The organism is Acinetobacter sp. HY1485 (genome assembly GCF_027568475.1).
Lineage (GTDB): Bacteria > Pseudomonadota > Gammaproteobacteria > Pseudomonadales > Moraxellaceae > Acinetobacter.
In genome coordinates this window covers 1-57,671 of the sequence record NZ_JANKZG010000004.1, presented here as the reverse complement: position 1 = coordinate 57,671, position 57,671 = coordinate 1, and the positions used below count along the sequence as shown (strand labels likewise).

Here is a 57,671-nt window from a genome sequence, read left to right as displayed (position 1 = left end):
CAGTTTATTGTGCTGTGTCATGATTAAATAAATATCGAAGGCAGATAATTGCGTGTTGTAGATACGACACTTATTTTCATGTTGATAATTCAATTTTTCTTGTGGCGAGATGGGCATTTGTTGCTCCTTTTTTTCTTCAACTAACATACCCTATCTTGAATATTTTTTCTTCACCCTTATATATAAACAGTCTCTCCCCCTCTATATAAAAATTAGGACATCATACTTTATGAGCCAAAGCCATATCCGTATCCGAGGTGCCAGAACACATAACCTAAAAAATGTGTCACTCGATATTCCACGCGACAAGTTTGTGGTGATTACGGGACTATCAGGTTCAGGTAAATCTTCATTGGCATTTGATACATTGTATGCAGAAGGGCAACGCCGTTACGTTGAATCTTTATCTGCTTATGCACGCCAATTTTTATCGCAAATGGAAAAACCTGAGGTAGATGCCATTGAAGGTTTAAGCCCTGCCATTGCCATCGAACAAAAATCAACAAGCCATAACCCACGCTCAACAGTGGGAACCATTACCGAAATTTATGATTATCTACGTTTGCTATATGCCCGCGTAGGGACACCGTATTGCCCAGAGCACGACTTACCCATGGTGGCACAAACTGTCTCTGAAATGGTCGATGCAGTAAAAGCATTAGAAGAAGGCACGGCGTTGATGTTGCTTGCGCCTGTGGTACGCGAACGTAAAGGCGAATACACCCAACTCTTTGAGCAATTACAAGGACAAGGTTTTGTACGCGCGCGTGTGGATGGCGAAATTATTGATATTGACACACCGCCTACTTTAGACAAAAAGAAAAAACATACCATTGAAGTCGTGGTTGACCGTTTTAAAGTACGTGATGACTTAGGCAACCGTATTGCAGAATCCTTTGAAACAGCATTACGTTTAGGGGGCGATTTAGCCATTTTATCTTGGATGAAAGGTGAAAACCCTGACCGTGTATTTTCTGCTAAACACTCATGCCCAAAATGTGACCGTGCTGTTGCAGAACTAGAGCCACGTTTGTTTTCATTTAACAATCCGTTTGGGGCTTGCCCTGTATGCGATGGTCTAGGTACACGCAGTCACTTTAGTGCCGAAAAACTGATTCCAAATCCAACATTGTCTATTAGCCAAGGCGCAGTACGTGGTTGGGATCGTCAACGTCCGTACTATTACTCAATGCTTGAAAAAGTGGCAAGCCATTTTGAGCTACCGCTTGATACGCCTTGGAACGAACTCAGCAAAGATATTCAAAAGAAATTTTTAAATGGTACAGGCAAAGAAAAAATTGACCTGAGCTATGTAGATGAACGTGGACGCAGACATAACCGCGTACAAGTGTTTGAAGGCATATTGCCACACCTAGAACGCCGTTACCGCGAAACAGAAAGCAACTATGTACGTGATGATTTGGCACAATACCTTTCAAATGCTGCGTGTGATGCATGTGATGGCTCACGCTTAAACGAAATTGCACGTCATGTGCGTGTCAAAGACCAAACCATTGCCAACATTACCCAAATGTCAATTGGTGATGCAGAGAACTACTATCAAGACCTTAATTTAGAAGGTGCAAAAGGCGAAATTGCCGATAAAATTTTTAAAGAAATTCGCGAACGTTTACATTTTTTGGTAAGCGTTGGGCTTAACTATCTGAGTCTTTCTCGCTCGGCAGAAACGCTTTCAGGTGGCGAGGCACAACGTATTCGTTTAGCTTCACAAATTGGTGCGGGCTTAATGGGTGTCATGTATGTCCTTGATGAACCCTCTATCGGGCTGCATCAACGTGACAACGACCGTTTACTACAAACACTGATTCGCCTGCGAGATTTAGGTAATACGGTACTTGTGGTCGAACATGACGAAGATGCAATCCGTGCAGCCGACCATATTATTGATATTGGTCCAGGTGCAGGCGTACATGGTGGGCATATTATTGCTGAAGGTACAGCCAAGCAGTTAATGAAAAATAAAAATTCGCTTACAGGTCAGTACCTATCGGGCAAACAAGGAATTACTATTCCTAAGGAACGCCATACTCCTGCTGATCCAACCAAGCAAATTAAATTGATGGGTGCAAGCGGACATAATCTTAAAAATGTCGATTTAACCCTACCCATTGGCATTATGACGTGTGTGACAGGTGTATCGGGTTCAGGTAAATCAACATTGATCAACCGTACACTCTTGCCACTTGCCCTTACACAGCTCAATGGTGCCACCACGCTTACGGCAGAAAAATTTGACTCTATAGATGGCTTACAGCATTTAGATAAAGTAGTTGATATTGACCAAAGCCCGATTGGACGTACGCCACGCTCTAACCCTGCCACTTATACAGGTTTATTTACGCCCATTCGTGAACTATTTGCACAAACACCCGAAGCCAAAGCACGTGGTTATGCGGCAGGTCGTTTCTCGTTTAACGTCAAAGGTGGACGCTGTGAAGCATGCGAAGGCGATGGCATGATTAAAGTTGCCATGCACTTTTTACCTGATATGTATGTACCTTGCGATGCGTGTCATGGCAAACGCTATAATCGTGAAACCTTAGAAGTCGGCTATAAAGGCAAGAATATTTCTGATGTTTTAGAAATGACGGTTGAGGATGCTGCAGAATTCTTTAATGCCATTCCTGTCATTCATCGCCGTTTAGAAACTTTAATGCAAGTAGGATTAGGCTATATGCGTTTAGGACAGGCTGCAACCACACTTTCAGGTGGTGAAGCACAACGTGTAAAACTGGCAAAAGAACTAGCAAAACGAGATACAGGCAAAACGCTTTATGTACTCGATGAACCTACAACAGGCTTACACTTCCATGATATTGCCAAGTTACTCGATATCCTGCATCAACTGCGTGATAAAGGTAATACCATTGTGGTGATTGAACACAATCTTGATGTAGTCAAAACTGCCGATTGGGTCATTGATCTAGGTCCTGAAGGTGGTTCAGGCGGTGGACAAATTATTGCAGAAGGTACACCAGAGCAGATTATTGAAGTTGGAAGCTCACATACGGGGCGTTTTTTAAAACCAATGCTATCCTCTGAAGTGGTATAATTACTGCTTCATTTAAATTTTTAGCGATTAATTTTATGAAATAAATCGCTAAAAACGATAACAAAAATATTATATTTTATTGAGTAATTTTTGATTTAGGCATTTATATCGCTGTTATCTATTAATTTTTTTAGATTGACAGTAAATCTGTTTTTTGCTTATATCTGCATCATTTTTAAGTCAATCTTGTCAGTAAATAATGTCTGATGTGACAGGTCATTGACTTAATATTTTGTAACAATAGAATAGCAGACAAACTCTTAAGTCGTCACTTTGGAAATTAACATGAAAAAAATCGGTTTAGCGACAGCAGTATTATTAGCCATGACTGGTGCACATGCTTACCAAGTAGAAGTACAAGGTCAATCAGAATACGTAACTGTACATGGTTTAGATGACACTTACACAGGTGACATTCAAGGTACATATTACTTTAAAGATGTAGATTCATCTAAAGGTCCTTTAGCTGAGGCAGCATTTTTAAACAAAGCATCTAATGTTTCTTTAGGTTATCACTTTAACAAAGAAGATAAATACAAAGCTAATTCTACTGGTAATAAAGCAAACGTAAGCACGTTTGGCGGTAAAGCTGAAGGTTATTATGCAACTCCATATATGCCTGTATATGGTAGCTTATCTTACTACCACACTTTAACTGACAATAAAAACGGTAAAAATAATGACCGTGGTGATCGTTATGGTTTAGAAGTAGGTGCAATGCCAGCTGATAACTTCTTATTAGCAGTTGGTTATACAAGTGTTGTAGATCAATTTGCTTTAGATGCATCTAAAGCACTTAACTACGGCGTATTAAAAGCATACGGCGAAACAAAATCTATTGGTAACCACGAAGACGCTGTAACTGCTCGTGCTAAATATGTTGGCAACATCGATAATACAAATATGGCAATGGGTTTTGAAGTTAACTCTGTATTTGTAAATGGCCATGGTGCTTATGGATTAAACACAGATCTTTACTTAACACCTAAATTTAGTGTTGGCGCTTCTTTTGCAGACGTATCAAACTTTGATGCAGGCTATGGTGCAGTATGGGGCGGTAACGTTAATTACTTCATCACTCCAGCATTCTCTGTAGGTGCTAACTATGTAAAAGCTGATGCTAAAAATGGTAACACAGCTGATGGTCAATCAATTGGGTTAACAGCGAAAACGCGTTTCTAATTTAATTGTTAGAGATAGATTTATAAAAGGGCTCATTTTGAGCCCTTTTTTATTCCTTATGTTTTGGTAAATGACTAATGTAATGAAGTGCGACTAGCCTCGATACAATAATCGTTAAGTACATTACCCCAACAAACATTTGTAAAATAGACAGGGCTTTAACGGCTGGAAGCACAGGCGTTAAATTAGATAGACCTGTTGCAGATTGCAAACTAAAGCTAAAAAACAAAATATCTAACCAAGACTGTATGCTTTGTGCATGCACTGTATTAATAAAACTATTTGGAAAAATAAGCTGACAAATATTGTATGCATAAGCAAATGTCCAAGCCAACAAAGTAAATACTGCACCTGCAGCAAATAACTCATCTTTAGTTAAATAACGATCTGCGAACATATAACGTAATAACCCATAAATTGCACAAATATAAGCACCTATTTCACAAATGTGCGAGCATATTTGAATATAAGGTTGATCAAATCCAATAATCATTAGGAATGAAAAAAATAATGCACCTACGATAAAAAGATGCCCAAAAACTTTGAAAATGACTGTTTCTTTAATTACCTTTCCTACAATTAAAAGAGTAATCATGCCCAATCCCCACACACTAAAACGATAAATAGAAGCATTGGTAGAAGAAAGAAATGTCATTAGTAAAATTAAAAGTTGCACCATAAGCAACCATGCTGAAGGCAAAAGCCGAAACATTATTATTCCCTATTTTTATTTTAAAAATTAACTATAAACATTCGTCACAAAAATACGATATTTCTTTTTGTAAAATCTCTCATAATAAATAATTTAGGAGTTTACTCATGTTAAAACGTACGCTTCTGACAGCGTTGATAAGCTTGCCTTTAATAGCATGTGCTAAAACAGCGCCTGTTTTAAAATCTCACGAAAATTTTATTGGAACTTGGACAAATCCAAATAGCCAATTTATTGTTAGTGAGAACGGCTATATGAGTTATCAAACCAATATCCAAACAGAAAAGAAAACTGATCAATTTCAAGAAAAAACAACAACAGCTTCTAACGTACAAGCCCCCATCACACGGATGAGTTACACCGAAATAGAGGTAGGAAATGGCGTATTTAATAGCAATTTTAAAGTAAATAAACCACCATACCAAGTGAAAGGAAAATGGCATATGACACTCAATGATCAAGACTATATAAAAAAATAACTGACTTTGCCTATGCAGGCTGTTAGCATAAATCGAATTTTTACTGCTAATGACCTGCATGGAACTCCTAGATTTTATTCTCCATATTGATGTGCACTTACTTGAATTTATTCGAGCATATGGAAATTGGATATATGGCATTTTATTTTTAATCATCTTTGTAGAAACAGGCTTAGTTGTAATGCCGTTTTTACCAGGCGATAGTCTACTGTTTGCCGCAGGTGCTTTAGCAGCGTCTACAGGCGCAATGGATCCAACACTTATTATTATTTGTCTATCAATTGCTGCTATTTTAGGAGATAGTCTTAACTATCAAATTGGGCGCTATATTGGGCCACGTGTCTTTGAGATTGATAACCGCTTTATTAAACAAGAACATCTTCTAAAAACACATGCTTTTTTTGAAAAACATGGTGGAAAAACCATTATTTTTGCGCGTTTTCTACCATTTTTTAGAACCTTTGTACCGTTTATTGCGGGTGCAAGTAAAATGGACTACAAATTCTTTTTCTTATTTAATGTCGTTGGCGGTATTCTTTGGATTGCATCCTTAACGCTTTTAGGATTTGCCTTTGGTAATATTCCTGTTATTAAAGATAACTTTACGCATTTAGTATTTGGCATCATTATTTTAAGTATTTTGCCTGCAGTTTTTGAATTTATTCGTAGTAAACGCAAAAAAGAGGGTTAAAACCCTCTTTTTTTAACGTGAAACTGTCTGAATAGTACAACCCTTAAAACGCCCTGCTTGAACGATAGCATCTTGCTGTCCAAGCAGTTTTGCTTTTTCTGTACGCTTTGTATTGGATGATTGTCCTAAATTAACAGAGACCGTTGGACCAAAACCCCAACCCCCTCGTCCCCATCCCCCACCTAACCCTAAACCAACACCCATTCCTGTGCGTTTTGGTGTTTCAACACCTGCGCTAATATATTGTCCAATACGGTTATATTCTGTTTGTAACTGCATACAATTCCACGATTGGTACTGTGCAGGTGAGACATAACTTGGCTTAACTGTAGTACACGCACTGATTAATACCGTTAACCCAACAAGTACTAATTTTTTCATTATTTTATCTCATCATCTTTTTATTTATATTTTACAGATGAGATAAAACTTAGTGTATTTATTAAGTAATTTAACCATTAAATAAAATAGGCTGTGTCCAAGATAAAGTGCAAATAATAATAAAAGCAATCCAAGCTAAAACTATGCCTGCACGGCGCTGTACAGGTAAAATTGCCACTCTAAATGCTTTAATTAGCGATGAGACTAATACAACCGACAATAAAACTTTGACATAAAACCAATGTTGAACAAGGAAATTTTTTGCGTAGAGCATACAAAAGCCTGATACCACAAAAATTAAAAATGTACTGTGTTGGCAAATTAACAATAAGCGTCTACGTGTAAATTGTGCTAAATCTTTATATTTGAACACCACATAGGTTTGCAGAATAAGCGTTAAGCCAAGTAATCCTACGGCTATTAAATGAATAACGTTCATTAGTTTTCCTATTTTGGTGCGTGAGCGCAATCTGGACTTTGCGGCACATTGCCTGTCCATTCATTTGGGGCATAAGCATGAATAGCAAGTGCATGAATAGCACCCCCACCTGCTGCTAATAAATGGTTAACTTGTGCATAAACTTTTTGATGACGTTGAACTAAACGCAAACCTGTGAAAACATCAGATACAATTACCACTTTAAAATGAGATTCTTTACCTGGGTAATATCCCCCATGCCCTGCTGACTCATTCAAAATTTCCAAATAAACAGGCTGTAAATTTTGTAGATGCTCTGATAGTTGTTGCTGTAATTGCATAATTTTTCCCAACAAAATAATGACCTATCTTACTCGTATTCTGCTTATTTAGCTAAAATTGCTTTTATTTTATCCAATCAAAAACATTTTTTTATTTTGGATATTGCCAATAAAAAAAAATCAGGTATCATACCAACCACAAACGCGGAAATAGCTCAGTTGGTAGAGCATAACCTTGCCAAGGTTGGGGTCGGGAGTTCGAGTCTCCTTTTCCGCTCCAAATTTTAAGTGAAAGTTTTTATTAAAACTGCTCGATATGCGGAAATAGCTCAGTTGGTAGAGCATAACCTTGCCAAGGTTGGGGTCGGGAGTTCGAGTCTCCTTTTCCGCTCCAAATTCAAAAAAGCCCTCATTAAATATGAGGGCTTTTTTATTACTTACCTAAATCTTTTTCGTAAAACTTCTCTTTATAACAATGATAAAGAATTGCTGTTTTCTCAGGTAACTTTATTTTTCTTTGTACTTCAAATGCAATTTCATCTGCAACATAACCATATGATTTAACATTTTCATCAGGTTCACCTACAATTTTTTTTGCAGGGGAATACTCAAATATAAAATAAATCATCATACGCATGACAGCACGAAAATGTCCTTGTCCTACAGTATCTGTTTCGCCTAGCAGTATGTGCCACCCCAAATCATTTACATCTGCATCATAATACAAACCCAAACGATCACGGGCAGCTTCATAAATTTCTAAATAACCAACATCGCGTCCATTTATTTGCACTATATATAAACGCTGATGATCATCTACACACATACGTTCAAAATAAACCCGTAATTCAATTTCTGGCTTATCCATTTGCCATTGTTGAATCACGTGTGGTTCATGCATCCACTTATATAACAGATGAAAATCTTGTGTTAGATTAACCTCACGCAAAGAATACTGAATATTATTTGTTTTATAAGTAAATGTGGCAGGTAATACTTGCGATGCTGTTTTCATATCTATGCCCAATACCCTATTTAATCAACCACGTGGTAACTCAATGGCAAAAATCCATTAAATTCAATTGAGCTATAGCTAGTTGTATAGGCACCTGTAGATAACCAATATAAACGATCTCCTGTATCTAGATCTTCTGGCAAATGATACGGTTGATGCTGATACATAATATCCATACTATCGCACGTTGGCCCTGCCAATATAGCAGGTGCCGTTTTACTAGATTTTTCAAATAAAATAGGATACTGTGTGCATTCTCCAATTGTTTCAATGAGTCCATTAAAAACACCCACATCTGTATATACCCAACGTTGATCCTCACGCGAAGAAACCAAAATAGTTTCAGACACTAATACACCAGAATTGGCAACAAGAGAGCGTCCTGGTTCAATAATAATTTGATCTAATGTGTAATCACTAAATAACATGAGTGCTTTATTAATTTGCATGGCATAGGTAGCAAACTTTTCGGTTTCTTGTACATATTTTGCAGGCAAGCCACCGCCTAAATTTAGCATTTTAAAAATAATTTGATGTTCATTTTTTAAGGTATCAAAAATAGTTTTAGTTTCAATTAATGCGTGTTCCCAAGTTGCAATATTGCGTTGTTGTGAACCCACATGAAAAGAAACACCATAAGGCGTTAAACCCAATTCTTTAGCCAATATGGCAAGCTCTATAACAGAAGCTGTACTACAGCCAAATTTTTTAGTTAAGGGCCAATCTGCTGTTTCTGAACCATCTACTGCCAATCTAAAAAAGACTTTAGAATGAGGTGCATATTGTGCAATGTTACGTAAATCGGCTTCTGAATCCGTCACAAACAAACGTACGCCTTGTTCATAAAAGTATTGAATATCAGCTCTTTTTTTAATGGTATTACCAAAAGATAAACGTGATGGTTCTACATTAAATTTTAAGACTTTTTTTAATTCATTTGCAGAAGCTAAATCAAAACTAGACCCTAATTGGACTAGCCGTTCAATAATCTCATCGGCAGGATTGGCTTTCACTGCATAATAGACATCCGCAGGTTTAAACCCATTTTTTAATTCTTGATATTGATGCTCAACGACACTTAAATCAAGCACCAAAAAAGGAGTACTTTTTTCATGAATTAGTGTTTTTAATACATCTTTTGTTTTAGATTGAAAATAAGACGGTAATTGCATAATTTTTCCTAAGACTTTGTTTTAGTCAATGATTTCTTCGAGTTTTGGTTGGAATTCTTGGTACGTAATTTTTTCTTCAACTTGATAAATATCTTTTCCTAATATGGTATTGATAATAATTGCGTTTCTATAGCACCCCATATTCAAATCGGGTACGGTAAATCCATGTGAATATAAGCCTACATTTTGTACAAAAATATTTTTATTATCATTAATACTATAATCACGATTAATTTTCATACGTTTTTTGTTATCCCAATTCACTAAATGATGAATAGGCTGTAAAAACTCTGGAATTTTGTAGTCATACCCCAGTGCCAAAATTAAAGTTTCAGATTTAAATTTAAATTTTTGTTCTGTATCTGAGTTATAAAATACCAAATCTAAATCATTATCACCTTCATTTACTTCATTAAGTACACAATTAGGCATTAGACGTGTTGATAACGGAGCTAAACGAGATTTTTGATAAAGTAAGTCATAAATACGATTGACCAAGCCAATTTCAATTCCTTTATATAAGGCACCTTGCGATTGAATTACTTGATCTCGTTTGGTTTGCTCTAAAGAGTAAAAGTGCTCAATATAATCAGGTGATGTATATTCAAGAGTCAATTTGCCCAAATCCATTGAGAAAAAGTGTGGCGATTTTGTGACCCAGTTTAACTGATATTGGTGTACATCAATTTCTGAAAGTAAATCGTAATAAATTTCTGCACCACTTTGCCCACCGCCTACAATCGTAATTGATTTTTTATTTGCATACGTTGGTTTATGATGCATGTATTCGGCACTTGAATGCACATTCGGCTGATTTTTTTGGCAAAACTTTGGCTTTATGGGGGTCGTTCCTGTACCTAATACCAAATGTTTTGCATGGTATTTTTTAATGCCTTGTCCTGCTTGTTCAATAAGCAAAGTGTAAAACTGCTGTTGTTCATTAAATGTAATTTCTTTAACGCAGCTCTTAAAATGAATATTATTAAGCCCATTTACAGCCCATTGACAATATTGATTATATTCTGCCCTTAACATATAAAAACTTTCACGAATAAAGAATTGATACAAATTATTCGTTTCTTTTAAATAATTTAAAAAAGAGAAGCGATTTTTAGGGTCAGCAAAACTTACTAAATCTGCAATAAATGGAATTTGTAAGGTACTCCATTCGGGCATAATGCCACTATGCCAATCAAAATTCTCTTTTTGATCAAAATAAATCGTATTTAGATGATCAATATTCTCTGTTAAACAAGCAAGGCTTAAATTAAATGGACCAACACCAATACCCACGATGTCATAGATCATTTCAGGTTTCATAGTTACTACTCCTTGCAATTACAGCTTTTGTCGGTTTACTTTACCGACATGGGTATATTTAAAGTCTTGGACGATTTCAATTTCGTCTGGAATTTTGAATTGAGCGATATTTTTGCTCATCAGAAATTTACGAATCTCTTTTAAATGAATAGTGTCTGAAGGCTCTTTAAGAATAAGAATGGCTTTAACTCGTTCACCTAAGTATTGGTCACTCACGCCAATCACACAGGCGTTTTGGATCAATGGATGTTGTAATAAAAACTCTTCAATTTCACTTGGTGTAATTTTTTCACCCGAACGGTTAATTTGTTCTTTTTCTCGACCAGTAATCACAATATTATTTTGGTCATCAATGTACCCTATATCACCTGTTCGGTAAAAACCATCGGCTGTGAATGCACGTAAATTTACCTCTGGTAAGTTATAGTATCCATTAATGGTATATGGGCCGCGTGTCTGAATATGTCCAATATTTCCTTGATTAAGCATTTGATTTTGCTCATCAACAATGCGGATTTCATCATAACGAGAGAGCTTTTTACCTTGTGTATTTAAAATGGTTTGCAAAGGATCATCTAAATGAGTGAAATTAACTAGACCCTCTGCCATGCCATAGACTTGTTGTAATTTGACACCTAGTTTATCCACAATTTGCTGTGCAAGAGTCGGCAATAGCTTCGCCCCACCCACTTGAATGACCTCTAAACTTGATAAATCATAGTCTGTGAGGCTAGTAGAATTAACCCATAAATTAGCAATAGCAGGCACAACAGAAACTTGCTGAATACTATGTTTTTGGATCAAATCAAAACACCATCTTGGGTGAGATTGTTGTGTGAGAACAACCGTACCACCCACATAAAAAACACCTAAAAACCCAGGTGAACTCATGGTGAAATTATGCATAACAGGTAAAACAACAAGCTGTTTAGTCTGTTGTTTTAAATGAGCCGCAATAACACTTTCTTTAACCGAATAAATATAGTCTGCATGTGTTCTTGCAATTAATTTAGGTAGTCCAGTTGTTCCACCCGATAATTGTAAAAATGCAATATCTTGAGCAGTTGCTTGAATTTTTATTTGTTTATCAGGTGTAATCTCTTTTAGCATTGAAAATGAGTGTGCCAAGTCTTTTTGACTCACAATCGTTTGCCTAAACCATAGCTTAAAATTAGGAAAACTAAACTCATTTGTAATCGTTGAGGCAGTTGGTTGTTTTTCATCTTCAACCACTCGGATATAACCAACTGCTCGACTTTGCTTTGCAATGTTCTCAATTTCATAAGCACCATGACCATGCAAACAAAATATAGGACGTGCCCCGATATAATATAAAGCAAAGATGACAACAAATACTTCAATCACATTTGCCGCTTGCACCAAAACAAAATCGGCTTCTTGGATGCCCTTTTGTTTTAAGTAAGTTCCATAATGTATGGCATGGTCATACAACTGCTGATAAGTTAGTTTTTTATGATCTTGTATCACCGCAATACTTTGGGCAAATTGCTGACTTGCATCTTTTAATAAATCAAAATGTGTACGGTTTTCCCAACACCCAATTTTTTGATAAAACTGAGCACGCTCTGGTGGAAAAGGAACATATCCATTTTCAATATCTTTATTCATCAACATGGTTTAGCCCTTGTGCTAAATATTTTCTCAACTGCATCACATCACAATTAGGTTGGTCAGCATGTGCTAAAAACCCGTTTAGTACGTGCGAAACTGTATTTTTAATCAGCTCAATTTTTTGTGTGTTATAACGATTTAAACGATAATTAATCACAATACGTAGACGATTTTGGTCAGATAAAGGTTCTTCATATACCTCAAAATGTAGCCCAAATTTGGCACTATTTCTTTCAGGTTCAATTAGCTCAAATCCAACTTGATGCCCCGCTTGAACGTCAAAAGAACCTGTTAATGCATTTTTTGCGTGAAGTTGGATATACACCTCATAAGGGCTTTCTGTTGATGTTTCACCTTCTGCTCGTATATGTTCTTCTACTATGGCAAATGGAATATCTGCATACGTTAAGGTATTGAAAATATTATTTTGTACTTGCTGTACCAAATCATGAATTTGCATCTCTTCATCAAATTGAGTGTAATGCATCACAACATTGGTAAAGTACCCAACGGTATCTTGATAATTTGGATTTTCTCTACAAGCAACTGATGTACCTGTTAGAACTTTCTGACCTGCACCTAAAAAATGTACAGCTAAACCAATAGCCGCATAAACCACATAAAAAATAGAAGATTGATACTGTTTAGCAAGTTGATAAAGCTGATCTGTTTGAGTTGCATTTAAACTAAATTCAACTGAAGAACCTGTTGCATCATCAGTGTGTTCATCAGCATCATGATTTAACAATGGTGGTTGTTTTTTAACTTTACCTATTGCTTCAATCCAATAATCTAAATGTGCTTGCAATAGCTCATCGTCTTGTTCAACTGCATATTCATGGAATTGTTTAGGCGTTTTCTCCCACTGAGGTACTACCCCAGATACACGTGCTTGATAAGCTTGAAACAACTCCTGCACTAAAATTCCAGATGACCACTCATCCATTGCAATGTGATAAATCAACAAAGAAAGAATATGTTGGTTGTTTTCATCAATTAAAAAACGCACACGTATTGGAAACTCTTGAGTTAGGTCAAAACTGTAATTTGCTTCGTGTTTTAAAACCTCAGATGCTGATCGCTCTTTTTGAGCTTTAGAAAAATCAAACCATGAATACGATGCCAATTGATCCATCGGGATTACAGTTTGAGAAATATCCTCATCTGTATGAAAAACAAAAATACTGCGCAATGCATGGTGCCGTTCCAAAATATCTTTAAATGCCAGATAAAAAGCATCTTCATTTACATGCTCTGTAAAACGAAACGCAAATGGAATATTAAAAATCGGATCACGTCCTTGCTCAGAAAAGCCCATAAACGCTTTTTGTAATAAGGTAATGGGTGCATGTATCTCTTGATCAGGATCAAAACGATTTAAAGTATTAACATGTTGTATTTCTTCTGTTTGCACATAATGCACTAAGTCAATTGCAGTGGGTGCATTAAAAAAGTCAGCAATTTTTATTTTTAATTGATGTTGGCTCTGTAGTTTTCCAATCACACGTGTGGCTAAAATTGAATGCCCACCTTCATCAAAGAAATTATCTTGTAAAGTTAAATGTGGATTGGCTAATACAGCTTTAAACTCATCTAAAATAATATGTGCAATTTTACTTTGATGGCTTGAGAGTTCTTGCTGATTTGTTCTTTTTGAGAATGTCTCTGGTTCAGACATATTTAATTGCTGTAAAAAAACAATAAATTGTTCTAGCAACCAACTTGCAATGTTTCCTGAGAGCTGATGACCTGTTGTGAGCTCTAGTTGGACTTGTTGCTGTTCTTTCGCTTGAAATGCAAAGGTTAAATCATAATCTGAATGTGTAGGTGCAATAGGTAAATTACTGACTTCAAGATGATTTAAATGTAAGTAAGTTGCAGCATCTACAAACTGAGTCACTAAAATGTTTGGAATAGCATTTCGTTTTGTTTTAGTGGTTGCCAAAATTTGTTCAATTGCCAGATTATGCGAAATCCCTTGTAAAATCTGATTACGGATTTGGGTTATTTGCGTTGTAATATTTTCTAATGGTGCTGTAATGCGTACGGGAATAATATTTGAGCTTGAACCAATCTGATTAAGTGCTAAAACATCGTATTTTTCGACCACAGGTACAAATAAATCAACCCTATCTTGCTTTAAAATAGATTGAATATAAAGCCCAAATAAACTCACCATCGTATGCGTTAAAGAGCATTGAGCTTGCTCACTTAGTACATATAGCTCAGCCCCATCTATGACAGTAAATACACGTGTCACAGGGCTTTTTATAGATGGATTTTGTCTGCCATACTCTTGAATGTTAATAGAAGATAAAGACGGTTTAAATAAATTTGGCCACTCAACCCGCGTCAGTCCATTTTCAAATTGAGTTTGCCAGTACTGTGCTAAAGTTCGTTCATCTTTTATGGGTTTATGCCCAAACGCTACAGATTGTGTTGTTTGAATTTCTTGTTGATTATAATAAGCACTTAAATGACTAAAAATAGGTTGCCAAGCACTATCATCTAACAAAATATGGTGTCCTAAAATGCCTAAAATAGTTTCATCGTTATTTTTTAATAGCACTTTAAATTGAATAGCAGGCGTTGTACTCAAATTGATGGGAATACTTAAAAAATCTGACAAAATCTGTTCAGCTTCAGTATCATTTTTTACAGCCCTAACGGCAATTTCAATATTTTTTAAATCCTGATGTTGCTTTATTAATGCTCCATCTTGGCTTGTGTGATACATCAAGTTTAAATTTGAGTCAGCCTGATAAAGCAATTTAATCGCTTGTATAAGCCGATCGACCTGAATATCCCCCTTTAATTTTAAAGCGACTAAAAATGGCCCCGAGGCAGCAAGCGGGTCTTGCTGATGCAACATCCATGCACGTTCCTCAGCCATAGATAAAGCGGTATCTGTTTGGCTTGCAACAGTATCTTCGACTAGACCAATATCTTGTAATGCTTCTTCAAAACGTGCGAACAAGTCATCACTCATTAATGTATTCATTGGTAACATACCTTTTAATTCTTAATGTGTTGGGAAATAGAATCCACTAGTTCTTTGACTGTGCGACTCTGTGCCAAACGGTAATAATCAATTGGCTGTTTAAAATGTGCGGTGCTCTTTTTCGCAATACGATTAATATAATGAGGGGTTAAACCAATTTGTGTGAGTGAATACTCAAGTAATGCCTCTGGCTTTACTTTTTGAATGAGTGAAAGAATTTCTTGCTGTAAAGCAGAAATAATAGGTGCCTCTTTATAGTTTTTATAAAGGCTTTCTTGTGCCATATTCTGTAAGGCTTTACGATCCACTTTACCATTGCGGGTCACTGGAAATTGAGCCACATACAACCAACGCGTAGGCACATGAGAATTTGGCAAATACTGCAACAGAAAATCTCTAAGTGCTTTAGAGCTCATTTCTTGTAACGGCGTTGTATAAATTGCAACTAGTTCATGCCCTTCAAACATAGGGTTAAGACATGTTGTCACCACCGCATCTGTAATTTCTGCATGTTTTAACAGTGCATTTTCTACCTCAGACGCTGCAATACGAACCCCTCTGACTTTTAAATAGCCATCATTACGTCCTGTAAAAATAATGTCGCCATTTTGGTTTAAATACCCACGATCACTCATTCGATAAGCACGCTGATGATTTAACTGTACAAAGTCATGCTGTTTAAGTTGTCCCTTTTGTAAATAACCATTACACAGATTAATTCCTGTCATATACATCTGCCCAACCACCCCTACAGGGCAAACCTCCCCTTGCTCATTTAAAATATGATATTGGTTATGGGCAATGGGTTTACCATAAGGAATAACAGTTTGGTCTTTAGGTGTAATATCATGCCAAATACTTAAAATTGTTGTTTCTGTTGGCCCACCAATCGAAATTAAACGTGTTTGAGGTAAAATGTGTCTAAATTTTTCAATAACTTTAGGTTTTACATAATCGCCACCTTGGCTAATCAAACGTAAACTTTTTAACTGATGCGGTTGAGCAGCTGTTAACAACATATCTGCCATAGCAGGAACACTACACCACACACTGACCTTATTTTTTTCAATCAATTGTGCCCAATCTATTGCACTTTTCGCTTGTGTTTGTGTTGGAATAACCAGCGTACCACCAACCGATAGCGGTAAAAAGATATCGAATAAAGCCATATCATGATGAAATGGTGTTGCTGCCAAATGCGTATCTGAAGCGTTTATATTCCATAGAATTTTAGATTGCTCAACGGTATTAGCAGTTGCCACATTATTTAAGACCACACATTTGGGTGTACCTGTACTACCTGATGTATACAGATAATATGCTGGCGTTTCGTTATGTTGATACGACCATTTATGCGTAGCGTTATTGGTTGTTAAAACATCTTCTATATGAATAAAATTAAAATCTGAAACAGGTGACAACCCCACCACAAGATCTACCTGACTATTTGTTAAAATGTAGCTTTGGCGAGATTGTGGAGAATCCATATCCACAGACAACCAAATAAAATTACACAGTGCACATGCCAACATTACATAAATATGTTCAGGACTTTTAGGCAAGCAAATTGCAACCACTTGCTTTTGCTTAATTCCCAAACCCTGTAATGCTGTTGCTACACAAGCAACCTTTTCCGCTAAGCTCTGATAAGAAATAGCAACATCATCAAAAACTAACGCAGATTTATTAGAAGGTTTTTTAAAGAGTTGCTGTTCTATTTGTGCTAAATGACTCTCTATATTTTGCGAAATTTCAGAATTGCTCTGCCACTTTTCTAATGCAACCTCTATATTTTGGGGTGTGGGTTGCTGTTGTAAATCAGTTAACTTTGATAATTCTTCAATTTTAGATTTAATTTGATGAGCAAGATCGGTAACAGTATGCGTATTTAGTGCTTCTTCTACATAATCAAAATCAATCATTAAGTCTGTATATGCAGAATGACTTAAACGAATATCTAAAGCCAATTGAGGTGTTTGTGTTTGCCCGCCAATATAACGCATGGTTTCATTTTGGACAGGTTTTTTCCATGCCAAACCATTGGTTAAAGCAATAGGTAACACCAATGTATTTTCAGTTTGTTTAATTAACTGCTTTGCAATGTCAATACCTGAAAAAGCACTATGTGCCATGGCTTGCATCACTTGATGCTGTATCTCTTGCCCACGTTCAATCAGATTTTTTTCTAAATGATGTTGATAATGTAAAACCACAAATGAAGAATGGTTGGCAACCCCGCCTGTTAAAGCTGTATTTGAAACAGGCACAGACACTAAAATCTGCCGTTCTTCTGTCCATTTTGACAGTATTTCTAAAACCACTGTGGTGAGTAATGCATTAGGTAAAAGACGTTGTTTAGATGCCAGCTTAGAAAAAGCTAACCAATCCTGTGCTGCAACTTTTATGCTACAACGTGCATAGTGTGGATCTGTAATTTTATCTAAAGATGTGAGCCACGGTAATTGCGGAATCTGATCAATCTTACTTATTTTTTCTAACCAAAATTGCTGATCTTGCTTATTTGGCTGTTGTACTTTCTCTGATATAGGTACCGTAGTGTGTGGGGTACTTTGCGTATTGAATAGTGCTTCTAGTAATGCAGAGATTGAAAAACCATCTAAAATCAAACCATCAAAACTTGCCAAAATAAGAGTTGAGTCTGGTGCTACATGCGGCATTTGAATAAATGCCATACGCCATGGCGGTGTATCAAGATCATGTAAATAATGCTGATACTTTGCTTTATAACGTGCAACTTGTGCCCATGCATCATCTAAACTTAAATGTTGTAAATCTACATCATCAATTTGCTGTTCAATCTCAATAGTATCTAAGATTTCTTGTGTTAAAGCATGTTCATTAATTTTGGTACGCAGTGCATCGTATTGCTGTACAAGCCGAGTGAGTGCTTGAGTAAACTGTACTTTACTAATGCTCCCATGTAACTCTCTAAAATCGTGCATAGAAGATTTACTTAATGGAAATTGCTTTGATTTTCCTAATAAATATGCTTTTTGCATGGTCGTTAACGGCAGAACAATACTCATTATTTTTTACCCTCCACCACTTTAATTAGTACATCCGCAATTTCTTGTGCTCGGTTTGGTAAATTCTGCTCAATTAAAATTGCTAAATTGTTCACTGTACGCTCAGAAAAAATATCAACAACGCTCAAATCACATCCTTTAAAGTAGCGATTAAGGACAGCAACAAAGTGTGTCGCCAATAACGAATCACCCCCATAGTCAAAAAAGTCCATATTTAACTCACTTTGCTGTGGTGCTACACCAATTAATTGACACATCATTAAATGCACGACTTTTTGTAACGCAGACTGCTGATACTGTGCATTTTGTTCAGATTCAATAGAGTCACGATTTTTTATAAATTGCTGAATATTGTCATAATTGAGTGCTTTAAATTCTTCTTCAGTGACCCAATAAGATTGGTCAGGGATTAGGCTAGATTCAAGATAGGGGCGATAATCTAAAATATGATTGAGCTGTGCCACTAAAACAGCCACACATTTTTGCTCTAATATAAAAACTTTATTTTTTTGAATATATGGAATAGCAGCTAACTTTTTAGAGATTTGTTGAGCCTCTATCCAATAGCCATTTTTATAAACCCGAGGTTCTTCAAAAATATGAAGCTGATGATTTTCTGTAAAATACGCTAAATCGGCTGTTTGCGCCCATTTATTGTTTTTATAATGCCACAACTCCCCAATAACCTCATTGGGACAATCTAGACCCAATTTATTGATAACGCGATAAGCAGGTGTTTGAACAGGTCTGTTAATCACATAGGTAAGCGGTTGTTCTATTAGCTGTGGTTTGTCAATTAATTGCCCTATACGATGTAGGTAATCTGCAAACATGTTTTCAATTACATGTGCTTTAAATGCGTTTTTACGAATATCCCAATTAATCACTAACTGTTCATTTAAGTAAGCAATTTGGACATCTAAATCTACTTTTGGACCTTGAGAAATACACCAAATAGGCTGACCTAAAGTTTGCTGTGTTTCTTTTGAAAAAATTTTGCCCTGATTTAAGCCTGAAGTAAAAACAATCGGAGCTATTTCTTGTTGATGGTGAAGCTTAGATAAATCACGCAGAACCTCAACACCTGTATATTCACTATGATTACGCAGTGATAAAACTTCGTGCTCTACATGACGCAAAATTGTTAAAAAATCATCCTCGGGGTTCAATTCAATATTTAATAACCCCATATTTGCAAAATCCCCCACCGTTTGGGCAGAGTTAGCGAAAAAGGGAAAGTTAAGACGAAACTTAGGCTCAGATGACCACAACGCAATCGTTTGAGCAAATAAACTTAAACACATTGCCTCAACGGTTGTGGTGTGTTGTTTTGCAAGCTGTTGTAAAAATTGGGTTTGTTTTTTGTCTAAACAATGAGCTTTGCGTATAACAACATGTGCATCTTCTCTGACTTGTTCAGGAATATAAGGTAAATCAGGTATTGGAAAAATTTGCTCAAGGCGATTTTGCCACCATTTTTGATCTTGCTCTTTTTGAATTGAATTGTTGAGTTGTAAATCAAAATAATTAATTTCAAATGGATAATCTAATCTTTGACCTAAATATAACTGTGTTAAATCCTGCATCAGCTTTAAAAGACTTGGCGGATCAATGGCAATCATGTCGCTATCAACATGTAATACAAATTCATGATTTGGTAAAAGCGTTAATTGGCAATCAATGACTTGCCCTTCTTCAATTGCTAATTGTTGATGGCTCATTTCCCAACGTAATTGTTGCAAAAATGCTGTTGCTTGCTCGCCAGTTTTATTTTTTAGATCGTGCGTTTTAATAGATGCTGAGCGTAATTGATGAATGATCTGTTGACCATTTTTAATTGAAACATTCAACATGGGGTGCAGTTTAAATAGTTCTTGATAAGCACTTTTTAAAGAAGCTACATTGATATGACTTCCCTTAAATTCCATATATAAATGTGCTGCGGTATGGCTAGTTTGTCTACCTGCCCAATACGCATATTGCATTTGTGACAATGCAATAGAGGATGATGGAAGTTGGGTTAGAAACCATGCTTGATCTTGCTGCGGTTCAATGAGCTTAATCCAATCCTCAATTGAAGGTGCCATTGCAAAATCGGTATAAGACAATTTTTTTTGATATTGTTTTTCAAAGATATCTACTAAACGCATGATCGCTAACGAATGTAAGCCATATTCAATCAGATTATCTTTTGGCAAAATTTCGGTATTTTCTAACTCTAATACTTGCTGAATAGATTGTTTAATTTCTTGCTCTAAATTCATTTTCTACTGCCCTAACGTTGCGCCACCATCAACCACTAAGTCATGCATCGTAATATGCGTTGCTTTTTCACTTAAAAAGAACATCACGGCATTGGCAATTTCTTCAGGTTGTGCAATTTTTTTTAAGGGAATTCCAACTTTATATCGCTTCAAATTTCCTTGAATGGTATTCGCTTCACCCGTTGCATCTTGCCAAAGCTGATACTGCATTGGTGTTGCTGTAGAACCAGGTGAAACAATATTGACCCTTATGCCATATTCAGCAAGTTCTAGGGCAACTGTCTTGGTAAAACTGGTTAATGCTGCTTTAGAAGCACCATATGCACTCATATTCATACGTGGGACATGGGCTGCATTAGACGATACCATCACCATACAACCTTGGCGTTTGGCTTTAAAATACGGGGTTAAATGCTTTAAAAAATGAAAGACTGCTGATACATTGACATCAAATGTTTGTTGCCAAGCCTCTACAGATAAATCTTCATGCGGTTGCAAATGTAAAATACCTGCAACATGCACAAAATAATCAGGTGGTGCTGTATCTAGTAAGGTTTCACACAGTCCAGAAACCTGTTGAGCATTCGCAATATCACAATAATAAACTTGGTTCTGATACTTTAAAGGGACATTCTCGGTTGCAATATCAAAACCAATTACTTTGATATTCTCTGCTTCTAATTGTTGTAAGACCGCTGCACCAATTCCTTGATTGACCCCTGTAACCCACGCAATTTTTTGCTGATTCATTGATCTGATCCTTAAAGAGCTACAATATCGTTTGTGTGTTGAACCACACCCAAATTGCGATGAATATATTGCAACGCAAACAGATGATCTTGTAAGCTAAAATCTGCCACTGCATCTGCTACAACAAAGGGTTGTATGCCGTTCATAAATGATTCAGCAGCCGTTTGTAATACGCCAATATGTGCATATACACCACAAATAATAAGCTGATCTTTTTGCTGTTGTTTTAACTGCTGTTCTAAATCTGAACGAAAATAAGCACTGTAACGCCATTTAGTTAATACCGTATCTTGTGCAGTAGGTTTAAGTGCTTCAACAATATTGGCTTGATCAGGAAAGGCAGTTAAACCCTGCCCCCACATATCATTGAGTAATGCTCGGTCTTGGGCATCTTGAACGGCAGGCTGGGCAGTATAATAAACAGGGATATGATGCTGAACACACCATGTTTTAAGTTGCTCAATATGTTCAATCACTTGTTTAATTAACGGTGCATCTTTACCATAAAAACCAACAAAGTAATCTTGCATATCATGAATGAGTAAAGCTGCACGGTGTTTATTAATTTTCCAATCTACTTTTGCTCCAACATAATCTGTTTTTTTGGGAAGCAAATAATTTTCAATTTTTTTAATCGTCATAACAAATCCTTAAACTGTACGATTACATAGGGCTTTAAGCATGGTCTGCATTTTGGCTTCTGTTTCATTCCACTCGAGCATGGCTTCAGAACCCTCTACAATGCCTGCACCTGCATATAAACGAATATTTTTTCCATCTAATAAGCCACAACGAATCGTCACCACCCACTCTCCATTGCCTTGTACATCCATCCATCCAACTAAACCTGCATAATATTCGCGGTCGTAGCCTTCATGTTTTAAAATAAAATCCTTTGCCAACTCTGTTGGTGCACCACAGATGGCAGGTGTTGGATGTAATGCCAGTGCCATACTCAACGCATTTGAGCGAGTATCTTTAACTTGCCCTTTAAACATTGAAGAAAGATGTAACATCGTGGGTGTTGTTAAAATTTCGGGTGTTTTAGAATATTGAAGTGACGTACATAAAGGCTGTAAATTTTTTAAAATGCAATCCACAACAATTTGATGCTCATGTAAATCTTTTTTAGATGTTTTGAGTTCATTTTCATGGGTTATATTCGTTTTTAAATTTGTACTACGTGGTCTAGAACCTGCTAATGGATTACTACAAACCATATCTTGATGCTTTGCCATTAATAATTCAGGACTTGCACCCAACAAATAACGCCCTTGATCTACAGGTACAACAAAACTATATGCTGTTGGATTTTGAGCAGCTAAATGAAGAGCCAAATCATCGGCAGTATGTTGGTTTAATAATTCAAAATCTGCTGCCTGAGATAACACAATTTTGCTTAATTTTTCTTGAGAAAATTGCTCTAAAGCATGTTGAATGGCTTGATCAAAGTACGCATACTCAACAAGCTGTTTCTTATTTTTAATTTCTAATGGTTGTTTTAATAGTTGTTTTATATTCGTTTCTTGTTGAGTATATTCACGATAAATATTAAGCGATGATGGCTTAGAAGTATCAAATGGAATTGCACCAATTAAAATGGGGTTTGTTCCCTCTTCTTTTTGTAATTGAGAAAAACATGCCATGATTTGATGGTTCAATCGATCAATATCGATTGCTGGCAATGAAATTGTTTCTGCTAAATTTTGCGCAGTAAGTTGGTAATCTTTAGTAAAAAAACAAGCCGTTTTATCCTTAAAAAGCATGGAGTGCTGTTTATCCTTACCTTGCATAAAATTTCCTTAATCACGCTGTGACATAACGTGCCCCATATTAATAATAATCATTCTCATTTAATACAAGTAAAGCGGAGTATTTTTTTAAATAGCGGAAAGTATGTGTTTTAAAATAGTTTTTTATTTGATTTTAGTCTGATATTGACAAATCATACCGAATTAAATGAAAATCATTATCAATAAAAAATTGATAATCGCAGAGTGAACAGGATGTCCAAATTTATTGATGCACATAAGGAAATTTTAAAAAATACAGGAGATCTATACTTTGAAACACATTCAAATTTACCTAATCATTATTTAAATATTTTTAATCCCGATGATGGACAAGGCTTTACCGAACTTTATGATTTTGATCGACTTTGTGTCGGAAAAGGTAAATATTGGCTTAAACATCCTGTACAAATGCAAGGAAATAGACAACATTATAATATAGGATTTACCATTTTATTATCGGGTACACATCACATCAAAAATGAAAATACTCATCAAACCTATATCTTTAATTCACCTAAAATTTTGTTGCGTCGCGGTATATTAGGGTCTCAGACATTATATTTAAAAGAGCATACGCCAACGTCTTTAATTTCTTTAGATTTCGATGAAAGTTTATTGGATCTAATCGAGCCATCTAACGAATTTATCCAATTTTTTCTTGACGATAACACACCTCAAATTAAAGCATTGGATATTCCTGATAAAGATATCCACCATCATGCTCAATATTTATTTAACTTACCTACTGCCAAAAATATGTTGGATCTGTTACATGTAGAAGGTGCAAGTTTAGAACTCCTCAGCTTGCTTTTACAAAAAAAGAAGCAAGACACGGCACCTATACCCGTTATTCAACATGCGATTTCTATTTTAGAAACGCAATTTGATCAAAAGTTAACAATCCGATATTTGTCTAAACAAGTGGGTATTAATGAGTGTTATCTAAAGCGCTTATTTAAACAAACAACGGGACATACCATCGGGAAATATTTACTCAATACCCGTATGCAATATGCCCAATCTTTACTTAAACAAGGGCTAGTGGTAGAGCATGTTGCCAACCAAATTGGTTATAGCAATGCACAATATTTTAAACAAATTTTTGCACAACATTATGGCTATCTGCCTTAACCTTTAGCCGTATGTTGAAGTTTACGATAGCTTTGCGTAAGCATTGCAAGGGCAGCCAAACTCATACCAACTGCCAAAATCTGCCAAATAACGTCGATATTTGCAGTGGTTTGTAGCCACCCTTTTACGCCGATTAAGTAGCTTAAAGGAATAATCACGATCCAATAGCAAAACAAAATCACGGCTAATGGATGCACAAAATGTTGTAAGCCACGCAAAATACCTGAAGCAACGGTTTGTAATGCATCAAAGATTAAAAAGATTGCCACATAATGAATTAAGCCACTGGCAATTAAAACCACTTGCGTGTCTTGAGTAAATAACCCTGTCAGTTGCTGAGCAAATATCATCAGTAACAATGCCATTAACGCTCCATAAATGAGGGTCATGGCAACCACTGTACCACTTGTAAGGTACTGACCTTTTAAATTGTTTTGTGCAGAAAAAGTGGCAATGCGTATTGTCGTTGCACTACTAATTGCCACAGGAATCATAATGACCACCATCGCAATATTAATCACTATTTGATGGGCTGCAATAACACGAGTTCCCAATTCGGATGCAAAAAATGCCAAAGTTGAAAGTGCTAAAATTTGTAAAACCAATGTTATTCCAATAGGTAAACCTTGTTTTAAAATTTGAATACTCTCTGAAAAATGAGCATCTGTATTTTTGTTTTTAATTTCAGGAATCGCCTGCTGAACATAGTAACGCATCGTAAAACAAGCAATATAAGCACTCAATATGTTAGCTAAACCTGTCCCTGCACCACCTAATTGCGGTAGCCCACCTACGCCATTAACGAAACAATAACTAAGAAGTGCATCACTGATTAAAAGCACAATAAAGCTCAGCATAATTGGTTTAAGCTGACTACTTCCCTCACTCATAAAACGATAGAGGGTCATGTAAACTAAACCCGGAATAGCAAAAGCGACAAAATGCAGATAATGCTGAGTAATAGGAGCAACTTTTACATCATCAATTAAAAATGGGCTCATAAAAGCAAGCAAATGAATCAATACAAAACCAAAAATAGACAGTATTAAAGCAACCTTTTTACCTTGCTCAAATAAATGTGCAATATCAGAGCTTTTTTGTTGTTGCTGTAACATGGACACTTTAGGTACAAGCACATATAAGATCCCCGTAAATAAAATAAATACAGGTGTCCAAATACTACTTCCTAAGCCAATCCCTGCTAAATCTTGATAGTTAAATTTTCCTGCAACAAGCGTATTAATTAAACCTAGCGATGCCTGACATAACTGAATAAGAATAAGCGGAAGTGCTAACTTTAAAATGGGGGTTGATATATCTTTTAAAATATTCATATTCTTACTGTAAACGCCAGTAGCCTTTAATGTGGTTGTTTTTGCTCGCCAAATTACGCTGATTACGCAAATAATGTCGCACTTGCTTAGCAGATGTATTTTCTAAAGCCCCCCAAACATTATCAATCTGTTCAACTTCATTTAAATACTCAAGAGTTTGTGTACCTTGCTGTGAAGCATGACTAGTAATGTGTTTTACAACTGTATTTTTTGGGAATGTGTAACCGTCAAAATAGCTCAAATCTTCTTTATCGTTACATAGCAAAACAACGATTGGAGGCTGTGGATTTTTCCAAAAATCTAAAATACCTGCTAAAGCAGGATAAGCCGTTTCATCAGCAATCAAGACAGCTTGCCCTTCATGCAGATGTCCATGCTTGTCATCCGTTTCTGTACGGCTTGCCACCATTGAACCAACTTGTAACTGTTCTACCCATTGGCTTCCTGCACTATTGCCATGTGTAAAAATATCAATGTAGCCTTCTTGGTCGCCAAAAGACTGACGCAATGTATAAAGACGAATATCTTTGTTCATGGTTTCAAGTAACTTTTGGCGTTTTTGACTTGATAGATGTTTCATCACCCACAAAAAGCCCCGATCAAATGTATTTTTAATCAGTCCACTTTTATTGGATTTTTTTGTTTTAATTGGCTGTGATTTTTCTAAAACCTTTAAAATTAAGCCATAAGCATAGCCTGCATAATATTCAGGAAGCGGTCTTTGGCTTTTGATGGTGAGCCGTGTCATATTTTTAGTAATTTGTTTTTTTTCAGTTACTTCAAAATATTGCTTGGTGTTATTTGTAAATTCAATTTTTTGCTTAACAAATGAATTGTATGCCAAATATAAAATTTGCTCTTCTAAATCACCTTGTAATTCAAAGCCTACAAACAACTCATTTAACGCTGAATGCTCACGCACCTGTAACAATATACCTTCTTCAAAAATATCAATGATATGTGCTTCAGAAATCTCCATATTCTTGCCATAACTTTGCGCAATCATTAATAGCTCTTTAGTGTGATCTTGGTTCACATGATCCATAACATCAAGTTTTCGATCTTGCTCTTGAATAGTGGTGTAATTCGTCATAATAAGCTCAATAATTTTCTGAAGGAGTATCAGGCAACAACTTCCATGTCAGTGCAGTGACAATCAGTGCGCAAGCAAACGTTAAAAAGACAACAGGGGTATAACCAATATGCTGAGCAAGCGTTAACCCAAGTGCCGAATAAGCAAATCCCATAAAAACAATTAAACTAAACTGTAAACTAAAGAATGTTGCTTTAGCAGGCATGCTTGCCGCACGATCCATAATTAAAGTTGATAGTGCAGACATCAAACCTGGGTTTGCCACAAAGTAAGCAAAAATGGCGATATACACTAAAGGTTTGGAGGTATAGCCCAAAGTCAGTGGAACAAATAACAATAAAGCAGCGGCTTGCAAGAGGGTGAGTGTGAGCAAAGCCACTTTACGTTTGAGTTTATTAATTAAAAATGTGGCAAAAAATGCAGAAAAAATACCAATAATTGAACCAAAAATTTTGGTAGCAAAGCCAATATCAGCTAAAGACCATTTTGCATCGACCAATAAAGGATTAAGCATGCCAAAAACAGCAGTAAAACCAATTGGATAAATAAACAATAATAAAAACCAAGTTTTATGTTGTTTAATAAAAATTTTAATTTGCTGTGCTAGACTTTTAAACTGACGCTGAACACCCTGATGGGGATTCACCAACACGTTATCAGGTTCTAAATAAAACCCAATTTGTACATTAGAAATTGCCGTCAATATGGCTAAAATCCACAGTGCACCTTGCCAATGCACCCAAGGATACAAAATAAGTAAAACGCCACCGCCAATAATATTCCCTAATAAATTACTTGAGTATTGAATACTATTGGCAAATTGCCGTTCAGAGGGCTGAAAGATTTTACATGCCAACCCATCAATCGCCACATCCTGAATACTCATAAACAGGGTATAAGCAATAAATAGAATTAAAATGGTAGAAAACTGCTGTTGAATATCTAAAAAACTGCATACCAATAATAAGACAGTCATCATAAATTGAGAGAACAGCAACCAAGAACGATACTGTCCTTTAAAATACAACCGATAGCTGTCAATTAAAGGGGCATAAAGCACTTTGCCTAGCATCGGCAATGCAACTAAATTAATTAAAGCTAACTTATCAAGTGCAATACCACTTTGCCTTAAAATTGCAAATGCTGCCGAGATAATAAAAGCAATTCCAATATACTGTGTGGTATATACGCTCACCAGTAATGACCAAGGCTTTTTATTGGTTGTCATCAGCAGCATTCCTTAACTTAAAAATCAATTGCCATAGAAAGTTTGAATGTTCGTGGTGCACCCTCAGCAACATAGTAGCCAGCATACACACCAGACCAATAATTCTTATTTGTGACGTTTTCGATGTTGCCTGCAAACGTTGTTTTGTATTTACCCAAAGAAGTTACATAACGTCCGCCTAAATCCCAACGGAACCAACTTGGAATTTGTTTTGTATTGGCAGTATCAACGTATTCTTTCCCTGTATAAACTGTATTGGTGGTCAGTGTTAAACCTTCTACTGGTTTAACGTCCCACTCTAAACCTAAGTTAGATTGCCAATGAGGCACACCATAGGCACGGTTACCATCGTAAGCACCCGATGATGTTTTCGTGGTAATGGCATCAATATAGGTAACACCCCCTAATAAACGCACATTACTTGCTAAATTACCTGCAGTTGTCCACTCAACACCACGGTTACGCTGTTCACCATCTGCGTTATATGTATTGTTTGCACTGTCATAAGACATGCTTGGTTTATTAATTTGATAGACACTTAATGTATTTCTAAATGAACCATTTTCCCATTTTGTACCTAGCTCATACTGTTTTGTTTTATATGGCGAAAATGTTTGTCCATAATTTGATGCAGTTGTTGCCGTAACCTGATCCCCTTGGCTTAAACCTTCAATATAGTTTCCGTATAAAGAAATAGAATTGTTCCAAGGTTTAACAACAAAGCCCACTGCAGGGGTAATTGCACTTTTGTCATAAGCAGAATGTGCCGTAATTGCTGTACCGCTGTTTGTCCAGCTTTGTACACGCACATTTTGAAAACGTGTTCCCAATAGCAATTGGTACTTACCATCTACAAAAGATAAATTATCTGCCAATGCAACGCCTGCTAAAGTCACATCTTTAGTTTTAGGTACAAATGTAGGTTCTGCGGCAAAACTACTGTTGCTTACAGGATTATAAATATTCGACTTCCAGTAAATGGTGTCATAACCTGAGTATGTATTTTGTTTTTCTAAATTTGTACTTAACACAACACTGTGATTCACTGCACCTGTGTCAAAGTGCCCTTTTAAGCCTGCTTCGGCAGAACTGGTATGGGTAATATTGGTAATATTACGTGCAATCGCTGTACATGAACCATCTGTGCTAGTAACTGTACATAAGGCATTATTGGCCACAGCACCATGAGACTCTTGGTGCTTTGTACCACCACTGACATAAGCCATCCAATTTGGTGTTAAATCGTATTCTGCATGCCCAATAACTGCCTTTGTTTCACTGGTTGCATAAGCACCCTGCATAATATTAGTAGATGCTTTAGGTGCTTTTAAAATATCTGCCGTTGTAAAGTACGACATCAATGGCATACCACCTTCATACTTTTCTTTGATGTAATAAGCATCTAAAGAGGCACGTAAACGGTCTGCTTTATAATCAAGTGCAATTGAACCAAGTGTACGATCTTCGGTTTGATGATCAAGTGTGGTATCTCCATGCGATTTTAATGCATTTACACGTACACCAAATTGATTATTCTCACCAAAACGGCGACCGACATCTATTTGCTCACCAAAGTTCGATTTTGATGTGTAGCTTGTAGTTAAGCGTGTAATGGGTGTATCTGTTGCACGTTTTGGTACTAGGTTAATTGTTCCACCAATCCCCCCGCCAAGTGACATGCCGTACAACATTGCACTTGTGCCACGTAACACATCCACACGCTCTAAAAATTCAGTTGGTACACGGTTATGAGGACTTAAGCCATATAAGCCATTCCATGCAAATTCTTCACTATTTACCCCAAAACCACGAATATTAAAATATTCGCCTAAACTATTTCCCCCAAAATAGTTGCGTACAGAAGGCTCACCTGCCAAAGCTTCTGCAACTGTTTTAGCTTGATAATCTTGAATATATTGTGCGGTATAGCTAGCAGTACTAAAGGGTGTATCTAATGCGTCTTTATCACCTAAAATGCCCACTTGGCTTTTACGGCTTACTTGCCCTGCTGCAAGTGTATCTGTCGAATTTTTGCTTGCTTTAACTGTAATCACAGGGAGGTCGCTATAATTTTCTTGTTCTGCTCGTACCCCTTGAGACAACATGACACAAGTAATACAAACCCCCAATACAGATAATTTAAAACCTAACATATTGTTCATTTTGAGCCTTATTATTGAGCAAGCATAAAAATTTACACAATCTTACTAAGAATCATTATCAACTAAAATAAAGGATCGGAAGTATATTTATAAAATCAGGAAAATTATTGATATTTATAATTTTATTTATATTAAATAATAATCATTTTCATTAAAATGAAAAATGAGTAAACTAAGAGTGTGTTATTTCTAAATCCTATTATTATGTCTTGTTCAATTAACCTTTTTTGCTTACCCCCTGCAGGAAGTAGTGCTTCTATTTACTACAATTGGAATAAATATACCGATTCAAAAATCAATATTGTCCCACTTGAGTATCCGGGACATGGTCGAAAAATCCGCGAACCTTTAACAGATCAGCCTCAAGAGATTGCACAGCGTTTTTACGAAGAAATTAAAGCTTACTCAAACCAACCTTTTGGGATTTTTGGACATAGTGTTGGTGGCTCCGTACTGTGGCATTTGGAAGAAAAATTAAAAGCAGATACATGCTATGACGACTTAAAACTACTTGCTATTAGTGGTCGACCTGCACCCAAACACTTGCAACATATGGCACAAAAGAGTCAGCTTACAGATCAACAACTTATTCAAGAAGTACGTTCTTATAATAATTTTCCCGAAGAGATTTTAAATAACTCTGATGCTTTGAATTTCTTTTTAAACATTCTCAAAAATGATTTTAAACTCAGTGACAATATGTTGCATGATCGACCCACTCAAACCCATAAACCTCTATTAACCCTACACGGTATAGATGATCCATTTATCCAAAATTCTCAAATGATGGCAGACTGGCAAGCGTACTCTCATCAATGGTTAGGACATCATGCCCTACCTGGCGATCATTTTTATTTTTTGAATCACGATACGCTCTTAGAGATGCTTAATATTCTTTCCAAACACTTAACTTAAGTACTCAATAATGCATTGTTTTCAACATCAAATCATTCAGCATCAACATTTTACGTTCTCTAAAGTTTATGTTGAAGATTTAGCACCGCAATACTTAGAATACGCCTATCAATTTTATAACATTCAATATCCTATAAAATTTCATAATTTCAAACCCAAGAAAAAACTTGAGTTTTTATTGGGGCGTATTGCTTTATACCATCAACAACAATGGTATGGTGATTATTTTAATCTTAAAAATGGTCAATACGGGCAACCTTTATGGCCGGATTCGTTTTTAGGTAGTATTAGCCATACCATGATAAATGAGCGTTCAGGTGTCGCTATTGCAACACTCAATATTGATCAACAGCATATTGGGATAGATATTGAACTTAAAAGAAATACATCATTTTTTATAGAAAATTCTAACTTCTTAAATCAATTTCTTCATGAATCTGAGCAATATCAATTAAAGTCTTTTTCAAAGGACAATTCTTTATTTTATTTAATTATTTTTTCTGCCAAAGAAAGTGTTATTAAAGCCATTTGTAGCCAACAACACATCATTCTAAATTTTCATGATATTCAATTTTATCACTATGATTACTTAAAACAAAAAATGACATTCAAACTGAGTAAAACCCTTAAAGTTAGTGTGAATTACCTCATTTTAGAACAAGAAATTATGACCTACTGTGTCCTTTAAAATATCAATCATGTAATGAATGATTGCGATAATAATTTAAAGTGTTTCTGGCCATTATTTTGTTCCAATCTAATGATAAAATCACGCCACTTCAAAACGCTACATAACACCCATGAAAGAACTACGCGAAAGCTGGCTATGGATTCAAAATAATGAAACGGCATACTCATTATTAGTGATTGCCTTACTCATCTTAACAGGGCTCATTCTTGCGGTCATTTGTCGCTTTTTCTTGGTGAACATGTTTCATAAGTTCATCATGCACTCTTATAAAAAACAAGAATTACTTGATAAAGAGATGCGGGTGTCTAAACGCCTTGCAAGTACCATTCCTATTGCTGTGGTCTATTTTTTATCACAAAAAGAAATTATTGGTGTATCTACAGGCTTTTTAGAAGCCACCAAAACCATTTGTGGTATTTTATTTATCATCTATATGAGCTTGTTTATTAATGAGCTCTTGGATGCATTTAACAAAACCTACTCTATTCGTAAACGTAGCAAAAACCATTCTATTAAAGGCTATGTGCAAGTCGCAAAAATTGGGGTGGCTGCCATTGCCCTCATTTTAATTGTTGCGACACTTTTTAATAAATCACCTGCCATTATTATTTCAGGCTTAGGGGCAATTGCTGCTGTCATTATGTTTATTTTTCAGCACACGCTTACCTCTTTGGTTGCAAATATTCAAATTACTTCATCTGAAGTCATTAAACTCGATGATTGGATTGAAATTCCACAATCTAATATCAGTGGCGAAGTGGTCGATATGGCATTGCATACCATTACTATTCGGAATTGGGACAATACGCTGTCTCGTGTACCCACTAAAAACTTTTTAACGGAACCTTATACTAACTGGCAACCCATGTTCTCTTCGGGTGGACGGCGTATCAAACGTAGTTTTAACATCGACCAACTTTGCATTGAGTTTGTAAGTAACGAAATGCTTGATACTTTGCGTGGACTCTCTCACGAGCGTTATCAAGTTTTGGTGGACTACTTAACCAGTAAAATGGTGACATTAAGCGATGCCGAATTGATTAACCATGGCATCACCAACTTGGCTTTATTTAGACGCTACATTGTTGGCTATTTAGAACAACGTTACGATATTTGCGAAGGTCCTTACCTGCTTGTACGCCAACTTAATCCAACTGCTGAGGGTATTCCACTTGAGATTTATTGCTTTACCTCAAACGTATTTTTAACAGAATACGAAGAAACACAATCTGAGATTTTTGAGTATGTCTTGGCAACAGCTAAATACTTTAACCTCAGAATTTATCAACGTCCATCAGGCAAAGATATGACCATGCTTAGTTATCAAGACTTGTCAGAATAAGCCCTGCTCTTAAACCAATTTTTACATTTGGATTTGGAAATAAAATCCACACTTGTTCAGATGCAACATCATCATGCCCTGTTTGTGTTGCAATAATTTCATCTTTTTGAAATGTCGAAAAATTTGGGGCATCGCTTGTTAAGTTCAGCACAAAATCATCATGTTGCTTAATAATAGAATTGACCACTTTAAAATTTTGAAGTGGCTGTTTTTGGCGTTTTGGTAGCTCTATTTCAGCAATAACCGCTCTAATTACTTGATTAATCGCATCAAATGCCTGTAAATCATTTTGCCCAAACGGTTTGGCTTTACCTAACTCAAGTGTGCTGCTAGAGGCATTAAATGTTTCGCTGGTAAAGTGAGTAAACGTTTTACCCACCGCATTGTGATACACCACAGCATCTAAGTCGGCAGCATCTAAACTTTGTAAAAGCACCTCATCAAAAGCATGGGTTTGATACGGCATCATCGCAAACGTAGGCAACAACGACCCACGAATTGCTGTATGCAAATCGTAATGATAACGGTGTGTTTTATCCGCTTCAAAAAAATCTGTAATCAACTGTTCTAACTGTTTTGCCCGCAGGGTTTCTTTTAATAATTCAAGTTGCTGATATGCCCCACAAAACATACGGTTCATATCGTTATCTAAATAGCGTTGACCTGCACGCATTGCATCGGGGTTACCAAATACAATCAGTAACCGTACTTTTAAATTTAAATCACCTGAAAATAAATCTTGGCAAATGTCATTTAAGAGTTCGATGGGAGCCGTTTCATTACCATGCACCCCCGCAGACAACACAATGGATTTGCCATAGACCTGATGTGGCGTACATTGCAATACACCCTCTGCCAACCATTGCCATGTAAACTGGGAGGTCTCTCCTTGTTTTACTTGTAGCGTTGTTTGATTCAGTGTCAGTGTCAGCAAATCCATGTGTCTTATTCCTTATCTTTGAAAATCGTAAACCGACCCTAGTTTTAAAATTTGCGTCAGCTCATCTAATGCACTACGGCTTTGCAACAATAATTCAGGATCAGCCAATTCTTCTTGTGCCAACTCATCACGATAATGACGATCTACCCATGCATTTAAGGTATTAAACAAGGTATCATTCATTAAAATATTCGGGTTTACAGCATTGAGTTCTGCTTGGCTGAGTGCCACACGTAAACGTAAACATGCAGGACCACCACCATTACGCATACTTTCACGTAAATCAAATACCTTAATGTCATCAATTGGCGTGCCTAACTTAATCATATCGTTTAGATAAGACCAAACTGCTTCGTTTTGACGAGATTCTTCAGGCACCACAATACTCATTTTGCCATCTGCACGTGTCAAAATTTGGCTATTAAATAAGTAAGTATTCACTGCATCTGCCACCGTTACTCGCTGTGCAGGCACTTCAATTGGAATAAACTGCTCATCCAAATCTGCCATTTTTTGGCGTATTTCTTCCAACGCTTGGGCTTTGTTCACAAAGGCATGCTCATGGTAAAACAGTACTTGCTGATTACTTACCGCAATAACATCGTTATGAAACACACCTTGGTCAATGACATCAGGGTTTTGTTGTACAAATACCGTCTGTGCATCATTTAAATGATGTAAACGTGCAATGGCTTGGCTTGCCTCTAACGACTGACGTGCAGGATATTTTTGAGGTGCAAGCTGTCCGCCAATAAACTGTTGACCATACACAAATATTTGAACGCTTTTACGGTCGTAGGCACCGCCTAAACGGTTATGGTTTGCTGCCCCTTCATCACCAAACATACTTACAGGCGGTAATGCATCGTGATGGGCAAAGTAAGCATCATTATTAAACATGGCACGTAAAATACGCCCTGTGGTTGGATGCTCAATAGAACGATGGAACTTATTATTTAAGTTTGCTGTTGTAAAGTGAACTTTACCATCTGCACTATCAGCAGATGGGGAAACCGTACATGAATTGGCTGTCCACATACATGAAGCTGAGCTTAAATTAGACAGTAATTGAGGCGATGTTTTCATTGCCTGCGTAATTACCTGCTCATCTGTACCTGTAAAGCCAAGTTGACGCAGTGTAAGAACGTGCGGACGCTCTTGAGGTGCAAAGACTGCTTGTTTTAAGCCTAAATCGCTTAAGGCTTTCATTTTTAACAAGCCCTGCTTTGCCGCAAGTTTTGGGTTAGAGGTATTTTTACTGTTTTTTGTGGATGCTTCATTACCAAATGAAAGACCTGCATAATGATGCGTAGGACCCACTAAGCCATCAATATTTAATTCATAACCTGACATGCAAACGCTCCTTATAGCACAATCCCGGGTGATAATGTTTCAGGTAAGCTCACGGTTTTACCTTCTAAAGATGCCATTGGCCACGCACAATAATCTGCTGCATAAAATGCACTTGCACGGTGGTTACCCGATGCCCCTACACCGCCAAATGGTGCAGCACTTGACGCACCTGTCAGTGGTTTATTCCAATTTACAATGCCTGCACGTGCTTCAATTAAGAGTTGTTCAAAGCGTTCACGCTCGGGCGATACCAAACCAATCGCTAAACCAAAACGGGTGTTGTTGGCTTGTTTAAGGGCATCGTCAAATTCTGTATAACGGCAAATGGTGGTAAGTGGGCCAAAATACTCCTCGTCAGGTAAATCTGCTACACCCGTTACGTCTAATATGCCTGCTGTGAGCAAAGATGTATCTGCTTGTGGACGGGTCATTTCTAACAATGGTGTTGCACCTAGCTCAATCAGCTGTTGTTGCGCCTTCATCATGTTCGTGGCTGCTTGTGATGAAATTACCCCACCCATAAATGGTTGTGGCTGTGCATTCCACTCGCCTACCACTAAATTTTTAGCAACTTCGACAAAACGCTGAATAAACGCATCACCTGCTGAGCCTGTTTTTACAAAGATACGGCGTGCACATGTACAACGTTGCCCTGCAGAAACAAATGCAGACTGAATTGCAAGATTAACCACAGCATCAACATCGATTACATCATCAACAATCAAGGCATTGTTACCACCCATCTCTAGTGCAAGAATTTTTTCTGGTGCACCTGCAAGTTGCTTATGGAGCACATAACCTATATTGGCACTGCCTGTAAATAACAAGCCATCAATCTCGTGTGCCTTAGATAATGTCTCACCTGTAGTACGCCCACCTTGTACAAGGTTAAGTACACCTTGTGGTAAGCCTGCTTGTTCCCATAGCTTAATCGTTTCTTGGGCGGTATACGGCGTTAGCTCGCTGGGTTTAAATACAATGCTGTTCCCTGCAATTAAAGCAGGCACAATATGCCCATTCGGTAAATGTCCCGGAAAATTATAAGGACCAAACACCGCCAAAACACCATGTGGACGATGACGCAATGACGCTGTACCCACCGCAATTTCCGATGTACTTTCGCCTGTACGCTCATGATAAGCTTTAATGGAAATCGCAATTTTCCCAATCATGGCTTGCACTTCTGTCAGTGTTTCCCACAATGGCTTGCTTGTTTCTAAGCTAATCACTTCTGCTAAATGTTGTTTATGGTCTGCTAGTAATTTAGCAAAACGCTCAACCACTGCAATACGCTCATTTAATGGTGTACGTGCCCACGTTGGAAAGGCTGAACGTGCCATTTGGCAAGCTTGCTCTACATCTTGGGCAGTGGCTTCTTCACCTGTCCAAATTGTTTCATTAGTGATCGGGTTTGTTTTTGTAAATGTTGCACCATGACCTTTTTGCCATGTGCCATTAATAAATTGTGTCATTCTTTTTCTCCACATCTAATGCCAAAACACGCACTGTATCTCCTGCTTTAATCTGTAAAGCATGGGCTTGTTCTGCGGTTAGCTTTAATTCTTGTCCATGAATATGTGTATTAATTAAAATTGCGCGATATTCTTGATAACGATCATTTGCCACCAAGTACGGCGTGGTACGGGGCATCTCTTGGTCTGTAATGACCACATCTAAAAACAAACTTTCTTTTACAGCACGTAAGTCTTCAATATTGGCTTCAATGGTTGGCCCTGCATCAAAAATATCCACATAGCCTTGATAATGCATACCTTCGCTTTCAAGTAAGTGTTTGGCAGGTAATGTTTGTTGATGTGCTTTACCAATGACTGCTTGAGCGTCTTGTGGCAGTAAATCAACATAGACAGGAAAACGCGGCATTAACTCAGCTATAAATACTTTTTGCCCCACACCACTTAAATAGTCCGCTGTGGCAAATTCCATATCAAAAAAGTGATGACCAAGTGCCGTCCAAAATGGTGATTCGCCTTTTTCATCACAATAACCACGCATTTCTGCAATGAGTTTGCGTTGGAAACGATCTTGGAAAGCAGCAAGAAACATAAAACGGCTTTTTGATAAAAATTTACCGTTTTTATTTTTACGAAATTCGGGATCTAAAAATAAAGTACAAAGCTCGCTTGAGCCTGTGTGATTGTTACTTAAAAATAAAGTGTCTAAAGACTTATATACATTGAGTGCTTTAGATGCATGGACTTGCTGTCCCACATGAAAGTTATAAAACGGCTCGGTTAAACCTACGGCAACTTCTATACCACTTACACCCACCACCTGTTTGGTTTGGGTGTCTTCTAAAACGAACAGATAGCCTTGTTCTGATTTTTGCAGATTTCCAATAAGTGTGTTTTGTGTCCGTTTTAATTTTTCTGCAAGTGCATCTTTGTTTTCAGGCAAAGAAGTCAAGCCAACGCCTGACTTCTTGGCTAATGTATAAATGTCTTCTAGATCACGATGTTCTGCATGGCGGATAATCATCATGATCTATTTCCTCACTTCACAAATCGTTGTAAAGCACGCTCAAATCGTGCCAAACCTTCGTCAATATCTTCCATTGGAATAATCAGCGATGGTGTGAAACGTACCACATTCGGTCCTGCAACCAATGCCATTAAACCTTCTTCGGCAGCAAGGTTATTAATGTCTTTTGCTTGACCGGCATATTCAGGTTTTACCACACAGCCAAGTAATAAGCCTTGTCCACGTACTTGTTCAAATACGTTATATTTTTCGTTTAATGCATTTAGTTTTTCAACAAAATAGGCATAACGTTTTTTTACACCATCAAGTACTTCAGGGGTATTAATAAATTCAAACACCGCCCCTGCAACCGCACTTGCAAGTGGATTACCGCCATAGGTTGTACCGTGGTCGCCTACTGCATACATATTGGCAAATTTATTTGTAGTAATCATTGCCCCTACAGGAAAACCACCACCCAATGCTTTTGCAGTCGTTAAAATATCAGGTGTTACACCTGTATTCATATAAGCATACAGCTCACCTGTACGCCCAACACCTGTTTGCACTTCATCAAAAATAAGCACTGCACCTTTTTCATCACACAGTGCACGTAAACCTTTTAAGAACTCAATATCAGCAGGAACTACACCACCTTCACCTTGAATAGGCTCTACAATTACTGCACAGGTCTTGTCCGTAATCACGGCTTTCGCTGCTTCTAAATCATTAAACGCAACATGTTCTAAACCGCCCGGGAGTGGTGCAAAATCTTGCGAATATTTAGGTTGTCCGCCTGCCGTTACTGTAAATAACGTACGACCGTGAAACGCATTTTTGAAAGCAACAATTTGATTTTTATCGGATTTCCCACTCATTAAACCCACTTTACGTGCAAGTTTAAGTGCTGCTTCGTTGGCTTCTGCACCTGAGTTACAGAAAAATACTTTGTCTGCAAAGGTATGTTCAACCAATTGTTTAGCAAGTTTTAATACAGGCTCATTGGTGTAACCATTGCCCACATGCCATAATTTTTTTCCTTGTTCGGTTAATGCATTTACTGCCACAGGATGTGCATGTCCTAGAGCATTTACCGCAATACCGCCAGCAAAATCAATATACTCTTTCTCGTTTTGATCCCATACGCGAGAGCCTTCACCTCGGACTAAAACAAACTGTGCAGGTGCAAATACAGGCACCATATATTCATTAAAGTCACTACGATTGACTTGATTTTGCTGTTCCATCCTAAACCTCTTGATTTACTAAATTTTAATAATGAAAGTAAGGCAGCAAGCTGCCTCTACTTTCTTCAAAGATGGCGCATTATCCAGGGAAAATACCACGTTCTTTACGTGCTTTTAGAATACGTTCACACGCTAAAATATAAGCGGCTGTACGTAAGCTACATTCCTTGTCTTTTGCGGTATTCCACACATCATTAATGGCTTGAATCATCAACTTGTCTAAACGCTCGTTGATTTCTTCTTCTGTCCAGAAGTAACTTGCCATGTCTTGTACCCATTCAAAGTAACTTACTGTTACCCCGCCTGCATTACAAATCACGTCAGGTACAACCGTTACACCGCGTTCTACCAATACATCATCTGCTTTTGGATACGTTGGACCATTTGCACCTTCTAAAACTAATTTAGCTTTTAGATTTTGCGCACGTTCTAATGTAATTTGTGCTTCTAATGCAGCAGGAATAAGAATGTCCATATCGACATCCCAGAATGCTTCATTGTCAATCACTTGCGCATCTGCAAAACCTGCCACACCTTGATGTTCTTCAACATGCTTTTGTAATGCTTTTACATCAAAACCTTCAGCATTAAAAATTGTGCCTGTATGATCTTGCACAGCCACAATTTTGGCATTGGCTTCGTTGAATAAGTAAGCAGCTTCACTACCTACGTTACCAAAACCTTGTACTGCCACTTTACTGCCAGCCACTTCTAAGCCAATTTTCTGTGCTGCTTGTAAACCTGTAACAAATACGCCACGCCCTGTTGCACGTACACGCCCTAAAGAGCCACCTAAATGCACAGGTTTACCTGTTACAACACCTGTTACCGTATGACCTTGGATCATTGAATAAGTATCCATCATCCAACCCATAATATTTGGGTTTGTACCTACATCAGGTGCAGGAATATCGGTCTGTGGACCAATTAAACTACTAATTTCTGTTGTAAAACGGCGTGTTAGACGCTCAAGCTCACGTGGTGACAACTGACGTGGATCAACACGAATACCACCTTTTGCACCACCAAATGGCAAGTTAAGCACAGCAGTTTTAATGGTCATCCATGCAGACAATGCCATCACTTCGTTTAAGTCTACATTCGGGTGATAGCGTACACCGCCTTTACCCGGACCACGTGATAAATTGTGCTGTACACGATACCCTTCAAAATGACGAATTGAACCATCGTCCATTACAATAGGCACATCTACAATTAAGGCACGTTTCGGACGTTTTAATGTTTCGATGTATTGTTTTAAGTCACCTAAATGTGGTGCGACACGATCAATTTGTGCTAGATACGTTTGCCAAGCATCGCTGTGTTCATTTGCATAAGAAAGGTTTGACATAATTCCTTGACCTTTAAAAGTTTAGATAAAACTGCTTGCTTTAATATAGACAGTTTCATCACTCGTCCTTTAGAAACTCAATTATATTTGGATAAAAATAATTGAACTTTTCTCACTTCAAAATCAGTTTTTAATGGTTTTAAAGTACGTAAATTATTTATTACGTGATAAACATCATCATATACAGGCTATTTAAAAAAGCAATCAGCTTAAAATTAGCTCAAAACTACTAAATACATGATATTTAAAACAATTAAAATTAGCGATGTCATTGGATTTAATGGATAAATTCTATGTTTTTAAATCATTTTTCCTATATAAAACATAATAAGAAAAATAACACAACATAATAAAACCAATACAACTATAAAATCCTGCACGCATAGTTTCATCTGTCACCATACTTAAACATGTTAAACCGCAGAATAAAAATCCAACAATTGGCGTTAATGGAAATAACGGCGTAGCAAAACGTAAATCTGCTTTTGTTTTACCTTTACGTATCCATTGGCGGCGAAAATTAAATTGACATACACAAATCACCATCCACACCACCACCATCGTAAAGGCAGCTACGCCAAGCAAGTTTTCAAAGATGACTTTAGGTGCAAATTGTTCAGACAATAACCCTGGTATAGCGCCTAACATAGTCACTAAAATAGCAACGATTGGGGTGCCTGAACGGGTGAGTTTTGAAAATACAGCAGGTAACTGTTTTTTGATGGAAAGAGACCACATCATTCGAGAAGCAGCAAACAAACCTGAATTTGCAGCCGACAACAATGCAGTGATAATCACAAAACGAATAATATCTTCTGCATAAGGAATACCAATGTAACTAAACACTGTTACAAAAGGACTATTACTCACGCTATTACCACTAAAACCTGTTTGCTCATAAGGTAATAAAGAACAAATTACGACGATGGTACCTACAAAAAAGACCAACAAGCGCCAAATTGCCGTGTTAATGGCTTTAGGGACGTTTTTTGCAGGATCTTCTGCTTCTCCTGCTGCTACGCCAATCAGTTCTGTCCCTGAAAATGCGAAATTTACAATCAGCATGGTGCTAAAAATAGGAAGTAAGCCATGTGGAAACCATCCTTCTGCCCTAAGATGGTGCAATAACGGTGCTTGTGTTTGCCCATGAAATGGAATAGCACCAAAAATTGCAAGCATGCCCAATAAAATAAAACAAATAATGGTAAATACTTTAACTAAAGCAAGCCAAAACTCAGACTCTGCAAACAAACGAGTAGATGTTATATTCAGCACTAACACCAAAATGGAAAATAAAATGGTCCACATCCACATGGACGTATGCGGAAACCATTCTTGAATCAGCAATGCAGCAGCGGTAAATTCTGTCCCCAAAGTGGCTGTCCAAGTTAGCCAATACAACCATGTCACCATATATCCTGTTGCAGGTCCAATATACATTCTTGCATACTCACCAAACGAACCCGATACAGGTAAATGCACTGCAAGTTCACCCAAACACAGCATCACGGTATAAGCAACTAAGCCACCTAATAAGTACGATAAAATGGCACCTATCGGTCCAACTTGCGAAATTACATCACCAGAACCCAAAAATAATCCTGTTCCAATTGCACCACCAAGTGAAATCATCACCAAATGGCGTGTGTTCATGGCACGCTTTAATGGCGTGGCATTAGAACATCCGTGTTCGTGAGATAAAGACATAGTACAATACGCATAAAAATTGGACTCAATTTCATTCTATGAACTTTTTATAAATATGCAATATGGTCTACTTTCTACCACTAAAGTCGCATAGATCCATTACTATAAAATCAAGATTAAATATAAAAATCATATAGTTACCTTGTATTTTTGGAATTTTTATAATTTATTATTATTTTTAAAATAAATCTAAATATAAATACCATTTATTTGAAAAATATAAGTGTATTGCATGCCTAACTTAGCACTTGTTTGGTGTTTTCTCATTAACCCAAATACAAATCATTATTCATTTGGCTACTCTTTTATTTTTAAAAAAAATACCTTAAAAATTATTATTTATAAAAAAAATACCTAATTCTACACAGTTTTTTTTATTTTAATTTAGTACATTTTGATGTCATTTTTTTGACAAAAAAATAGGCAGCAATTGCCACCTATTTTTAAATATTAGTGAGAATGATGGGGCATACTCGCCATTTCCTCATCACTCATTTGATGATTCATTGCGGCTGAGCCTTTATCATCCATCTGATGATCCATTGTTACCGAACCTTTATCCCCTGACCATGTCTTTGCATAGTTTTGTACGTCTCGTGCATCATTTTTTACAGAAAGTAGTAACAATCCTAAAAACACAACCCCAAATACCACACCTGCAATCACTGCAATCCAACCTTTTGAACTCGATTTTTTAGCGTCTTGACTCATTTTCATACCTCAAATTTAAAATTAAACCCACAATACAAACGCGTTATTAGGCGGGGCATGACTTAAAGGACGGCTATAACGGACAAGTAAGGCAAAAAGATGTTTAAACGAAATTGCCAATAAATATGCAACCACACATGCCCATACCACTTGCCATAACCGAGGCAATTCTGGAAAAAACAAAACATGATGGTGGAAAGAGCAAAACAAACAAGGATGATGTAACTTAGCTTTGCTATGAATAACTTTTTTAGTAATTTCATGACAAACATTTGGATTTTCAGACGTACCGCTCAATGGCTGTAAAAAAAGCCACGAACACACGCATAAGATGATCACAAAACGGTTTGCCAATGCAGATCCAGTTATCTTGCAGTTGCTTCATTTTATGTCATTTTAAAGTGAAAAACACGCCTTTAGGCGTGTTTTTCTCGCAACTTACTGTATTTTAAAACGGTACACGCTTATATTGACGGTACTCAGGTTTCCAAAAATTTCGCTCAATGCTCGCCTGTAAATCTTCATCAGAAATACGTGGTGCAACACCTGCATCCATTGCCGCTTTAGCCACTTGAAAGGCAATAATTTTAGATACTTTCTGAATTTCATTCACATCAGGTAAAAGGTCAGCGTTTAAATCGGTCAACATAGGTGAACAATCTGCTAAAGCATTACTTGATGCCATCAACATGCTGTCGGTTACACGCGTTGCATTTGCAGCAATCACACCTAAACCAATCCCTGGGAAAATATACGAGTTATTACACTGCGAAATATTATAGATATGACCTTTATAATTTACAGGTGCAAACGGGCTACCTGTTGCAATTAATGCTTGTCCATCCGTCCATTCAATAATATCAGCAGGCATTGCTTCTACACGTGACGTTGGATTAGACAATGGTAAAACCACTGGACGTTCACAATTGGCATGCAATGCTTTAATTACTTCTTCGGTGAACAATCCAGGTTGTCCAGACACACCAATCAGCACGGTTGGTTTTGCATTTTTAACAACATCTAACAATGAAATAGTATCTTCTGCATTGCCCCAATGTGCCACTAAATCAGGCTTTTGTGCCAATTTACGTTGGAAGTCCAATAAATTTGGCTGATTTTCGGTAATCAAACCAAAACGATCTACCATTAAAACACGCGCACGCGCTTGTTCTTCGCTTAGACCTTCAAACATCATCTGTGCAACAATTTGTTCTGCAATACCACAGCCTGCTGAACCTGCACCTAAAAAAGCAACTGTTTGATCTTTTAAGTGCTTACCTGCAGCACGGCTTGCCGCAATCAATGTAGCAACTGAAACTGCCGCCGTTCCTTGAATGTCATCATTAAAACAGCAAATATTATCACGATATTTTGTCAGCAAAGGCATTGCATTTTTTTGTGCAAAATCTTCAAATTGAATGAGCGCTTTTGGCCAACGGCGACGAATTCCCTGAATAACTTCATCCACAAAATTATAATATTCTTCACCGCTAATACGCGGTTTACGCCATCCCATATAAATGGGGTCGTTTAAAAGCTGTTGATTGTTTGTTCCCACATCAATGGTAATGGGTAACGTATATGCAGGACTAATACCACCACATGCGGTATAGAGCGACAGTTTTCCAATTGGAATGCCCATACCACCAATTCCTTGGTCGCCTAATCCTAAAATACGTTCGCCGTCTGTAATTACAATCACTTTTACATTTTTACGTACCACATTATGCAAAATAGCATCAATATGTTCACGGTCTGGATAAGACAAAAAAACACCACGGTGACGGCGATAAATATCAGAAAAACGCTGACATGCTTCACCCACTGTTGGTGTATAAATAATTGGCATTACTTCTGCCATATGATCGCTGATTAAACGATAAAATAAAGTTTCGTTGGTATCTTGAATATTACGTAAATAAATATGTTTGTTAATAGCTGTATTAAACGCAGTAAATTGCTGATAAGAACGCTGACTTTGTTCCTCAATGGTCTCAACAATATGGGGAATTAAGCCATGTAAATTAAAACGTGTGCGCTCATCTTCGCTAAATGCAGAGCCTTTATTGAGTAAAGGAAGTTCTAGTAATGTGTTCCCTGCATACGGAATATAAAGCGGACGCTTTGCTGGTGTTTCTGCGGTCATACCTATCCTCATCATTTATACTGCGACTAGATGCTTAGCTTACGTGTTTTTTGACTCAAATAGGTATTTTCATTATTTATAATGAAGATTTTACAAACCGATTAACGGCGTTTTGCAAAACGCGCAAATTTACGGTTAAAGCTTGCCACACGCCCATCCGTACTTGCCTGACGCATTTCACCTGTATAAAACGGATGAGAAGCGCTCGAAATATCCAAAATTACATAAGGATATTCAACCCCTTCATAAACTTTGGTTTGCTTAGGTTGTAGTGTCGAACCAATGACAAAATAAGCATCGGCACTGGTATCGTGAAAAAGAACTTTTTGGTATTGAGGATGAATATTAGGACGCATATTAAAACTCCTTGCATTATTGTTACTTTATAACATAACAATAATATAAGCACTATCCCATCGGATAAGTTTTTTGTATCAAATATGCTTTTAAATCGTGTTGATCTTGCCCATCAATAAATTGAGTCAACCACAACCCATCGGCAGCATAGCGAATGACCTGTAATTCTACTGCGCTATCCGTTGCTTTATGCTGTTGTAAACGTGCTTCAAACCAAACTTTCCATAAATTTGAGAAAGTTTTATCGGTTAACATTGCCATTGAAAATGCATTCCAACATGGTGCGACATCCAATGTTTTATTTAACGTAATATACAAATAAGCCCGCGTTAAACAGCCGTATGCCACAGGATCTTCTTGAATTAAATCATCAATCACCTCATCAATTTTGGTAAGTGCATATTCAATACATGCTTTTACCAACTGCGTTTTGTTGGGAAAATGATGTAGCAATCCACCTTTGGTAACGCCTGCTTGCTGTGCCACGGCTTGCAAAGACACTCCATTAACACCTGTATCAGCAATCAATGAAATAGCGGTTTCTAAAATCTTACGTTGTGTTTGTTCGGGCATTTTTTTAGGTTGATGCATATTAATGTCCTGCTGTTTTAGAAAATAAATTAATCACCAATACACCCAATACAATCAGCGCAATGCCCACCATTGCAGGCATATCAATCGACTGTTTAAAAAATAAAATATTAATGATTGCTGTTAATACAATACCCACACCTGCCCAAATGGCATACGCAATGCCTAAAGGAATAGTTTTGACTACCCAAGAAAAAATATAAAGTGCACAACTAAATAAAATAATGACCATGCAAGAAGGCAACAACTTTGTAAATCCTTCAGATTTTGCCAAGCAAGTTGAGCCGAGCACTTCAAAAATAATCGCCACCGCTAAAAGTAAATACGCTTTCATCATCAATACTCATAAGATACCAACCGAATGGTATGTTATTGCACAGGATCATTCAAATCACTTTTCCTTATCGGGTAGAAATTTGCTATATTTACCGTTTTTCTGCAACAGTTTTTCTATTGATATGAATACAGCAATTCAAGCGGCTCTAGACCATGCTGTGCAAACCTTAATTGCACAAGACATTCTTCCTTCTGACTGGAAAAATGCAAGCCATCTTACACGCACAAAAGACCGAACTCACGGCGACTTTGCGTCTAATATTGCAATGACAGGTGCAAAAGCAGCGGGAATGAAGCCACGCGATCTTGCTGAGAAAATTCTTGAAGCTTTACCTGAAGTTGCAGAAATTAGTAAAGCAGAAATTGCAGGTCCTGGATTTATTAACTTCTTCTTAAATGCAGACCAACGCTTTGCTGTGCTTGAACAAATTGCGGCTCAAAAAGAGCAATTTGGACGCACCCAAAGCAATGCAAACCAACGTATTCAAGTTGAGTTTGTTTCTGCGAACCCAACCTCAAGCCTGCATGTGGGACATGGTCGTGGTGCAGCTTATGGTATGACGGTGGCAAGCTTATTAGAAGCAACAGGTGCTAAAGTTGACCGTGAATACTACGTGAACGATGCAGGTCGTCAAATGGATATTTTGGCAACCTCAACCTACTTACGTTATTTAGAACTCACAGGACAAACACTTGTTTTTCCTAAAAATGCCTACCAAGGCGATTACGTTAAAGAGATTGCACAAACGATTGTTGATCAGCACGGTAACACGCTTGTTCACGCGGTTGCAGACATTTATAAAGATGTACCTGAAGATGTACAATATGCCGATGAGCTTGATGCAGAAGGTAACAAAGTTGTCCTTTCTGGCGATAAAGAAAAACATATTGATGGTTTAATTGCCAATTCACAACAACACTTAGGTCAAAACTATCGTGTTTTCCACCAAGCTGCATTACATGCCATTTTAGATGACATTAAAGATGACTTAGGTGAATTTGGCGTAACCTTTAACCAATGGTTTAGCGAAGCAAGCCTTACACAAAAAATTGATGAAGCACTTGAAATGCTTGATCAGCGTGGATTTTTATACGAAAAAGATGGCAATATTTGGTTTAAATCAACTGAATTTGGCGATGAAAAAGATCGTGTTGTTAAACGTCGTAATGGGCAACCCACTTATTTTGCATCTGACATTGCCTATCACTTAAATAAATTACAACGTGGCTATACACACATCGTCAATATTTGGGGTTCAGACCATCATGGCTATATTGCGCGTGTTAAAGCAGCCATTGATGCATTAGGTTATGACTCTAAAAAACTGACTGTATTGCTTGTACAATTTGTAAGTTTATGGCGCGGTGGCGAAATGGTGCAAATGTCATCTCGTTCTGGGCAATTTGTGACTTTACGTGATTTGCGTAAAGAAGTAGGTAACGATGCAGCACGTTTTTACTATGTAATGCGTAAAAGCGAACAACACATCGATTTTGACCTAGATTTAGCTGTATCTCAAAGTAAAGATAACGCGGTGTACTATATTCAATATGCACACGCGCGTATTTGCCGTATGCTTGAAAAAGCAAAAGATACAAACATTGACTTTAGCCAAGCCAACCAACATGTACAACGCTTAAGTTTAGATGCAGAAACTGAAATTTTAGCAAAATTGGCAGCTTACCCTGATGTTGTTGTTCGTGCAGCCAATGCTTACGAACCACATCAAATTGGTAACTACCTTAAAGAACTCGCAGCGTTGTTCCATGGTTGGTATAACGAACATAAAGTCATGAGTGATGATGCTGAGCTTACTCAAGCACGTTTACTGTTATCAACCAATGTTCAACAAGTATTACATAATGGTCTTGCGCTACTTGGTGTTTCTGCACCAAACGCAATGTAATTAAATAAGGGGCTTACGTGTTTAACAAAACGCAACGTGGCGTGTCTGAACGCCCAAAGCAAGATAAGCCACCGCTTATTCCAAAATGGTTTGGTTCTGCGGTGGTGGCGGTACTGATTATTGGTTTAATGAGTGCTTTTATGCTTTGGAAACCGTGGGCTCCTGTGGTGCCCCACAGTGCAGATGCAACAACAGCATCTACTGTGGAAGAAACCAATCAGGATTATCGTTTCTACGATCAATTACCAAAACAGCAAATTACGCCTATTCCAGAACAAGCTGTACCCAATAGCCAACCTAAACCAAGTGGTGTGGTTATTCAAACCGTGGCAAGCGAAGCAGGTGCAAACTTTTATCTGCAAGTTAAAAGTTTTCAAGACCCAGATAGCGCGGATGCAAGACGTTCTGAAATTTTAATGAATAAGCTACCTGCTGAGGTAATTACCAAAGTAGAAGGTAAACAAACTTGGTATCGTGTTATTTCTGGGCCTTATACATCACAAGAAGCTGCCTTGTTAGCACAACAAACCCTACAAAATAGTGGCATTGATTCTATTATTGTAAAAAATTAAACAACGGGCGCTATGCCCGTTTTTTTATAAAAAATACAGCATTACCACATAAGATTAAGACTAGACCTAACATGGCACTTACACTCCAAACATAGCCTTCAAAAAAGGTTGAGATGGTGAGAGCAACCAAAGGAAATAGTAATGTGCTGTAAGCTGCCTTGCCTGCCCCTATTCGACCAATCAAAGAAAAGTAGGCTGTAAATCCCACTACAGAACCAATAATCGCTAAATACAAAATCGCAATTTGATTACCTAGCGTAAATTGCGGGAGAAAATTATACCCTTGCAGCCATGCCAAACCGCCCATAATCAGCATACCGTAAAACATGGCATAAGCATTGGTATTTAAAATATCTAGCTTATTTTTTTGATGGCGAATACTCACCATATTACCTAAAGAAAAGCCGTATGTACCTAGCATACATAGCCCAATCCCTTTAAGGGTTTCGGGTTTAAATGCTGTGCCAATGAGATCATGCCAAAATAACGCCAACATACCTAAAAAACCAAGTAATGTAGCAAGATAAAACTTAAGTGGTATTTTTTGCTTAAAAAATAAATAACTATTAATGGTGTTAAATAAAACTGCCATCGAAAAAATAACAGATTCAAGCCCACTGTTAATATAAGCAGTTGCATGATAAATACAGAAAAAGTTGAAGCCAAAAACACAAGCACCCTGTAAAAAACAAAATAATTGGTCTTTAACACTTAACTTTATGAGTTGTTTACGTATCAATAAAAAAATAAAGATACAAGCAGATGCAATCAAAAATCGCCAAAAAATTGCGACTGTTGGCTCAAGGTTCTTTTGAAACGTCAGTGCAATCCATGTTGTTCCCCAAATTAAAACAACCGCTATATATAAAAATAAATTCATCTAAGTGCCATCCATGCAAAAAATAATTATGACCGATCTAATATGTCTATATTTATATCTACTTGCGCTTGCGTTATAGCATCTTGTGTTTTTTATTCTTTTGTGTAAATAATCAACGCATGGACTATCAAACACTTACTCAACTCAAGCAGTACAAAACACAGTTACTCGATACTGTGCGCTTAAATTCGGGTGTACAACTCGCCTCTTGGCAAAACCAACAAGATTGTGTGAGTGTTTGTGGTAACCATCATACGCTTAGCCTTTATACGGCGGGTGGTTATGAAAACTATAAAAAAACCACAACAGGTTGGAAAAAAGGGGGTGCACCACATCGTTTTTGTTTAATGCCCGAAAATGCCACCTCCACATGGGATATACGCGGTCAACTTTCTTTTACTCATCTTTATTATACAGATGACCATTTAAGACAAGTTGCGACTCAAATTTGGGATAAAGAACCCACATTAATTGAGTTAGATGAACAAGATTTTGTTGATGACCCACAAATTGATTTAATTTATCAGCACTTTTTACTTCAACATAATTGGCATTTAACAGAACATCATTTGCAATTTTCTACAGCTTCAACGCTCTTACTTAATCATGTATTACAACATTATAGTAACGTGCAGTGGCGTCCACCTGTGGTTAAAGGCGGGCTTTCTCCACATATGCTTAAACATATTTTACAGTGGATTGATGCACATTTATCAGAACCTCTTACACTTGCATGTTTAGCTAAACAAACGCATTTAAGTGAATATCATTTTGCTCATATGTTTAAACATTCGATGAATATCGCACCACATACCTATGTGATGCAACAACGACTTAAAAGAGCACATGACTATCTTAGTCATAGCCAAATGAGTTTAACTGACATTGCTATATTCTGTGGCTTTAGCTCTACTGCACATTTAAGTCAGCGTTTTAAAAAATATTTTGGTTATCTTCCATCAGCATTACGTAAAAACTGTGCTCAGAACACACGTTAATACCATGTTGTTGTAGCAATGCGGTTGTTACCCCAATCCCTTGAATTTTAGTCCCTGTAAAGTCACCGTTATAAATAAAACCACTACCACAAGATGGGCTGTTCTCTTTAAGTACCACATGCGTAATTTGATGGTTCTTTACAATCTTCAAAGTATGATATGCACCATCTATATATGCTTGTGTCACATTTTTCCCTGTTTGCTCATATACTTGTGCTGTTCCATTTAGCACATCTGCCCCATTACCGCCCATTATCTCAGCCGATGGGCGTGGTATCGTGAATCCGCCCAATAGCTCAGGGCAGGCAATCATCGCTTTTTTTTCTTTAACAAGTTGGCTTAATTTTAAATTGAGCGCATCTGTAGCATTGTAGCGAACAGGTTGCCCTGCTAGGCACGCACTAATCAATATCATGGCGTTGGGCTCTGCGATAGGCTGGACGTTCTTCTAAACGCTTTAAATAATTTAATATATTTGGAATGTCTAACTGTGTACGCGTCGATAAAACTTTAAGCGGAAATGCCATTTGAATATCAGCAAAAGAAAACTCATCTGCCATATATTCATGCTCACCTAAAAAGTGCTCTACATATTCAATATGGTCTTTTAAACGAGGTTCAATAAAAGACTGTTCAATGCCTTGCGTAATTTTTTGTGCAACAGGGCGAATTAAAAACGGTACTTTGGGTGTCACCAATCCTAGCACCAATTTAAATACAAATAGTGGCATCAGTGAACCCTCGGCATAATGCAACCAAAAGTTATACTGATGAATATTTTTAGGCTGAGTATGCCCATACTGTAATCTTAAGTATTCTAAAATAGCGCCTGACTCTGCATAAGCCACACCATCATCAGTTAAAATTGGGGCTTTACCAAGAGGATGAATTTTTTTAAGCTCGGGTGGTGCTACAAATGTAGGTGAACGCTTATAAAATTCAATTTTATAATCTAAACCGAGTTCTTCTAATGCCCAAATAATACGGCTAGAACGTGATTTTTCTAAATGATGAATCACAATCATGTTTGAAAGACTCCTTATTTGTTCTTATCATAAATAACATAAATTTTACTCAAGTATGCAAACAGAGAAGCAAGACTATTACGTCATTTTAAAGTCAATTAGATCCTATTTAATCTCTAGTTTCAGGATATTTTTTGTGTAGTCTCAAGCTTCTATGCTTATTTTGAGCAAAATTTAATTTGTATCTGATGATTAAAAATCTAAACCCTGCTCTAAATTAACTTTTTAAAGTAATTTTATAATGTCTCTTTTGAAATAAAAACTCTTAGATTAAAAACTATAACTTATAATGCAATAGAGCAAATGAAACCCTCTATTAAAAATCTTGCAGGGTTTATACATCATTACAATTTTCTAAAATAGCGAATGCTTTAAATTAATAAAAAGTGAATCTCTATACAAAACAGCAATTAACAATGCGAAATATACTTTTGAATAAATCTTCTGAAAAGTTACTAAAATTTTAAAAATAAAACGTATGTCGTCACTTAACCTATGCTTCTAAATTTTTTATTTATGGATGATTAAAACAAGTTAAATTTTTTATAAACTAATTAACTCATAATTTTGGCTAAACGCTATAGAGTCAGTTATAAAAAAGCAGATCCTAAGATCTGCTTAACTTAATGGTCATGATGAAGGTATTCAGGATCTTTAGGAATTGCCCAACTACAAAAGAAACAAATAATGAGCATAATCACGACATAAACAAAAAATGTATTTTCAAATCCAACTGCTTTGAGTTGTAGTGCTACAGAAGGTGCAGAACCACCAAATAAAGCATTACCCACTGCATAAGAGAAGCCAACACCTAAAGCACGTACATGTGTTGGAAACATCTCTGCTTTTACTAGTCCACTAATAGACGTATAAAAACTCAGTAGTACCATCATAAAAATAAGCAACAGTGCCACAATAAAAGGAGAATGAGCAAAATATGGCATTCCGATTGCCATAACAGGATAAATAAAAATAGCAATTAAAGCACTAAATAACAGCATCGCTGTACGACGCCCAATTCGATCAGCTAATGCACCAAAAAAGGGTTGGATAACCATAAATACAAATAATGCAGCTGTCATCATATAACTAACTGTTTTATCTGCAATTCCTACGGTATTGGTCAAATATGTTTTGGAATACACTGTAATAGTATAAAACGCCAAAGAGCCAGCTGAGGTATAACCCACCACCAATAAAAACGTTTTCCAATGTTTACGCAATAGCTCTAATAAACTACCTGATGCTTGTTCTTTCTCTTCAGACTTAGCTGTTAGTGTTTCTTCTAAACGGCTACGCGCAAATAGCGAAATAAGTGCTGCACATCCACCAATAACAAATGGAATGCGCCATCCACCATTTTCAAGTTGCTCGTGGCTTAAAAACATCAACATAATCACACTTAATAAGCTCGCAAGCAGTTGACCACCCGATAAAGTTACATACTGAAAAGAAGAATAAAACCCACGCTGTCCCTTTAACCCAATTTCACTCATATAGGTTGCCACTGTGCCGTATTCACCACCAACAGATAAACCTTGTAATAATCGAACGACTAACAGTAAAAAGGGTGCCCACGTTCCCACTGTTGCATACGTAGGTAACATTGCAAATAAAAATGAACTCACTGACATTAAACAAATCGAAATAATCATCGATTTTTTACGCCCATGTGTATCGGCAATATAGCCAAATAACCAACTCCCAATTGGGCGCATAAAAAAACTTGCCGCAAACACACCCCATACATAAACCCCTTTGGTCGTTGTATCCATATCAGGGGCTGTCAGCGCATGCGTAAAATATGAAGCAAAAACTGCGTAAATATAAAAATCAAACCATTCTACAAGGTTTCCAGACGCCGCACCGACAATGCCTTTAATACGGCTACGCCTTTCTTCTACGCTATAATTCATTTTTACTTCCTTTCATTTTATGACAATAAAACATCATAATTTTGGTACGAATAACCTTAAAATACATGCAAGAACTATTCCTTTTCTATGCATACGATGAATATTAAAATCGGTCTTTTATGTAGTAGCTTTATCTTTTTACTTGGTAATACGCAAGGCTTTGATGTGTCGCATCATCAAGGAAAAATTATATGGCACAATATTCCCTCAATATATCGTTTTGTCTATATCAAAGCCACACAAGGAACAAGCTTTACTGATCCACTTTTTGCAGAAAATTGGCAACAGGCGCAACAACATAAATTCCATGTTGGTGCATATCATTTCTTTAATTTATGCCAAGATGGTGCAGCACAAGCCGATCTATTTATTAAAACTGTTCCAAAGCACAAAGAAATGCTCGCCCCTGCCATAGATTTAGAATACGACACCACATGTACCAAAACTAAACAAGAATTAGTCGGTAATATCCAAAAAATGACGCAAAAGATCAAAGGGCATTACGGCATAACACCTATTATTTATACATCAAATACATTTTATAACATCGTATTAAAAGATAGTTTTAATGATTTTCCGCTTTGGCTTAGAGACTACAAACAACAACCCACTCAAAAACACCACTATTGGCAATATACAAATCAGGGTAAAATTTCGGGTATTTCTACACCTGTCGACCTAAATATTCAGCCTTAATGCGCAAAATTATACATATTGATATGGATGCTTTTTATGCTTCCGTAGAGTTGCGGGCACGTCCTCATTTAAAAGATCAACCTGTGGTGATTGGCTCACAACGTCCGCGCGCTGTCGTTGTGGCAGCTTCGTATGTTGCCAGACAATATGGTTTACATTCTGCTATGCCGATGCACCAAGCAAAAAAATCATGTCCACATCTTATTATTATTGAGCCTAATTTTGAGCATTACCGTACTGTTTCTACTCAAATTCATAGTATTTTCAAACAATATACCCATTTAATTGAGCCCATTGCTTTAGATGAAGCATACTTAGATGTGACCACAAATCTTCAAAATATAAGCAGTGCAACAGAAGTTGCTCAACACATACAACATGATATTTATCAACAAACTCAACTCACTGCCTCTGCAGGCGTTGCACCCAATAAGTTTCTGGCTAAAATTGCTTCGGACTGGCAAAAACCCAATGGTTTATTTGTGATTAAACCTGCTCATGTTCAACAATTTATTCAAGATTTACCTTTGAGCAAAATTCCAGGCGTAGGTAGGGTCACTCAAACTAAATTAGAACAGCTTAATCTTTATAAAGTAAGTGATTTACAACATACAGATGAAAGAACCTTAATTCATCATTTAGGTAAATATGGATCACAACTTTATTTATATGGACAAGGGATTGATAAAAGACCTGTCAAAGCAGAACGAGTACGTCAGCAAATTTCCAAAGAAATCACATTCAACCAAAACTTTACTTTAGAGGAATGCCAACCCTATTGGCATGCTCTTATTTCAAAGGTTTGGATGCAACTGCAAGAAAAAAACCTTAGTGCTTCAGGCGTTACTTTAAAATTAAAAGAAGCTAATTTTCATGTTATCCAACACAGTAAACTCTTCACACACCCCTTACTTACGCTAGAGGCATTTGAAAAAGCAGTCTATTGCGTTTTAGACGAAATACATTTTTCACAAAATATACAGTTTCGGCTTGTAGGTATCGGAGTTTATCAACTTATTGATACAAACAACTTACCACAGCTCAAATTATGGTAAAAATTTCCACCAACCTATCGCGCTATAAACAGTTTTCGATTAAGCTATTGAACGCTTTGATGATCAGAACCTTGCTGATCTTTTCTATGGATTTTCGTTTAAATGACCTCAATGACTTCCCTATCTACCGTTAAACTTCAAGAAAAACGTGCAAAAAAAGCAGCCTTTAGTAGTTTTATTGGAGCTGTTGTAGATTGGTATGATTTTTTACTCTACGGTATTGTGGCGGCATTGGTCTTTAATCATCAATTTTTTCCTAGTGTTAGCCCGAGTATGGGTACACTTGCTGCATTTGCAACATTTGGTGTTGGGTTTTTATTTCGTCCTTTAGGCGGTATTGTTTTTGGGCACTTTGGCGACAAACTTGGTCGTAAAAAGATGCTCTTTCTGACTGTATTACTCATGGGATGTGCCACTATTTTGATTGGTGCTCTACCTACATTTGACCAAATTGGTTGGTGGGCACCTGTTCTTTTGGTCACATTACGTGCAATTCAAGGTTTTGCCGTTGGAGGTGAATGGGGTGGCGCAACTTTAATGGCTGTAGAAAGCGCACCTGAAAAAAAGAAAGCGCTTTATAGTAGTGGCGTACAAATTGGTTATGGTGTGGGTTTAATGCTTGCATCAGGTAGTGTTTCTTTAATTATATATACTTTAGGGCAAGAAACCTTCCAAGATTGGGCATGGCGTCTTCCTTTTATTGGTAGTATTTTTTTAGTGGCTTTGGCAGTTTGGGTCCGTGCAGATCAAGAAGAATCTAAAGAGTTTCAAGAAAAAGTTATTACACCTAAAAAATCTCAAAAGTTACCTATTATTCAGGCAATTAAAGAAAACCCTAAAGGGTTCTTTTATATTATTTCACTTAGATTAGCAGAACTTTTAACGATGTATATCGTAACTACTTTTGCGCTCAATTACTCTACGCAAAATTTACATATGTCGTCTCAGGTATTTTTACACATTTCTTTAATAGTAGGTGCGATTAGCTGTATATCTATTCCATGCTTTGCTCATTTAGCAGACAAATTTGGACGCAAAAGAATGTGTGTATTTGGTGGAATTATTGGTGCATTAGCAGCATTTCCATTTTTCTTTGCTTTACAAAGTGGCTCTATTTTTTGGATTATTATTTTTTCTATATTACTGGCAAACTTAGCACATGATATGGTAGTAAGTGTACATCAACCTATTTTTACAGAGCTTTTTGGAACTGAATATCGTTATAGTGGTGCAGGCGTAGGCTATCAACTCGCAAGCATTATTGGCGGTGGGTTTACACCATTTATTGCAGCAGCTCTTATTACCTGTGCAAACGGGCATTGGATACTCGTTGCAATATATCTTACCGTAGGTTGCTTACTTACTGCACTTGTTGCAGCATTAATGAAAAAACAAAACTAAAGGTAATACAATATGATTAAACGTCTAGAAAAAAATGCTCGCTTAGCAGAAGTTGTAATTTCGAATGGTCATATTTATTTAGCAGGACAACTGGCAGATGATATTTCCTTAGATATTGCATCCCAAACCTTACAAACATTTAATAATATTGATAAATATTTAAAAAAAGCAGGTAGTAGTAAAAGCGACATTTTGTCTGCGACAATTTATTTAAAAGATATTAACAAAGATTATAAAATTTTTAATGAACAATGGGATAAATGGATTGATTCTAATCATCCTCCTGCACGTACATGTGTAGAGGCAAAAATGTATGATCCAAATGTACTTGTTGAACTTACTGTTATTGCTAGACTACCAGAATAGGATATGTTTTAGCTAATTTCTTTAAATAAATTAGCTAATAATAAAAATTATATTTATCAATAGCCTTATTAAGTTATTTATCTAGAATATATTAAAAATATTTATTTCAACTAAAGAATTAGGATAGTAAATAAGATAGTTTCAATCATATAACCTGTATCTATAGTAATTTTTAAGAAGAATTATCACTATATATAATACTAATAAAAAATAGCTTACTTTAATTTTAAATTTAGTTAGCACAAATCATAAATATCGCCCAACGCAATGCAGCTAAACTTACAATAGCATTTATACAAGAATGGAATAAAAGTAAATAACTTATAGGCCTCCTAAACTGGAGGCTTTTTATTATACGCAAGTAAATTACAGTTATAAAAAAAGCCCCTCATTGAGGGGCTTTAGAATAATGAGCTGGCGATGACTTACTCTCACATGGGTAACCCCACACTACCATCAGCGCAAAGAGGTTTCACTTCTGAGTTCGGGAAGGGATCAGGTGGTTCACTCTTGCTATGGTCGCCAGCACAA

51 protein-coding genes, 2 tRNA genes and 1 rRNA gene (1 of these 54 running past the window's edge) are annotated in these 57,671 nt (G+C 36.9%); 17 read left to right on the top strand and 37 right to left on the bottom strand.

Annotated elements, in window-relative coordinates:
* Positions 1-147, bottom strand: the 5' portion of a protein-coding gene (locus tag PCI70_RS05550) for a DUF2867 domain-containing protein (protein ID WP_269914352.1). It extends 354 nt beyond the left edge of the window; the window shows 147 of its 501 coding nt (coding positions 1-147); the start codon lies at positions 145-147; the stop codon falls past the left edge of the window.
* 82 nt (positions 148-229) lie between these two features.
* Here PCI70_RS05550 and uvrA point away from each other — a divergent pair, with 82 nt between their 5' ends.
* Positions 230-3,073, top strand: a complete 2,844-nt coding sequence (gene uvrA / locus PCI70_RS05545; protein ID WP_269914351.1) for an excinuclease ABC subunit UvrA — start codon at positions 230-232, stop codon at positions 3,071-3,073.
* A gap of 285 nt (positions 3,074-3,358) precedes the next feature.
* The gene (omp33-36, locus tag PCI70_RS05540) at positions 3,359-4,255 is read left to right on the top strand and encodes a porin Omp33-36 (RefSeq protein ID WP_269914350.1); all 897 of its coding nucleotides are present in this window, start codon (positions 3,359-3,361) and stop codon (positions 4,253-4,255) included.
* Positions 4,256-4,304: 49 nt separating this feature from the next.
* On the opposite strand, the gene PCI70_RS05535 is transcribed toward omp33-36, so the two are convergent.
* Positions 4,305-4,967, bottom strand: a complete 663-nt coding sequence (locus tag PCI70_RS05535; RefSeq protein ID WP_269914349.1) for an ion channel — start codon at positions 4,965-4,967, stop codon at positions 4,305-4,307.
* A gap of 107 nt (positions 4,968-5,074) precedes the next feature.
* Here PCI70_RS05535 and PCI70_RS05530 point away from each other — a divergent pair, with 107 nt between their 5' ends.
* The gene (locus PCI70_RS05530) at positions 5,075-5,446 is read left to right on the top strand and encodes a hypothetical protein (protein WP_269914348.1); all 372 of its coding nucleotides are present in this window, start codon (positions 5,075-5,077) and stop codon (positions 5,444-5,446) included.
* Between the two features lie 58 nt (positions 5,447-5,504).
* Entirely contained in the window at positions 5,505-6,137 is a 633-nt protein-coding gene (locus tag PCI70_RS05525) for a DedA family protein (protein WP_269914347.1), read from the top strand.
* 12 nt (positions 6,138-6,149) lie between these two features.
* Here the strand turns inward: PCI70_RS05525 and PCI70_RS05520 are convergent, their stop codons facing one another.
* The 3 genes from PCI70_RS05520 to PCI70_RS05510 form a co-directional block, all read right to left on the bottom strand.
* Positions 6,150-6,518, bottom strand: a complete 369-nt coding sequence (locus PCI70_RS05520; protein ID WP_269914346.1) for a hypothetical protein — start codon at positions 6,516-6,518, stop codon at positions 6,150-6,152.
* Between the two features lie 70 nt (positions 6,519-6,588).
* Positions 6,589-6,957, bottom strand: a complete 369-nt coding sequence (locus tag PCI70_RS05515; RefSeq protein WP_269914345.1) for a SirB2 family protein — start codon at positions 6,955-6,957, stop codon at positions 6,589-6,591.
* A gap of 8 nt (positions 6,958-6,965) precedes the next feature.
* Positions 6,966-7,277 carry a BolA family protein gene (locus PCI70_RS05510; RefSeq protein WP_269914344.1) on the bottom strand — a complete coding sequence of 104 codons (312 nt, stop codon included), beginning with the start codon at positions 7,275-7,277 and terminating at the stop codon, positions 6,966-6,968.
* Between the two features lie 144 nt (positions 7,278-7,421).
* Here PCI70_RS05510 and PCI70_RS05505 point away from each other — a divergent pair.
* Together PCI70_RS05505 and PCI70_RS05500 are read left to right on the top strand one after the other, a co-directional pair.
* Positions 7,422-7,497, top strand: a tRNA-Gly gene (locus tag PCI70_RS05505).
* 38 nt (positions 7,498-7,535) lie between these two features.
* A tRNA-Gly gene (locus PCI70_RS05500) sits at positions 7,536-7,611 on the top strand.
* Positions 7,612-7,650: 39 nt separating this feature from the next.
* Here the strand turns inward: PCI70_RS05500 and PCI70_RS05495 are convergent.
* From PCI70_RS05495 to PCI70_RS05450, 10 genes are read right to left on the bottom strand one after another with little or no spacing between them, the layout of a single operon-like run.
* A complete protein-coding gene (locus PCI70_RS05495; protein WP_269914343.1) occupies positions 7,651-8,232 on the bottom strand; it encodes a GNAT family N-acetyltransferase in 582 nt (193 codons plus the stop codon).
* Positions 8,233-8,252: 20 nt separating this feature from the next.
* A complete protein-coding gene (locus PCI70_RS05490) occupies positions 8,253-9,404 on the bottom strand; it encodes a type III PLP-dependent enzyme (RefSeq protein ID WP_269914342.1) in 1,152 nt (383 codons plus the stop codon).
* A 21-nt stretch (positions 9,405-9,425) separates the two neighbouring features.
* Positions 9,426-10,724, bottom strand: a complete 1,299-nt coding sequence (locus PCI70_RS05485) for a lysine N(6)-hydroxylase/L-ornithine N(5)-oxygenase family protein (protein ID WP_269914341.1) — start codon at positions 10,722-10,724, stop codon at positions 9,426-9,428.
* A gap of 18 nt (positions 10,725-10,742) precedes the next feature.
* A complete protein-coding gene (locus PCI70_RS05480; RefSeq protein ID WP_269914340.1) occupies positions 10,743-12,359 on the bottom strand; it encodes a (2,3-dihydroxybenzoyl)adenylate synthase in 1,617 nt (538 codons plus the stop codon).
* Positions 12,346-15,357 carry a condensation domain-containing protein gene (locus PCI70_RS05475; RefSeq protein WP_269914339.1) on the bottom strand — a complete coding sequence of 1,004 codons (3,012 nt, stop codon included), beginning with the start codon at positions 15,355-15,357 and terminating at the stop codon, positions 12,346-12,348. The genes PCI70_RS05480 and PCI70_RS05475 overlap by 14 nt, the downstream gene beginning before the upstream one ends.
* A 14-nt stretch (positions 15,358-15,371) precedes the next feature.
* Positions 15,372-18,404: an AMP-binding protein gene (locus PCI70_RS05470; RefSeq protein WP_269914338.1), complete on the bottom strand. Its 3,033-nt coding sequence runs from the start codon at positions 18,402-18,404 to the stop codon at positions 15,372-15,374.
* Positions 18,404-20,668, bottom strand: a complete 2,265-nt coding sequence (locus PCI70_RS05465; protein WP_269914337.1) for a phosphopantetheine-binding protein — start codon at positions 20,666-20,668, stop codon at positions 18,404-18,406. The genes PCI70_RS05470 and PCI70_RS05465 overlap by 1 nt, the downstream gene beginning before the upstream one ends.
* 3 nt (positions 20,669-20,671) lie before the next feature.
* Positions 20,672-21,418 carry a 2,3-dihydro-2,3-dihydroxybenzoate dehydrogenase gene (gene dhbA, locus PCI70_RS05460; protein WP_269914336.1) on the bottom strand — a complete coding sequence of 249 codons (747 nt, stop codon included), beginning with the start codon at positions 21,416-21,418 and terminating at the stop codon, positions 20,672-20,674.
* Positions 21,419-21,429: 11 nt separating this feature from the next.
* Positions 21,430-22,059, bottom strand: coding sequence for an isochorismatase family protein (locus PCI70_RS05455; protein WP_269914335.1), 630 nt, complete (start codon positions 22,057-22,059; stop codon positions 21,430-21,432).
* A 9-nt stretch (positions 22,060-22,068) separates the two neighbouring features.
* Positions 22,069-23,211 carry an isochorismate synthase gene (locus PCI70_RS05450; protein WP_269914334.1) on the bottom strand — a complete coding sequence of 381 codons (1,143 nt, stop codon included), beginning with the start codon at positions 23,209-23,211 and terminating at the stop codon, positions 22,069-22,071.
* A gap of 213 nt (positions 23,212-23,424) precedes the next feature.
* Between PCI70_RS05450 and PCI70_RS05445 the strand changes: the two genes are divergently transcribed.
* Positions 23,425-24,342, top strand: coding sequence for a helix-turn-helix transcriptional regulator (locus tag PCI70_RS05445; protein WP_269914333.1), 918 nt, complete (start codon positions 23,425-23,427; stop codon positions 24,340-24,342).
* Here PCI70_RS05445 and PCI70_RS05440 read toward each other — a convergent pair.
* Genes PCI70_RS05440 through PCI70_RS05425 form a run of 4 tightly spaced genes read right to left on the bottom strand, consistent with a single transcriptional unit; the run spans position 24,339 to position 30,159 of the window.
* On the bottom strand, positions 24,339-25,676 hold the full coding sequence (locus PCI70_RS05440) for an MATE family efflux transporter (RefSeq protein WP_269914332.1): 1,338 nt from the start codon (positions 25,674-25,676) through the stop codon (positions 24,339-24,341). The genes PCI70_RS05445 and PCI70_RS05440 overlap by 4 nt on opposite strands.
* Before the next feature lie 4 nt (positions 25,677-25,680).
* A complete protein-coding gene (locus tag PCI70_RS05435) occupies positions 25,681-26,769 on the bottom strand; it encodes a siderophore-interacting protein (RefSeq protein WP_269914331.1) in 1,089 nt (362 codons plus the stop codon).
* Between the two features lie 7 nt (positions 26,770-26,776).
* On the bottom strand, positions 26,777-27,997 hold the full coding sequence (locus tag PCI70_RS05430; RefSeq protein ID WP_269914330.1) for an MFS transporter: 1,221 nt from the start codon (positions 27,995-27,997) through the stop codon (positions 26,777-26,779).
* A 17-nt stretch (positions 27,998-28,014) separates the two neighbouring features.
* On the bottom strand, positions 28,015-30,159 hold the full coding sequence (locus PCI70_RS05425) for a TonB-dependent receptor (protein WP_269914329.1): 2,145 nt from the start codon (positions 30,157-30,159) through the stop codon (positions 28,015-28,017).
* A 204-nt stretch (positions 30,160-30,363) separates the two neighbouring features.
* Between PCI70_RS05425 and PCI70_RS05420 the strand changes: the two genes are divergently transcribed.
* The 3 genes from PCI70_RS05420 (at position 30,364) to PCI70_RS05410 (ending at position 33,107) form a co-directional block, all read left to right on the top strand.
* The gene (locus PCI70_RS05420; protein WP_269914328.1) at positions 30,364-31,074 is read left to right on the top strand and encodes a thioesterase II family protein; all 711 of its coding nucleotides are present in this window, start codon (positions 30,364-30,366) and stop codon (positions 31,072-31,074) included.
* 10 nt (positions 31,075-31,084) lie between these two features.
* Entirely contained in the window at positions 31,085-31,762 is a 678-nt protein-coding gene (locus PCI70_RS05415; RefSeq protein WP_269914327.1) for a 4'-phosphopantetheinyl transferase family protein, read from the top strand.
* Positions 31,763-31,874: 112 nt separating this feature from the next.
* Positions 31,875-33,107 carry a mechanosensitive ion channel family protein gene (locus PCI70_RS05410; RefSeq protein ID WP_269914326.1) on the top strand — a complete coding sequence of 411 codons (1,233 nt, stop codon included), beginning with the start codon at positions 31,875-31,877 and terminating at the stop codon, positions 33,105-33,107.
* Here PCI70_RS05410 and astE read toward each other — a convergent pair.
* From astE to PCI70_RS05345, 13 genes are all read right to left on the bottom strand, one after another.
* A complete protein-coding gene (gene astE / locus PCI70_RS05405; RefSeq protein ID WP_269914325.1) occupies positions 33,082-34,047 on the bottom strand; it encodes a succinylglutamate desuccinylase in 966 nt (321 codons plus the stop codon). The genes PCI70_RS05410 and astE overlap by 26 nt on opposite strands.
* 12 nt (positions 34,048-34,059) lie before the next feature.
* Positions 34,060-35,400, bottom strand: coding sequence for an N-succinylarginine dihydrolase (astB, locus tag PCI70_RS05400; RefSeq protein ID WP_269914324.1), 1,341 nt, complete (start codon positions 35,398-35,400; stop codon positions 34,060-34,062).
* A gap of 11 nt (positions 35,401-35,411) precedes the next feature.
* Positions 35,412-36,872, bottom strand: coding sequence for a succinylglutamate-semialdehyde dehydrogenase (astD, locus tag PCI70_RS05395; protein WP_269914323.1), 1,461 nt, complete (start codon positions 36,870-36,872; stop codon positions 35,412-35,414).
* Entirely contained in the window at positions 36,856-37,899 is a 1,044-nt protein-coding gene (astA, locus tag PCI70_RS05390; protein WP_269914322.1) for an arginine N-succinyltransferase, read from the bottom strand. Before astA ends, astD begins: the two co-directional genes overlap by 17 nt.
* Before the next feature lie 11 nt (positions 37,900-37,910).
* Positions 37,911-39,125, bottom strand: a complete 1,215-nt coding sequence (locus PCI70_RS05385) for an aspartate aminotransferase family protein (RefSeq protein WP_269914321.1) — start codon at positions 39,123-39,125, stop codon at positions 37,911-37,913.
* 79 nt (positions 39,126-39,204) lie between these two features.
* The gene (locus tag PCI70_RS05380; protein WP_269914320.1) at positions 39,205-40,476 is read right to left on the bottom strand and encodes a Glu/Leu/Phe/Val family dehydrogenase; all 1,272 of its coding nucleotides are present in this window, start codon (positions 40,474-40,476) and stop codon (positions 39,205-39,207) included.
* A gap of 291 nt (positions 40,477-40,767) precedes the next feature.
* A complete protein-coding gene (locus PCI70_RS05375) occupies positions 40,768-42,183 on the bottom strand; it encodes an amino acid permease (RefSeq protein ID WP_269914319.1) in 1,416 nt (471 codons plus the stop codon).
* A 450-nt stretch (positions 42,184-42,633) separates the two neighbouring features.
* Positions 42,634-42,894, bottom strand: a complete 261-nt coding sequence (locus PCI70_RS05370) for a hypothetical protein (RefSeq protein WP_269914318.1) — start codon at positions 42,892-42,894, stop codon at positions 42,634-42,636.
* 21 nt (positions 42,895-42,915) lie between these two features.
* Positions 42,916-43,248 (bottom strand): hypothetical protein, encoded by a 333-nt coding sequence (locus PCI70_RS05365; RefSeq protein ID WP_269914317.1) that lies wholly within the window; start codon positions 43,246-43,248, stop codon positions 42,916-42,918.
* A 94-nt stretch (positions 43,249-43,342) separates the two neighbouring features.
* The gene (locus PCI70_RS05360; RefSeq protein ID WP_269914316.1) at positions 43,343-45,040 is read right to left on the bottom strand and encodes an NAD-dependent malic enzyme; all 1,698 of its coding nucleotides are present in this window, start codon (positions 45,038-45,040) and stop codon (positions 43,343-43,345) included.
* A 101-nt stretch (positions 45,041-45,141) separates the two neighbouring features.
* Entirely contained in the window at positions 45,142-45,396 is a 255-nt protein-coding gene (locus tag PCI70_RS05355) for a type B 50S ribosomal protein L31 (RefSeq protein WP_269914315.1), read from the bottom strand.
* A gap of 52 nt (positions 45,397-45,448) precedes the next feature.
* Complete coding sequence (locus PCI70_RS05350) at positions 45,449-45,988, bottom strand: TetR/AcrR family transcriptional regulator (protein WP_269914314.1); 540 nt, start codon at positions 45,986-45,988, stop codon at positions 45,449-45,451.
* 1 nt (position 45,989) lies between these two features.
* Positions 45,990-46,322, bottom strand: a complete 333-nt coding sequence (locus PCI70_RS05345) for a DMT family transporter (RefSeq protein WP_442865162.1) — start codon at positions 46,320-46,322, stop codon at positions 45,990-45,992.
* Positions 46,323-46,446: 124 nt separating this feature from the next.
* On the opposite strand from PCI70_RS05345, the gene argS reads away from it, so the two are divergent.
* Positions 46,447-48,231: an arginine--tRNA ligase gene (gene argS, locus PCI70_RS05340; protein ID WP_269914312.1), complete on the top strand. Its 1,785-nt coding sequence runs from the start codon at positions 46,447-46,449 to the stop codon at positions 48,229-48,231.
* Between the two features lie 17 nt (positions 48,232-48,248).
* Positions 48,249-48,803 carry an SPOR domain-containing protein gene (locus PCI70_RS05335; protein WP_269914311.1) on the top strand — a complete coding sequence of 185 codons (555 nt, stop codon included), beginning with the start codon at positions 48,249-48,251 and terminating at the stop codon, positions 48,801-48,803.
* Positions 48,804-48,813: 10 nt separating this feature from the next.
* Here the strand turns inward: PCI70_RS05335 and PCI70_RS05330 are convergent, their stop codons facing one another.
* A complete protein-coding gene (locus PCI70_RS05330; protein WP_269914310.1) occupies positions 48,814-49,683 on the bottom strand; it encodes a DMT family transporter in 870 nt (289 codons plus the stop codon).
* A 119-nt stretch (positions 49,684-49,802) separates the two neighbouring features.
* Between PCI70_RS05330 and PCI70_RS05325 the strand changes: the two genes are divergently transcribed.
* Complete coding sequence (locus PCI70_RS05325; RefSeq protein ID WP_269914309.1) at positions 49,803-50,681, top strand: helix-turn-helix domain-containing protein; 879 nt, start codon at positions 49,803-49,805, stop codon at positions 50,679-50,681.
* Here PCI70_RS05325 and PCI70_RS05320 read toward each other — a convergent pair.
* The 3 genes from PCI70_RS05320 to PCI70_RS05310 all read right to left on the bottom strand — a co-directional run bounded on the left by PCI70_RS05320 (position 50,617) and on the right by PCI70_RS05310 (position 53,622).
* Entirely contained in the window at positions 50,617-51,096 is a 480-nt protein-coding gene (locus tag PCI70_RS05320; RefSeq protein WP_269914308.1) for a DUF523 domain-containing protein, read from the bottom strand. The genes PCI70_RS05325 and PCI70_RS05320 overlap by 65 nt on opposite strands.
* Positions 51,083-51,706: a glutathione S-transferase family protein gene (locus PCI70_RS05315; RefSeq protein ID WP_269914307.1), complete on the bottom strand. Its 624-nt coding sequence runs from the start codon at positions 51,704-51,706 to the stop codon at positions 51,083-51,085. The genes PCI70_RS05320 and PCI70_RS05315 overlap by 14 nt, the downstream gene beginning before the upstream one ends.
* 623 nt (positions 51,707-52,329) lie before the next feature.
* A complete protein-coding gene (locus tag PCI70_RS05310) occupies positions 52,330-53,622 on the bottom strand; it encodes an MFS transporter (RefSeq protein WP_269914306.1) in 1,293 nt (430 codons plus the stop codon).
* Positions 53,623-53,718: 96 nt separating this feature from the next.
* On the opposite strand from PCI70_RS05310, the gene PCI70_RS05305 reads away from it, so the two are divergent.
* From PCI70_RS05305 to PCI70_RS05290, 4 genes are all read left to right on the top strand, one after another.
* Complete coding sequence (locus PCI70_RS05305; RefSeq protein WP_269914305.1) at positions 53,719-54,318, top strand: GH25 family lysozyme; 600 nt, start codon at positions 53,719-53,721, stop codon at positions 54,316-54,318.
* A complete protein-coding gene (gene dinB, locus PCI70_RS05300; RefSeq protein ID WP_269914304.1) occupies positions 54,318-55,373 on the top strand; it encodes a DNA polymerase IV in 1,056 nt (351 codons plus the stop codon). The genes PCI70_RS05305 and dinB overlap by 1 nt, the downstream gene beginning before the upstream one ends.
* A gap of 111 nt (positions 55,374-55,484) precedes the next feature.
* The gene (gene shiA / locus PCI70_RS05295; protein WP_269914554.1) at positions 55,485-56,774 is read left to right on the top strand and encodes a shikimate transporter; all 1,290 of its coding nucleotides are present in this window, start codon (positions 55,485-55,487) and stop codon (positions 56,772-56,774) included.
* 12 nt (positions 56,775-56,786) lie between these two features.
* On the top strand, positions 56,787-57,140 hold the full coding sequence (locus PCI70_RS05290; RefSeq protein WP_269914303.1) for a RidA family protein: 354 nt from the start codon (positions 56,787-56,789) through the stop codon (positions 57,138-57,140).
* A gap of 412 nt (positions 57,141-57,552) precedes the next feature.
* Here the strand turns inward: PCI70_RS05290 and rrf are convergent.
* A 5S ribosomal RNA gene (gene rrf / locus PCI70_RS05285) occupies positions 57,553-57,667 on the bottom strand.
* Between the last annotated feature and the right edge of the window lie 4 nt (positions 57,668-57,671).

Bases quoted from the DNA above. Each gene is read 5' to 3' on its own strand.
- uvrA (WP_269914351.1), top strand. From the start codon at position 230: ATGAGCCAAAGCCATATCCGTATCCGAGGTGCCAGAACACATAACCTA.
- omp33-36 (WP_269914350.1), top strand. From the start codon at position 3,359: ATGAAAAAAATCGGTTTAGCGACAGCAGTATTATTAGCCATGACTGGT.
- PCI70_RS05535 (WP_269914349.1), bottom strand. From the start codon at position 4,967: ATGTTTCGGCTTTTGCCTTCAGCATGGTTGCTTATGGTGCAACTTTTA.
- PCI70_RS05530 (WP_269914348.1), top strand. From the start codon at position 5,075: ATGTTAAAACGTACGCTTCTGACAGCGTTGATAAGCTTGCCTTTAATA.
- PCI70_RS05525 (WP_269914347.1), top strand. From the start codon at position 5,505: ATGGAACTCCTAGATTTTATTCTCCATATTGATGTGCACTTACTTGAA.
- PCI70_RS05520 (WP_269914346.1), bottom strand. From the start codon at position 6,518: ATGAAAAAATTAGTACTTGTTGGGTTAACGGTATTAATCAGTGCGTGT.
- PCI70_RS05515 (WP_269914345.1), bottom strand. From the start codon at position 6,957: ATGAACGTTATTCATTTAATAGCCGTAGGATTACTTGGCTTAACGCTT.
- PCI70_RS05510 (WP_269914344.1), bottom strand. From the start codon at position 7,277: ATGCAATTACAGCAACAACTATCAGAGCATCTACAAAATTTACAGCCT.
- PCI70_RS05495 (WP_269914343.1), bottom strand. From the start codon at position 8,232: ATGAAAACAGCATCGCAAGTATTACCTGCCACATTTACTTATAAAACA.
- PCI70_RS05490 (WP_269914342.1), bottom strand. From the start codon at position 9,404: ATGCAATTACCGTCTTATTTTCAATCTAAAACAAAAGATGTATTAAAA.
- PCI70_RS05485 (WP_269914341.1), bottom strand. From the start codon at position 10,724: ATGAAACCTGAAATGATCTATGACATCGTGGGTATTGGTGTTGGTCCA.
- PCI70_RS05480 (WP_269914340.1), bottom strand. From the start codon at position 12,359: ATGTTGATGAATAAAGATATTGAAAATGGATATGTTCCTTTTCCACCA.
- PCI70_RS05475 (WP_269914339.1), bottom strand. From the start codon at position 15,357: ATGAATACATTAATGAGTGATGACTTGTTCGCACGTTTTGAAGAAGCA.
- PCI70_RS05470 (WP_269914338.1), bottom strand. From the start codon at position 18,404: ATGAGTATTGTTCTGCCGTTAACGACCATGCAAAAAGCATATTTATTA.
- PCI70_RS05465 (WP_269914337.1), bottom strand. From the start codon at position 20,668: ATGAATTTAGAGCAAGAAATTAAACAATCTATTCAGCAAGTATTAGAG.
- dhbA (WP_269914336.1), bottom strand. From the start codon at position 21,418: ATGAATCAGCAAAAAATTGCGTGGGTTACAGGGGTCAATCAAGGAATT.
- PCI70_RS05455 (WP_269914335.1), bottom strand. From the start codon at position 22,059: ATGACGATTAAAAAAATTGAAAATTATTTGCTTCCCAAAAAAACAGAT.
- PCI70_RS05450 (WP_269914334.1), bottom strand. From the start codon at position 23,211: ATGCAAGGTAAGGATAAACAGCACTCCATGCTTTTTAAGGATAAAACG.
- PCI70_RS05445 (WP_269914333.1), top strand. From the start codon at position 23,425: ATGTCCAAATTTATTGATGCACATAAGGAAATTTTAAAAAATACAGGA.
- PCI70_RS05440 (WP_269914332.1), bottom strand. From the start codon at position 25,676: ATGAATATTTTAAAAGATATATCAACCCCCATTTTAAAGTTAGCACTT.
- PCI70_RS05435 (WP_269914331.1), bottom strand. From the start codon at position 26,769: ATGACGAATTACACCACTATTCAAGAGCAAGATCGAAAACTTGATGTT.
- PCI70_RS05430 (WP_269914330.1), bottom strand. From the start codon at position 27,997: ATGACAACCAATAAAAAGCCTTGGTCATTACTGGTGAGCGTATATACC.
- PCI70_RS05425 (WP_269914329.1), bottom strand. From the start codon at position 30,159: ATGAACAATATGTTAGGTTTTAAATTATCTGTATTGGGGGTTTGTATT.
- PCI70_RS05420 (WP_269914328.1), top strand. From the start codon at position 30,364: ATGTCTTGTTCAATTAACCTTTTTTGCTTACCCCCTGCAGGAAGTAGT.
- PCI70_RS05415 (WP_269914327.1), top strand. From the start codon at position 31,085: ATGCATTGTTTTCAACATCAAATCATTCAGCATCAACATTTTACGTTC.
- PCI70_RS05410 (WP_269914326.1), top strand. From the start codon at position 31,875: ATGAAAGAACTACGCGAAAGCTGGCTATGGATTCAAAATAATGAAACG.
- astE (WP_269914325.1), bottom strand. From the start codon at position 34,047: ATGGATTTGCTGACACTGACACTGAATCAAACAACGCTACAAGTAAAA.
- astB (WP_269914324.1), bottom strand. From the start codon at position 35,400: ATGTCAGGTTATGAATTAAATATTGATGGCTTAGTGGGTCCTACGCAT.
- astD (WP_269914323.1), bottom strand. From the start codon at position 36,872: ATGACACAATTTATTAATGGCACATGGCAAAAAGGTCATGGTGCAACA.
- astA (WP_269914322.1), bottom strand. From the start codon at position 37,899: ATGATGATTATCCGCCATGCAGAACATCGTGATCTAGAAGACATTTAT.
- PCI70_RS05385 (WP_269914321.1), bottom strand. From the start codon at position 39,125: ATGGAACAGCAAAATCAAGTCAATCGTAGTGACTTTAATGAATATATG.
- PCI70_RS05380 (WP_269914320.1), bottom strand. From the start codon at position 40,476: ATGTCAAACCTTTCTTATGCAAATGAACACAGCGATGCTTGGCAAACG.
- PCI70_RS05375 (WP_269914319.1), bottom strand. From the start codon at position 42,183: ATGTCTTTATCTCACGAACACGGATGTTCTAATGCCACGCCATTAAAG.
- PCI70_RS05370 (WP_269914318.1), bottom strand. From the start codon at position 42,894: ATGAGTCAAGACGCTAAAAAATCGAGTTCAAAAGGTTGGATTGCAGTG.
- PCI70_RS05360 (WP_269914316.1), bottom strand. From the start codon at position 45,040: ATGACCGCAGAAACACCAGCAAAGCGTCCGCTTTATATTCCGTATGCA.
- PCI70_RS05355 (WP_269914315.1), bottom strand. From the start codon at position 45,396: ATGCGTCCTAATATTCATCCTCAATACCAAAAAGTTCTTTTTCACGAT.
- PCI70_RS05350 (WP_269914314.1), bottom strand. From the start codon at position 45,988: ATGCATCAACCTAAAAAAATGCCCGAACAAACACAACGTAAGATTTTA.
- PCI70_RS05345 (WP_442865162.1), bottom strand. From the start codon at position 46,322: ATGAAAGCGTATTTACTTTTAGCGGTGGCGATTATTTTTGAAGTGCTC.
- argS (WP_269914312.1), top strand. From the start codon at position 46,447: ATGAATACAGCAATTCAAGCGGCTCTAGACCATGCTGTGCAAACCTTA.
- PCI70_RS05330 (WP_269914310.1), bottom strand. From the start codon at position 49,683: ATGAATTTATTTTTATATATAGCGGTTGTTTTAATTTGGGGAACAACA.
- PCI70_RS05325 (WP_269914309.1), top strand. From the start codon at position 49,803: ATGGACTATCAAACACTTACTCAACTCAAGCAGTACAAAACACAGTTA.
- PCI70_RS05320 (WP_269914308.1), bottom strand. From the start codon at position 51,096: ATGATATTGATTAGTGCGTGCCTAGCAGGGCAACCTGTTCGCTACAAT.
- PCI70_RS05315 (WP_269914307.1), bottom strand. From the start codon at position 51,706: ATGATTGTGATTCATCATTTAGAAAAATCACGTTCTAGCCGTATTATT.
- PCI70_RS05310 (WP_269914306.1), bottom strand. From the start codon at position 53,622: ATGAATTATAGCGTAGAAGAAAGGCGTAGCCGTATTAAAGGCATTGTC.
- PCI70_RS05305 (WP_269914305.1), top strand. From the start codon at position 53,719: ATGAATATTAAAATCGGTCTTTTATGTAGTAGCTTTATCTTTTTACTT.
- dinB (WP_269914304.1), top strand. From the start codon at position 54,318: ATGCGCAAAATTATACATATTGATATGGATGCTTTTTATGCTTCCGTA.
- shiA (WP_269914554.1), top strand. From the start codon at position 55,485: ATGACTTCCCTATCTACCGTTAAACTTCAAGAAAAACGTGCAAAAAAA.
- PCI70_RS05290 (WP_269914303.1), top strand. From the start codon at position 56,787: ATGATTAAACGTCTAGAAAAAAATGCTCGCTTAGCAGAAGTTGTAATT.